The sequence below is a fragment of the Brumimicrobium salinarum genome (assembly GCF_002844555.1).
GTDB lineage: Bacteria > Bacteroidota > Bacteroidia > Flavobacteriales_D > Crocinitomicaceae > Brumimicrobium > Brumimicrobium salinarum.
This window is the reverse complement of the sequence record NZ_PJNI01000007.1, coordinates 115,343-173,013: the sequence shown is the minus strand read 5'-3', so window position 1 is coordinate 173,013 and position 57,671 is coordinate 115,343. Positions and strand designations below refer to the sequence as shown.

At 34.6% G+C, this 57,671-nt stretch carries 50 protein-coding genes and 2 pseudogenes (2 of these 52 running past the window's edge); 16 read left to right on the top strand and 36 right to left on the bottom strand.

From position 1 onward, the window contains the following. The 5 genes from CW751_RS07430 to CW751_RS07410 form a co-directional block, all read right to left on the bottom strand. Positions 1–2,801, bottom strand: partial view of a T9SS type B sorting domain-containing protein gene (locus CW751_RS07430; protein ID WP_165779247.1) — the 5' portion only. 1,771 nt of this gene lie to the left of the window's left edge; 2,801 of the gene's 4,572 nt are visible here — the first part of the coding sequence; it begins with the start codon at positions 2,799–2,801; its stop codon lies beyond the left edge, outside the window. Between the two features lie 177 nt (positions 2,802–2,978). Then, on the bottom strand, positions 2,979–4,259 hold the full coding sequence (locus tag CW751_RS07425) for an O-antigen ligase family protein (RefSeq protein WP_101334372.1): 1,281 nt from the start codon (positions 4,257–4,259) through the stop codon (positions 2,979–2,981). A 14-nt stretch (positions 4,260–4,273) separates the two neighbouring features. Beyond that, positions 4,274–5,068, bottom strand: a complete 795-nt coding sequence (locus tag CW751_RS07420) for a hypothetical protein (RefSeq protein WP_101334371.1) — start codon at positions 5,066–5,068, stop codon at positions 4,274–4,276. A gap of 1 nt (position 5,069) precedes the next feature. Further along, the gene (locus tag CW751_RS07415) at positions 5,070–7,109 is read right to left on the bottom strand and encodes a WG repeat-containing protein (RefSeq protein WP_165779246.1); all 2,040 of its coding nucleotides are present in this window, start codon (positions 7,107–7,109) and stop codon (positions 5,070–5,072) included. Positions 7,110–7,584: 475 nt separating this feature from the next. Next, complete coding sequence (locus tag CW751_RS07410) at positions 7,585–8,172, bottom strand: TetR/AcrR family transcriptional regulator (protein ID WP_101334369.1); 588 nt, start codon at positions 8,170–8,172, stop codon at positions 7,585–7,587. 167 nt (positions 8,173–8,339) lie between these two features. Between CW751_RS07410 and CW751_RS15825 the strand changes: the two genes are divergently transcribed. The 3 genes from CW751_RS15825 to CW751_RS07395 are packed head-to-tail and all read left to right on the top strand — an operon-like array spanning position 8,340 to position 12,259. Continuing rightward, positions 8,340–9,266, top strand: coding sequence for an amidohydrolase family protein (locus CW751_RS15825; RefSeq protein ID WP_101334368.1), 927 nt, complete (start codon positions 8,340–8,342; stop codon positions 9,264–9,266). Beyond that, positions 9,161–9,967, top strand: coding sequence for an amidohydrolase (locus CW751_RS15820; RefSeq protein ID WP_101334367.1), 807 nt, complete (start codon positions 9,161–9,163; stop codon positions 9,965–9,967). The genes CW751_RS15825 and CW751_RS15820 overlap by 106 nt, the downstream gene beginning before the upstream one ends. Positions 9,968–10,024: 57 nt before the next feature. Then, the gene (locus tag CW751_RS07395; protein ID WP_101334366.1) at positions 10,025–12,259 is read left to right on the top strand and encodes a T9SS type A sorting domain-containing protein; all 2,235 of its coding nucleotides are present in this window, start codon (positions 10,025–10,027) and stop codon (positions 12,257–12,259) included. Positions 12,260–12,264: 5 nt separating this feature from the next. Here the strand turns inward: CW751_RS07395 and ispE are convergent, their stop codons facing one another. Further along, positions 12,265–13,074 carry a 4-(cytidine 5'-diphospho)-2-C-methyl-D-erythritol kinase gene (gene ispE, locus CW751_RS07390; protein WP_101334365.1) on the bottom strand — a complete coding sequence of 270 codons (810 nt, stop codon included), beginning with the start codon at positions 13,072–13,074 and terminating at the stop codon, positions 12,265–12,267. Positions 13,075–13,137: 63 nt separating this feature from the next. Here ispE and CW751_RS07385 point away from each other — a divergent pair, with 63 nt between their 5' ends. After that, positions 13,138–14,091, top strand: a complete 954-nt coding sequence (locus tag CW751_RS07385; RefSeq protein WP_101334364.1) for an acetyl-CoA carboxylase carboxyltransferase subunit alpha — start codon at positions 13,138–13,140, stop codon at positions 14,089–14,091. A 942-nt stretch (positions 14,092–15,033) separates the two neighbouring features. On the opposite strand, the gene CW751_RS15380 is transcribed toward CW751_RS07385, so the two are convergent. Further along, the gene (locus tag CW751_RS15380) at positions 15,034–15,207 is read right to left on the bottom strand and encodes a hypothetical protein (protein ID WP_165779245.1); all 174 of its coding nucleotides are present in this window, start codon (positions 15,205–15,207) and stop codon (positions 15,034–15,036) included. A gap of 455 nt (positions 15,208–15,662) precedes the next feature. Here CW751_RS15380 and CW751_RS07380 point away from each other — a divergent pair, with 455 nt between their 5' ends. Continuing rightward, complete coding sequence (locus tag CW751_RS07380; protein ID WP_101334363.1) at positions 15,663–17,573, top strand: ComEC/Rec2 family competence protein; 1,911 nt, start codon at positions 15,663–15,665, stop codon at positions 17,571–17,573. Between the two features lie 4 nt (positions 17,574–17,577). Here CW751_RS07380 and CW751_RS07375 read toward each other — a convergent pair whose 3' ends face one another. The 8 genes from CW751_RS07375 to CW751_RS07340 all read right to left on the bottom strand — a co-directional run bounded on the left by CW751_RS07375 (position 17,578) and on the right by CW751_RS07340 (position 24,750). Beyond that, the gene (locus tag CW751_RS07375) at positions 17,578–18,477 is read right to left on the bottom strand and encodes a hypothetical protein (protein ID WP_133122156.1); all 900 of its coding nucleotides are present in this window, start codon (positions 18,475–18,477) and stop codon (positions 17,578–17,580) included. Positions 18,478–18,724: 247 nt separating this feature from the next. Continuing rightward, positions 18,725–19,849, bottom strand: a complete 1,125-nt coding sequence (gene dnaN / locus CW751_RS07370; RefSeq protein ID WP_101334361.1) for a DNA polymerase III subunit beta — start codon at positions 19,847–19,849, stop codon at positions 18,725–18,727. Between the two features lie 95 nt (positions 19,850–19,944). Next, complete coding sequence (locus CW751_RS07365; protein ID WP_101334360.1) at positions 19,945–20,943, bottom strand: hypothetical protein; 999 nt, start codon at positions 20,941–20,943, stop codon at positions 19,945–19,947. Between the two features lie 9 nt (positions 20,944–20,952). Continuing rightward, entirely contained in the window at positions 20,953–21,903 is a 951-nt protein-coding gene (locus tag CW751_RS16110; RefSeq protein ID WP_449495003.1) for a Gldg family protein, read from the bottom strand. A 35-nt stretch (positions 21,904–21,938) separates the two neighbouring features. Next, on the bottom strand, positions 21,939–22,733 hold the full coding sequence (locus CW751_RS16105; RefSeq protein ID WP_101334358.1) for a DUF7088 domain-containing protein: 795 nt from the start codon (positions 22,731–22,733) through the stop codon (positions 21,939–21,941). A 2-nt stretch (positions 22,734–22,735) separates the two neighbouring features. Continuing rightward, positions 22,736–23,467 carry an ABC transporter permease subunit gene (locus tag CW751_RS07350; RefSeq protein WP_101334357.1) on the bottom strand — a complete coding sequence of 244 codons (732 nt, stop codon included), beginning with the start codon at positions 23,465–23,467 and terminating at the stop codon, positions 22,736–22,738. 110 nt (positions 23,468–23,577) lie between these two features. Further along, on the bottom strand, positions 23,578–23,880 hold the full coding sequence (locus CW751_RS07345) for a putative quinol monooxygenase (protein WP_101334356.1): 303 nt from the start codon (positions 23,878–23,880) through the stop codon (positions 23,578–23,580). Positions 23,881–23,889: 9 nt separating this feature from the next. Then, a complete protein-coding gene (locus CW751_RS07340) occupies positions 23,890–24,750 on the bottom strand; it encodes an SAM hydrolase/SAM-dependent halogenase family protein (protein ID WP_101334355.1) in 861 nt (286 codons plus the stop codon). A gap of 616 nt (positions 24,751–25,366) precedes the next feature. On the opposite strand from CW751_RS07340, the gene CW751_RS07335 reads away from it, so the two are divergent. From CW751_RS07335 to rplT, 6 genes and pseudogenes are all read left to right on the top strand, one after another. Beyond that, the gene (locus tag CW751_RS07335; RefSeq protein WP_101334354.1) at positions 25,367–26,218 is read left to right on the top strand and encodes a hypothetical protein; all 852 of its coding nucleotides are present in this window, start codon (positions 25,367–25,369) and stop codon (positions 26,216–26,218) included. Between the two features lies 1 nt (position 26,219). Then, complete coding sequence (locus CW751_RS07330; protein WP_133122155.1) at positions 26,220–26,702, top strand: hypothetical protein; 483 nt, start codon at positions 26,220–26,222, stop codon at positions 26,700–26,702. 86 nt (positions 26,703–26,788) lie between these two features. Then, positions 26,789–28,749: pseudogene (gene thrS, locus CW751_RS07325) on the top strand (threonine--tRNA ligase). Between the two features lie 9 nt (positions 28,750–28,758). Then, positions 28,759–29,304 (top strand): translation initiation factor IF-3, encoded by a 546-nt coding sequence (gene infC, locus CW751_RS07320; RefSeq protein WP_101334352.1) that lies wholly within the window; start codon positions 28,759–28,761, stop codon positions 29,302–29,304. Positions 29,305–29,342: 38 nt separating this feature from the next. Further along, positions 29,343–29,540, top strand: a complete 198-nt coding sequence (rpmI, locus tag CW751_RS07315) for a 50S ribosomal protein L35 (RefSeq protein ID WP_101334351.1) — start codon at positions 29,343–29,345, stop codon at positions 29,538–29,540. Between the two features lie 101 nt (positions 29,541–29,641). Next, positions 29,642–29,989, top strand: a complete 348-nt coding sequence (gene rplT / locus CW751_RS07310) for a 50S ribosomal protein L20 (protein WP_101334350.1) — start codon at positions 29,642–29,644, stop codon at positions 29,987–29,989. A gap of 109 nt (positions 29,990–30,098) precedes the next feature. Here rplT and aroB read toward each other — a convergent pair whose 3' ends face one another. Further along, the gene (aroB, locus tag CW751_RS07305; protein ID WP_101334349.1) at positions 30,099–31,163 is read right to left on the bottom strand and encodes a 3-dehydroquinate synthase; all 1,065 of its coding nucleotides are present in this window, start codon (positions 31,161–31,163) and stop codon (positions 30,099–30,101) included. A 129-nt stretch (positions 31,164–31,292) separates the two neighbouring features. Here aroB and CW751_RS07300 point away from each other — a divergent pair, with 129 nt between their 5' ends. Beyond that, complete coding sequence (locus CW751_RS07300; RefSeq protein WP_101334348.1) at positions 31,293–32,471, top strand: proline dehydrogenase family protein; 1,179 nt, start codon at positions 31,293–31,295, stop codon at positions 32,469–32,471. Positions 32,472–32,596: 125 nt separating this feature from the next. Here the strand turns inward: CW751_RS07300 and CW751_RS07295 are convergent, their stop codons facing one another. The 20 genes and pseudogenes from CW751_RS07295 to CW751_RS07195 all read right to left on the bottom strand — a co-directional run bounded on the left by CW751_RS07295 (position 32,597) and on the right by CW751_RS07195 (position 54,415). Further along, entirely contained in the window at positions 32,597–33,079 is a 483-nt protein-coding gene (locus CW751_RS07295; RefSeq protein ID WP_101334347.1) for a GtrA family protein, read from the bottom strand. A gap of 129 nt (positions 33,080–33,208) precedes the next feature. Further along, positions 33,209–33,502, bottom strand: a complete 294-nt coding sequence (locus CW751_RS07290; protein WP_101334346.1) for a hypothetical protein — start codon at positions 33,500–33,502, stop codon at positions 33,209–33,211. A 441-nt stretch (positions 33,503–33,943) separates the two neighbouring features. Continuing rightward, positions 33,944–34,348, bottom strand: a complete 405-nt coding sequence (locus CW751_RS07285) for a hypothetical protein (protein WP_133122154.1) — start codon at positions 34,346–34,348, stop codon at positions 33,944–33,946. A gap of 643 nt (positions 34,349–34,991) precedes the next feature. Continuing rightward, positions 34,992–36,248 carry a hypothetical protein gene (locus CW751_RS07275; RefSeq protein WP_133122153.1) on the bottom strand — a complete coding sequence of 419 codons (1,257 nt, stop codon included), beginning with the start codon at positions 36,246–36,248 and terminating at the stop codon, positions 34,992–34,994. A 139-nt stretch (positions 36,249–36,387) separates the two neighbouring features. Beyond that, a complete protein-coding gene (locus CW751_RS07270; protein ID WP_101334342.1) occupies positions 36,388–36,594 on the bottom strand; it encodes a tyrosine-type recombinase/integrase in 207 nt (68 codons plus the stop codon). A gap of 690 nt (positions 36,595–37,284) precedes the next feature. Continuing rightward, positions 37,285–40,461: a type I restriction endonuclease subunit R gene (locus CW751_RS07265; RefSeq protein ID WP_101334341.1), complete on the bottom strand. Its 3,177-nt coding sequence runs from the start codon at positions 40,459–40,461 to the stop codon at positions 37,285–37,287. Further along, complete coding sequence (locus CW751_RS07260) at positions 40,461–41,915, bottom strand: ATP-binding protein (protein WP_101334340.1); 1,455 nt, start codon at positions 41,913–41,915, stop codon at positions 40,461–40,463. Before CW751_RS07260 ends, CW751_RS07265 begins: the two co-directional genes overlap by 1 nt. A gap of 118 nt (positions 41,916–42,033) precedes the next feature. Next, positions 42,034–43,242 carry a restriction endonuclease subunit S gene (locus CW751_RS15375; protein WP_165779243.1) on the bottom strand — a complete coding sequence of 403 codons (1,209 nt, stop codon included), beginning with the start codon at positions 43,240–43,242 and terminating at the stop codon, positions 42,034–42,036. Beyond that, positions 43,239–44,768 (bottom strand): class I SAM-dependent DNA methyltransferase, encoded by a 1,530-nt coding sequence (locus tag CW751_RS07250; protein ID WP_101334339.1) that lies wholly within the window; start codon positions 44,766–44,768, stop codon positions 43,239–43,241. The genes CW751_RS15375 and CW751_RS07250 overlap by 4 nt, the downstream gene beginning before the upstream one ends. After that, the gene (locus CW751_RS07245; RefSeq protein WP_101334338.1) at positions 44,769–44,969 is read right to left on the bottom strand and encodes a helix-turn-helix transcriptional regulator; all 201 of its coding nucleotides are present in this window, start codon (positions 44,967–44,969) and stop codon (positions 44,769–44,771) included. A gap of 347 nt (positions 44,970–45,316) precedes the next feature. After that, positions 45,317–45,706 carry a hypothetical protein gene (locus tag CW751_RS07240; protein ID WP_101334337.1) on the bottom strand — a complete coding sequence of 130 codons (390 nt, stop codon included), beginning with the start codon at positions 45,704–45,706 and terminating at the stop codon, positions 45,317–45,319. 20 nt (positions 45,707–45,726) lie between these two features. Next, positions 45,727–45,954, bottom strand: a complete 228-nt coding sequence (locus CW751_RS07235) for an Imm27 family immunity protein (RefSeq protein ID WP_165779242.1) — start codon at positions 45,952–45,954, stop codon at positions 45,727–45,729. A 625-nt stretch (positions 45,955–46,579) separates the two neighbouring features. After that, positions 46,580–46,918, bottom strand: a complete 339-nt coding sequence (locus tag CW751_RS07230) for a hypothetical protein (RefSeq protein WP_101334335.1) — start codon at positions 46,916–46,918, stop codon at positions 46,580–46,582. Then, the gene (locus CW751_RS07225) at positions 46,919–47,773 is read right to left on the bottom strand and encodes a hypothetical protein (protein WP_101334334.1); all 855 of its coding nucleotides are present in this window, start codon (positions 47,771–47,773) and stop codon (positions 46,919–46,921) included. Between the two features lie 152 nt (positions 47,774–47,925). Then, the gene (locus CW751_RS07220) at positions 47,926–48,957 is read right to left on the bottom strand and encodes an ATP-binding protein (protein ID WP_101334333.1); all 1,032 of its coding nucleotides are present in this window, start codon (positions 48,955–48,957) and stop codon (positions 47,926–47,928) included. Positions 48,958–48,959: 2 nt separating this feature from the next. Continuing rightward, positions 48,960–49,604, bottom strand: a complete 645-nt coding sequence (locus CW751_RS07215; protein ID WP_101334332.1) for a hypothetical protein — start codon at positions 49,602–49,604, stop codon at positions 48,960–48,962. 157 nt (positions 49,605–49,761) lie between these two features. After that, complete coding sequence (locus tag CW751_RS07210; RefSeq protein WP_133122152.1) at positions 49,762–50,841, bottom strand: hypothetical protein; 1,080 nt, start codon at positions 50,839–50,841, stop codon at positions 49,762–49,764. Between the two features lie 140 nt (positions 50,842–50,981). After that, positions 50,982–51,200, bottom strand: a pseudogene (locus tag CW751_RS07205) (tyrosine-type recombinase/integrase); the annotation flags it as partial. Between the two features lie 563 nt (positions 51,201–51,763). Beyond that, positions 51,764–53,875 carry a Tex family protein gene (locus CW751_RS07200; RefSeq protein WP_101334329.1) on the bottom strand — a complete coding sequence of 704 codons (2,112 nt, stop codon included), beginning with the start codon at positions 53,873–53,875 and terminating at the stop codon, positions 51,764–51,766. A 42-nt stretch (positions 53,876–53,917) separates the two neighbouring features. Beyond that, on the bottom strand, positions 53,918–54,415 hold the full coding sequence (locus CW751_RS07195; protein ID WP_101334328.1) for a TrmH family RNA methyltransferase: 498 nt from the start codon (positions 54,413–54,415) through the stop codon (positions 53,918–53,920). Between the two features lie 196 nt (positions 54,416–54,611). Here CW751_RS07195 and CW751_RS07190 point away from each other — a divergent pair, with 196 nt between their 5' ends. The 4 genes from CW751_RS07190 to CW751_RS07180 all read left to right on the top strand — a co-directional run. Next, on the top strand, positions 54,612–55,874 hold the full coding sequence (locus tag CW751_RS07190) for a PQQ-dependent sugar dehydrogenase (protein WP_101334327.1): 1,263 nt from the start codon (positions 54,612–54,614) through the stop codon (positions 55,872–55,874). 79 nt (positions 55,875–55,953) lie between these two features. Continuing rightward, positions 55,954–56,094, top strand: coding sequence for a hypothetical protein (locus CW751_RS15370; RefSeq protein ID WP_165779241.1), 141 nt, complete (start codon positions 55,954–55,956; stop codon positions 56,092–56,094). Between the two features lie 183 nt (positions 56,095–56,277). Beyond that, positions 56,278–56,628, top strand: a complete 351-nt coding sequence (locus tag CW751_RS07185) for a four helix bundle protein (protein ID WP_101334326.1) — start codon at positions 56,278–56,280, stop codon at positions 56,626–56,628. A 518-nt stretch (positions 56,629–57,146) separates the two neighbouring features. Then, positions 57,147–57,671: the 5' end (the start) of a TonB-dependent receptor gene (locus tag CW751_RS07180; RefSeq protein ID WP_101334325.1), read on the top strand. It continues 1,557 nt past the right edge of the window; 525 of the gene's 2,082 nt are visible here — the first part of the coding sequence; its start codon is at positions 57,147–57,149; its stop codon lies beyond the right edge, outside the window.

The following is a 57,671-nucleotide window of genomic DNA, read 5'->3' as shown; positions in this document are numbered from 1 at the left end:
ATTGTAAGGGTATGACTCCCAGGACTCAAGTTTGTAGGATTTAAAACTGTTTCACCTGAAGGTGCCCAAGAATATGAAAGCCCTGTTCCAGCAGCTGTTAATCCAGAAATTGAACCACTTGAACCACATAAAGCATTACTAATCACAATATTTGCATCATCTAAAGTTGGTCCTAAATCTTGATTTACAACATGTGGTCCTGAATTAATAGAACACCCGCCTCCATCAGTTACCGTTAATGTATAACTTCCACTCGAAACTCCACTAATATCAAGTGTTGTTAATCCAGAAGGAGACCATGCATAGGTAAGCGTTCCTGTTCCTCCACTCACTGAAATGCCTGATATAGCCGCATCATTCCCCAAACAACTTTCATTGGTAATACTCATTCCACTGACATCAACAACAATTGCTGAAGCAGAATTAATGGTAAATGGCCCAACAGTAGAGGAACAAGAATTATCATCTGTAACGGTAAGTGTGTAAGTTCCGTTATTTGCTCCAGTTAAATCAACGCTTGGAGTTACATTTCCATTCCATTCAAAAGTGTAAGGAGTTGCTCCACCAGAAACCGTAATCCCAGTAATGCTTCCATCATTTCCAGCACATGTTTCATCTGAAATGCTCATATTTGAAACATCAACTGTAGGACCCGAAGGAATGTTTATTGTGAATGGACCCGCATTAGCAGTACAAGAGTTATCATCTGTAACAGTAAGTGTATAACTACCCGCACTTACACCTGATAAATCAGCAGTAGGTGAAGGACTACCATTCCAAGCGTAAACGAAAGACCCTGCTCCACCAGAAACAGAAATTCCTGAAATTGCACCATCATTTCCCGCACAAGTTTCATCTGTTATTGTGGGAGGTAGACCATTAATGATCATTCCTGGAGTAACTACCACCTCAACTGGCACCCGATAAGGCAACTCACAAGCACCTACATAATAAGTTGTTGAACTTGTCAAAGTTGGCGTTGTAAATGTATTTCCTGTACCTTGCACAGCACCTCCAACAGGATTCTCATACCATTGCAATGTAGGTGTTGGAGCGTAAGTACCCACAAAACTTGCCGACAATGTAGCTGATTCACCAGAACATATAGTATCATTTACTGCAACTATATCTAGCGTAACAGTTGTTTGAGAATCCATACCACTTGCACCTCCAGTTGCTCCATTCATTGGAAAATTATTCATAATGGATGAGTTTGTAACTCCTGCTTCTCCTCCTGAAACATCTTGATTGGGAGTACCTGTTGAGAATGAAATTAATCCTCCAGCACCACCTCCTCCAGTTCCATCAGCCTGGTTATCACTATAAAGACTACCAAATTTCAAAACTTGATTCCCTCCATTTCCTCCTTTTGCTTCTAAAAAAAGAGTTGAAGGAAGTGGGCTAAGGTTTTCAATCACAACAGAACCGCCGCCGCCAGCACCACCAGCTCCATCATCACCCGTTATTCCATTGGGTTGAAAAATTGTTGGTTGAGGACCTTCCGCATCTTCTCCGTCTTCTCCATTTGCTGAAATCAATCCGCTCCCAGTTATGGTACCATAACTTCTAATGAAGACAATACCACCACCATCACCACCGCTTCCTCCGAAACCGTCATTTTCGTGTCCAGCACCGCCACCGCCACCAACAAAAACACGTTCAGCATCATAGGTTAAAGGGTGACCGCCAACACCTCCAGATATTCTACGGTAATCATCTCCCCATTGCGTATCGTGTGGACCATAAACCAAAGGATCTGCTATTATTTCTGTATGTGTATAACCTCCTCTTCCACCTCCAGCTGAAGGAGTTGTTGCCATTCCTGGCGCTTCTAGGTTCCAAGCTGGATCATATTGAAAACTAGCTCCGCGATCGGGTACACCATAACCATAATAAGTTCCTACACCTACATTTGAACCGCCACCACCACCAGCGTTGTGATAACTCCCTCCACCACCACCATTGGCAATAGCTCCAAGACTGTATCTTGAATGGGATCTCATTCTATAAACAGATGTATCTCCGTAAATACTTTCTCCCTTTAAAGCACCTTCAATTGGGACGCTAGACCCTAAGTATCCTCTAGAATTAATATCTGTAGTAGAACCAACAGCTCCATGTCCATTCCCATTGTCCAAAGCTTCTCCTCCTCTAAACCCTTTGCCATTAGCTGTAATTTCTCCACCGCTTGCTATCGTGATGTCCTCTTCTACTTCCAAAGCAACAATTCCACCTATTTCTCCATTCCAGTCCAAAGCGGTTATACTTGTACCCGCAGGAACAGTTAAGTTTTGATAACGGGGAACACGCACCACCAAAGCCCTATGCCAACCTGTTCCGTAATAGTTCTTTTTTATCGGACACGTTAACGTTATAGATTGACTTCCTGAAACGGATTCAACTTCTGCATATTCAAAATAGCCGGTTCTTGAGTAATTCGTCACTGCTCCAAACTCCGTGTGATCGTAAACGCTTCCATTACCAAAAAAAGATTGTTGAACAGTATAGTTCCCTCCCCAACCAGTCGTTGGATGTGTATTTATATCAACATCTCCACCTTGAATTTGATAGATGAGAATTAAATCACCAGCAGATAAATTACCTGAAAAACTTGCTCCTGAAAGGTTATTGTTTTGTACAGTTATGGTAGTTTGTCCCGTACTAATATCGGCAACAAGTGGCGTGTATGTATTCAACACTTCATTTGCAGCGGAAACTGTATAATCGCCGTCTTTACCTCTTTGAGCTAAAACTTGAAGACTGGAAAAAACAAGTATAAGTAGTAAGAAATGCTTATTCATTTTGATTGCTGAAATTTGATACATCTTGTTAACAAGACGTTTACTTTTTTAAAAAGGTTGATTAATTATCAATAAAATTAAAAAAAAATATACTTGAAAAATTATGAAAAGCGGTTACTTCATTAACTGTAACGCTTTTTATATCGACTTCACATCACGAAGATGAGATAAGCATCATTATTCGTCAGTAGCTTCCAGAGGTTTTAACTCCTGTTGTGAGGTTTTATAAATAACAGGCGTAAAAGCTGTTAAAAAAGAGAGTAAGAAAGCATAAGGAATAATGCCCGCTTGAGACTCGATCATTGATTCTGGAATTAAAGCAATAAATAAAATAAACACAATTCCCAGTCTCCATGCTCGATACGGATCCTCTTTTTTCTTTAGAATATTGGTAACAAAAACCATTAATAAAAAGACAACACCGAAAACACCAAGCGCTATATGTACGTTAAAAAATTGATTGTGGCTATTAAAGCGTAATTCAACAAACTTTGAATATCCTTTCTCTTTGTTCCGTTTTACAAATTCATCTTTAACATCACCTGTTCCTACACCAAACCAAAAGTTCTCTTTAATGAGTTCTAGTGAAGATCCCCAGAGTAATAAACGGGCATCTGTTTTTTCTGGTGTTAATTCACTTGCTTGGTTTGATGTTTTTAGGGCCAAAACTGTTTTATCTACACGTTTTGTGATATGAGGCATTGTTTGATAAACGAACAAAAACATACCCGAAATTACGACAATAAAAACGGGAATTAACCATCTTTTTTTAATGGAAATAGAAAAAACAATAAACTGCCAAAAAGAAACAATTAAAAGACCTATTAAACCCAATCGTGATTCTGTAAGTACAATAAAATAACCAAGAATGAGTGCACCAAATACATTTAGTAAAAGACGAGTTTTCGATGTAAATGCGATTATCAACCTCAACATAAAGAAGTAAGCGATTAAAAGATAAACAGCCCAATACCCTCGGTGCATTACGTGCGACAAATACGAACCGGTAAAATGATGGGGATGTCCTGTTTCTATATAAATCAGATAACTTTGAAAAGAATTGTAGGCAATAGCGATAAATGCACCTAAGATAAAGCATTTCACAAAACGGTTCCAAACAACTTTTGGCTTATAAAGCATAAAGAAAATAGGAAAAATTGCGATGGTTGATTTCATTCCTAAATCCATTGTTGCAAATTGCATATTTTCAGTATGAATTAATCCAACAACATGCAGTAAGTAAAATGACAACAACCAAATGCCGGGATTTCTCCATGAAAGCTGTTTGCTCAGATGAGCTTTATCAATTTTAATGGTTCGAATAAGCTGTTCTAAGATAATAACCAAAACAGTAAATCCTAAAAAGTTATCATTCAGAGGAATTAAGCCCGCGAAAAGATAGATTCCGATCGGTCCATTTCTTAAGGTTTTCTTTATGCCGTCAAAAAGTTTTTTCATAAAAAATAGTGTTATTAGCGGTAAACAAATCGGTAGGTAATTACCCCCGACTGACTTTTAGGGGCATTTTCAGAATAGTTAAAACGAGACATCAGTGCGTATTCTTTCGCTTTTTGAAGCATACATGGGGTTGCGTTTTTACTTTCTTCATTGACAACCTTTGCAGCGACAACATCACCTCCTTCATTTACAGTTATTGCTATTTTCACTACACCATTGACATTACCACATGTATAGCCAGGATTTCGAACATACCAATCATTATGATTTAACGGATGACGATCTTTTAAACTATAAGAGACCATCGTTGCGCCTTTAATGGCTTTAGAACTCGCTTTTTCACCTGATTTTTGTTTCTCATTAGGTTTTTCTTTAGGCGAATTATCTAAATCCGCTGTTGATGAAGGTTCATTATTTGATTTTTCCTTTCTACGTTGTCTTATTTCATCTTTTAATTTTTGCTCAAATTCGTTTTCAATCGCCTCTGGATTTCCACTCTCCGAATAAGAAGTATAATTGACATCGCGCTCACTACTCCTTTCTCGTTGATCATTTTCATTTTTAACAAAAGATGAGACCTCCGTTTCGGGATCCAACAAAGCTTTTTCCTGACTCGTCTCAATTTGATCTGGCGTAATTTGTATATCATCTGGCGCTTCGTTATGCATCGTTTGAAAGTCCCATGGTTCAAAAAGCACAACCTCTTTGTAAGTTGCAATTTGAAAATATACAAACAAACCAATATGAACGACCAACGTTATGAGCAGGCCGAACTTATGGCGTTCTATAAATTCAATTATCTTGTCCATGTTATTTATTAGCGATTATCTTTTTATTTTTCAAAGCGTTGTAATAACTAATCTCATTATTCTTAACCAACTTAAACAGTCCATCATCAAGTTCAATAATACGTTGATATGTTGTTTCTACAATTGCTTCTCCCTCTTTTGAATACAATCCAAAACGCCCATCCTTTTTGACCAAAAACAATTGTTTATTCACTCTTTTTATTGACTCGAAAACCATTGGAAATATGATTTCGTTGTTTAAATCGATAACGCCAAAGTAATTATCTTTCTCCACAATTGCTGTTCCGTCAATAAAGGCAAACGCAAAATCATATTGATATTTTATTTTCAATCTCACATTATGATTGGTATATCCCCACAAATCACCTTTAGTGATGGGAATAAGCTCTCCATAATCTCCTATACCTTCAAACAAGGCAGGAAGTACACTCCCTCCCAAACTGTCCATCATTGCATAACGATTTCCTTTTTTAAAAACGACATGCGCATTTTTAAATTGAGCAAACTGAAAGTAATTAGGAAAAGGTATGTACTTCAAAGGGATTGAAACTTCACCATTTCGGTTTATGTATCCATATTTTCCATCTTTCTCAACTATTGCCCTATTTTCAGATAGCACTCCAATTTGGTCATAACATTGATTTTCTAGATAAGAACCATTGGCAAAAATCAAACATGAACTATCTCGCATTTCATGAACAAATAATGAGTCAGAAAAATAACGTATTTTCCCATTGGTCACCTTGCAAACATAATTCCCCTTCCTATCAATATATGCATTTAAAGTGTGGGTTTTCACTTTTGCCATCCCATTATTAAATGAAAAAGCTTCTTGAAAGATGAGATCAAAAGCCAATTCTCCATCTAAATCAAAATACTGAAATCCTTTGGGACTTTGTGCATAGGTTACACCTTCAACATACCCTCCGATATCAATAAATTGTGGTGGCAACACATAATTTCCAGAAACATCAATCACTCCATACATACCGTTAACCTGCACAATTGCACGTCCCTTAGAAAAATCCATCGCTTCTTCGAATTGGATAGGAATCATTATTTGACCATTTTTATTAATGTAGCCAAAGTGATTATTATCTAAAACAACTGCTAATCCATTATTGAAGGGACCTGCATAATCAAATGACGGCGCGATTTTCTCTTGTCCTTCCCCATTCATAAATCCATATTTATTATTCGATACAAACGGAAAAAGTTGTTGCTCTATTAACTTTAAATCCTCTGCAATCAATTCTGGAAATGGAAAGTCAGGATACTGTTTTTCAAATTGCTCTACATTCTTGCGGGTATAATCTGAAATAGATAAACGATATAGTTTTTTCCAAGCGTCAGCAACATGCGGATTGTTGGAATAATTATTAATAAAAGAATAATACGACTGAATAGTATTATCCTTAGATTCAATTTGATATATCTGCAATTGTGCTTCTTTTACCAGCGGATTATTGGGATATTTATCAATAAACTTCACGTATGTCTCTGTTTCCCCTTTCATTACTGTCTCATCATATTGCGCACGGTACAATAAGGATTGCGCTTGAGAAACCCATTTATTATCTGGATACTTTTCTAAAAAAGAAGATAAAGCAAAACTTGTGTTCTCTGTTTTGGCATTAAGAAATGCTAAAGAATCTCTTTTAAGTTCGGCTTGTTCAATTTTACTTGACCAAGGATATTTCACAATGAAAGATTGATAGCCTTTCACACTATTTTCAAGAACAGTAACCTTAAACCCTATATCGCTTATTTTCTCCCGGTGTTGCTTTGCTTTTCTCAAGTTATATGATAAATCTTCTTGCCACTTTTCATGCTTTTTATGTTTAACTTTTGAATAAGATTCAACCGAAAGTAGCGCATAATGATAGGCTGAATCGAGATTGTGGAAAGGATTATCTTTTCTTAGGTAAATAACGCTTAAACCATAAGCAGCTGGTGAGGCTTCTTTATTTAACGACTTTTCAAACAGGTGTTTTGCTTCAAAATAATTGTATTCTTCTAAAGCTTCAAACCCTTTACTCACTTTACATGCGTTTAATTGAATCAGAAAAAGCCCTAGTACGATAAATAATATATATTTTGATTTTATCATTTTACAAAAATTGTATAGCAAAGATAGAAAATGATTGTCCGCTATCACAATAGTACTTCATCTTTGTGAAAAATCATCTTAAGAAATCATAAAACATATAAGATGTACTCAATTTATTTAAACCTTAAATTTCAAATCAATACAGGAAAACATCTAGATACATATCCTAATCTTTATAAAAAAAATTACTGTGCTACCCAGACATGTCGTTAATCACTAGTTTTAAGGTTGTGTTTTTTCAATAATTACAACCGAGAATCGTATCAATTAATTTTATCTAGTGTTAAACTTTATCAAAAAAGAAAAAAGGGATTCAGTCGAAGGCCTGAGAACTCCTCAGTTGATAAAATTTAATATTTTATCAATTATCGGATGACAGCTCATAAGGAGGTCTTTGGGGTTAAATTTAGGATCTAGTTTTTTCTTTGACGCTCAACGAATCCCAAACCGATTCAAAGCTTAAGTTGAGAAATTCTGCATCAGCTGAACAGTTTGGGTTTTTATGGATATATTGCAAAGTGTTAACCATTTGCGCTACAATCAACTCATGTGCAAATTCTAATGGAAGATTTTTCAAGAAACCAGACTGTATTGCCTGTTGACCTTCTAAAAAGTAAATTTCACGATTTTTTAAATTCACACTTTCATTGTCTCTGTAGTACTTTGAGGTTAGGTATTTCAAATAAAATTTGTATTTCTCTGGGTTTCCCAACCACCATGCAATGGTATTAAACCAAACCTTTCGACTTCTTTCTTTAATATCAACATCGGGGGGTCGCTCTTCTAAAAGTACACGATTGCTATTCAGTAATTCCCTTATTATACAATTAAAGCAATGGTCTATAAACTCCCTTTTAGTTGAAAAATATTGGTATAGACCTCCTCTTTTAATATTCGCATCAATTTCAATTTCTCTTTCGTTAATTTCAAATTGATCGTGATCAGCTATGTTTTTTATTCCACTTTTTATTAATTCTCTCTTTCTTAGTTTCATTTCGTGTTTTAGATGCTAAGTTTGGAATAAATATAATCAATTTTTAAAATAATTAAAACCCAATACACCAGATTTAACCTGAATAGCAAATTAATGACAAGAATTTGAATCTAAATTTAGAATCGTTTGATACAAATTATATACATTTACTCACCAATATATAAGCAATGAAGATAATTTACGTATTTACTTTTCTGTTTTTACTCAGTGCATGTTACAAAGGAAAAACAGTAGACCTAATCATTCATAATGCAAACGTCAAAGTTTTAAACGACCAAATGGAAACCTCTGAAGCTATTGCTATTGCAGACGGGAAGATTATTGAAGTTGGTCCAGAGCGACAAATTTTAAATAAATACACGGCTTCAAACATTATTAATGCGCAAAAAAAGGATGTTTTACCTGGCTTTCATGATGCACATGGACACCTCATGAGTTTAGCTCGACAGCGTTTAAATGTAGACTTAAGAGGTACACAATCAGAATACGAAATGATTGCTAGGCTCGAAAAGCATCATCAAAAACACAAACAACAAGTACTTGTAGGAAGAGGTTGGGATCAAAGTCTTTGGGGAGAAGAAAAGATGCCAAATAATGACCTGCTAAATGAAAGATTTAAAGATCTACCAGTTGCCGTAACAAGAATTGATGGACACGCCATGCTCATCAATCAGGCCATGATGAAACACCTTGGTATTACAGACTCTACTGAGGTTAAGGGCGGTAAATTTATAAAGTCCGGTGGTAAGTTTACAGGGATTTTACTTGACCATGCTTTAGATCTTGTTAATAAAAACCTTCCCAAACCGACAAATGCAGCACTTAAGAAGGAATTAATTCAAATACAAGAGGATTTAATTGCAACAGGGATAACGCATGTTCATGAGGCTGGATTAAGCGCCGAAGACAGAGATCTTTTGATAGAAATGGCAGAAAACAATGAATTACTCATTCATGTCTATGGTATGCTTTTTCCGAGCAAAAAAACATGCAGTTTGCAAAAGAAAACGGGCATTTCAAAGTTAAAAACCTATCCATTCGTAGTTTTAAAATTATTGCAGATGGTGCTCTGGGATCACACGGTGCTTGCATGATTCAACCCTATTCAGATGAACCAGAAAATTATGGTATGTTGTTGAAGACTCCATCCGAAATAAAAGCTGTTTTTGAAGAAGCCAAACACTACAATTACCAAGTTAATAGTCATTGCATAGGAGATTCTGCAAATCGCACTGTCTTGCGTTTTATTGACACTTTACTGTCTTCAACACCAGATCACCGTTGGCGCATTGAGCATGCCCAAATTTTACATCCAGAAGATTTTGAACTTTTAAGTCAATCTGGAGCCTTGCCTTCTGTTCAGCCGACCCATGCTGTTTCTGATCAAAGATGGGCCGAAGACCGTATTGGAAAAAAACGTCTAAACAATGGCGCCTATGCTTACAACAGTCTACAGAAATCAAGTGGTATGGTACTCTTCGGAACAGACTTTCCAATTGAAAACTACGATCCTTTTGCAACCATTCATGCGGCAGTAGAAAGAAAAAACATTGAGAATGAACCACTAAAAGGATTTATATCGGATGAAGCAATTTCATTTGAAAAAACCTTAAAAGCGATGACGTTATGGCCAGCTTATGGGTGCTTTGAAGAAGCGAATGTAGGATCGATAGAGAAAGGTAAAACTGCCAATTTGGTAATTTTCGATCAACCCGTAAAAAGTCATTCCAACTTTTTGCCTAATTATTCTTGGATTACAATTATTAATGGAGAAATTACTTTTGATATGCGGTAGTTTTTTGTAATTTATAGTTTACATTTACTAGAGATTCTCCTTTAACGCATAAATAGTATGAGTAAAACAATATTTTTCGTTATTGCAATATGCTGGAACATTTCTTTGATTCAAGCTCAATTTGGTTTCGAATTTTCTGATTCTATCCCAGTAGAAATTGGTAATGATCAACTTAAATTTCCGTGGTCAGGTGGTATAAATCATGCGCAATTTTCTACAATTGATTACGACTTTGATGGGTTAAACGATTTATTTATTTTCGATAGAAGTGGTAACCAGATCATGCTCTTTAAAACGATTGAAGAAAATGGAGATTACACTTATAAATACATTCACAATGCAGCTTCTTTATTCCCTGAAGACCTAAGGTATCGAGTACAATTGATTGATTACAATGGAGATGACAAGGTAGACTTATTTACCTATGGCATAGGCGGTATAAAAGTTTATAAAAATACGGGAAATCTAATTGACGGTTTACAATGGGAGGTCGTTAAAGAAGTACTTAAATCAGAAATGCCAAATGGCAGTTTTTCTAATCTTTTTGTGTCAAGTGTCGACATTCCTGCTTTATATGATGTAGATGGAGATGGCGATTTAGACATTTTAACTTTTAATATAGGTGGACAAAGGATAGAATATCATAAAAACACTTCGGTGGAAAATTACGCTTCAACCGATTCTTTAATTTTTAAACTAGAAAATGAATGTTGGGGCAAATTTATAGAAAGTGATGTAAGTAATAGTATCGATTTGAATTCAAATTTTGGTCCCTGTGCCAATAACGGACTCAATATTCCTGAAGTTACACCACGACACTCAGGCTCTACAGTACTCGCTATTAACCTCAACAATGATAATTATTTAGATCTTATCTTGGGAGATGTATCACACAGAAACATCACCGCATTATTTAATGATACTTTACACGCCAATCCGAATGCAGTAATGGACAGCTTAGATATTAATTTCCCAAGCAACACTACTCCAGTTGACATCCCTATTTTCCCAGCGAATTTTTACTTAGATGTAAATCATGACAGCATCAAAGACCTCATTGTGACTACCAATGCAAGCGGAAGTTCAGAAAACAAAGAAAGTGTATGGTATTATAAAAACAATGGAACGAATGAAGTGCCCAATTTTGTGTTTTCAGAAAAAGGCTTCCTTCAAAACCAAATGATTGAAAATGGGAAGGGCGCATTACCTGTTTTAGTAGACCTTAATAATGACGGCTTAAAAGATCTTTTAATTGGTACTTACTTCCAATATCTAGACCCCGCAGATAAAATCTCAAAAATTCAATGTTACTTAAATACGGGAACATCTTCCGAACCTAAGTTTAAATTCATAACGGATGATTGGCTTTCTCTCTCCAATAGTGGTTACGCACTGCGAATGCACCCAACTTTTGGCGACTTAAACAATAACGCCAAACAAGAGATGATTCTAGGAAGAGCGGATGGACTACTTTCATTATATAAAAAAACAGGTCCTGGCATCCAAGATTATAGTCTGGAAGAAATAACCCTTAAAGATTATATGGGAGAAGTCATTGATGTTGGTCAATATGCATCCCCCCAACTTTTTGACATTACGAATAACGGACGATTAGACTTAGTTATTGGAAAAAAGACCGCTGGATTGGTCTATTATGAAAACATTGGAACTAAAAATCAATATTCATTCAAATGGGTAACAGACGATTTAGGTGCAATTGATATGGGAAACATTTATCAAACAGATAATTATTCTACACCTCATTTTGTAAGGCATGAAGATTCGTTGCACTTGTTTGTAGGTAACCAAATTGGAAATATTCACTATTTTTCTAATCTTGATCAAGATATAATTGATGACAATCCATTTGTGGCGGCATCAAAGAACTTTGCAAATATAAATACAGGTGGATTCTCAAGTCCTTTCGTTAGTCAATTAACTGATGATGGGCGATACCACCTCTTCGTTGGAACGGACTTAGGAGGTTTGTGGGCATTCGTTGCTGATAAAGACAGTGAACCAGCGTTAAAGTTAACAAAACAAGACACCGCTGAAAAACAAATCCTAGTATTTCCAAACCCTAGCAAAAACGGAATTATTAACATCAAAACACCTGCATTAAAAAAGTTGCAACTCAAGGTTTTGAATAGCTTGGGGCAAGTGATCATCACAAAAGAATTAAATCAACCCTTAAATAAAATCGATTTGAGTACCTATAGAAATGGAGTATACACTTTATTATTTATAAGTGATTCGGGTGACTTCACAAGTAAAAAGGTAATTATAAAATAATAATATTACAAAGCCACAACTTGAACAAATCCATTTGGAAAATTGAATAATTGGGAGGATGGCTTTTCAGCAAACAATCCATACATGGTAGAACCAGAGCCCGTCATTGCAGCATAAAAGGCTCCGTTAGCATAGAGCTTATCTTTAATGGTTTGTAAATCTGGATATTTATCTAATGTCGGTACTTCAAAGTCATTATATACATCCGATTTCCACGACTCAAATGGTTCCATAACAAGGTTTTCAATAAAATAATTCGGTGTTTTTGGTTCAACCCGTGCGTAAGCCTCTTTTGTATTGATATGGATTCCATTGTTTACCAACATCAAAAAAGACCCTTTTAAATTGAGGGGATGTTTTTCTAACACTTCTCCCCTACCCTTTGCTAGTTGTGGACAATTTGAAATAAAAAATGGACAATCTGATCCAAGTTTTAATGCTCGATCTTGTAATTGTCTTTCGTTTAAATTTAATTTAAATATCTCATTTAACATTTTCAACGCAAAGGCACCATTTGACGAACCTCCACCCAAACCACCTCCCATCGGGATGTTTTTATATAAATGAATGTGGACAGGCGCTAAATTGAACTCTGGTTTTAATAGTTCGTATGCTTTTATCACCAAATTATCTTCATATTTCCCAGGAATAGGTAGGCCAGAACTAGAAAATGAAAAGTTTTTATGTGGAATTATTTCAAGTACATCGTGAATCGGAACTGGATACATTAGGGTGTTAATCTCATGGTAACCATCCTTTCTCTTTCCGAGAATATTAAGTCCTATATTAATTTTACAATTTGGAAATGATATCATGACGACAAATTTAGAAATAGCAAACAATTTTTTGTAACTTTCGCCCCTCAAATAGAAAATAAAATGTCAACATACTTAGATTTCGAAGAACCGTTAAAAGCTTTAGAGGATCAAATTGCCAAAGCGCAAGAGATCGGTCAGGATGCAGAATTAGATATGACTGATAAAATAAAGGCGCTTGAGGAAAAGTTAGAAAGTAAAACAAAAGAGATATTTTCTAATTTAACTCCTTGGCAGCGTGTACAATTGTCAAGACATCCTGAACGCCCTTACACATTAGCATACATTCAAGGAATTACAAATGGTGATTTTCAGGAATTACATGGCGATAGAAACGTGAGAGACGATAAAGCCATGGTGGGTGGATTAGGTTCCATTGATGGTAAAACTGTTATGTTTATTGGTCAACAAAAAGGAGAAAACACTAAAATGCGTCAATACCGAAATTTCGGTATGGCTAATCCAGAAGGGTATAGAAAAGCTTTAAGGTTAATGAAGTTAGCTGAGAAATTTGATATTCCCATTGTAACATTAATTGATACTCCTGGAGCTTTTCCTGGTTTAGAAGCAGAAGAACGCGGACAAGGTGAAGCTATTGCTCGAAACATTTATGAAATGATGAACATAAAGGTTCCTATTATATGCATCATTATCGGCGAAGGAGCATCTGGAGGAGCATTAGGAATTGGTGTCGGAGATAAAGTAATCATGTTAGAAAACACATGGTATTCTGTAATTTCCCCAGAGTCTTGTTCTTCTATTCTATGGAGATCATGGGAATATAAAGAAAAAGCTGCTGAAGCTCTAAAACTTACTTCAGATGATATGAAAAAGCTAAAGCTTGTGGATGGAATCATCAAAGAACCATTGAATGGTGCCCACAGAAACCCTGAAGAAATGTTCTCAATTGTAAAAAGAGAAGTAAAAAGACAAATCACTTTACTCTCAAAACTTGATGCGGAAGAAAGATGTGAAAAAAGAATGAACAAATTTACGAATATGGGCGTTTTTAAATAAAAGATGTTCAAATAAATATTGTTTCTTTAAACAAGAAAACATTTACAAAAAGCAAGATAACGATTTACTTATCTTGCTTTTTTATTGCCCTGGGAAGGGTAAAACAACTAGGTTTTTTTACATACGATTCATTGGTATATAAAGAATGGTCTGAAAAGTTACCTCAGCAGAATTGGATTTGCGGAACCTTTCTATTCAATTTTTTCTAAACATGACATCTCTTCGGCGGTTTTAATTAGTATTTCCATCTTTAAAATCGTTATCCAGCTGCATAGCGTTAAGCTTTTCTAATTTTAAAAAATCCACAAACTGTAATTTTTCGTTTCAATGTATATGCGCGACTCTTTTAACCCGGATTATTCATGCATTTAATTTTAAATCTATTCTAGGCACAAGACCTAAAGTAATATATGTATATTTCGCGGGGCTTGTAACGACGAATAGATCAAAATTAAATCAAAATCTTACAAATACACAAATACCCAAAAATGGGTTTCTCAAATTTTACAGGAAATACAGTTAAAATACTGACTTACAGATGTTAATATTCTTAAACTTTAAGATTGGTGAATAATTCGGGTTAACATGTTAAATTGCTAGTGATATTATAACCGGGCGTCAGTAAATATTATTTAATGCTTTTCGGGAACTTTACCAGTAGTTTAATAAACTACAATAAAAAGTACACTTTTTAACTGGTTGGAAAGTTAAATTTGCGAAGGATCTTGTCAGTTAACCGTCTATTCACATGATTGACGGCTTAGATATATTTACTGGTAAAGTATTCGATACGCATTTACTATTTAACAATCTCCAACTTTTAAGATTGATTCAATTAAAAAACCTCGTTATGTCTAACGAGGTTTTTCTGTTGTTGTTTGTGTAGGTCTTTTCGACCACAAAATAGGTGACTACTACGCTCATAGAAAGTCACACTAATCTTTAAACTGTTTCTTGTTCTTCGTGAGAAACAGCGTTTATTTCTTTTTGAATTTCTTGTTTTTCTTTATTGTATTTGATGTATCCGTACGCATCGCATGTAGCATGGCCTCCACAGCTTACCAAGATAAATGAGATTCCGATAAAAGCAGTAATTTTTTTAATTGACTTATTCATAGTTTATAGTTTTTTATTTTGTTGTTATTATATAGGGAAATAAGGTTACAAAATTCCACACTTTTTTTTAATTATTTTTTATAAAATTAGTCAACCCCCTATCCCCACTGAGATTCAAGCGCGTTAAAAATCATTAATTTTAAATACTTATCAAGAACTTTACCAGTAGTTTAATAAACTACAACATAGAATACTCTTATTAACATGATCGACGACTTAGATATATTTATTGGTAAAGTATCGGATAGGTATTAAATTTCATTATAAGTTTCTACAATTATTCATTTTTTTGAATCAAAAAAAGATGTTGGATAGATTTAATTATTCTAAAAATTCAAATAATTACTATTTTCTTATAACTTTATATCTATCAAACTATTATTTATTGAGCCGTGCAAAAAAGTGCCATCCTTTTAACACTAATATCGTTTGTCATAGGAATTGTCTTGGCAAATATGTTATCTCTGCATTGGGTTATTATATTTACCTTTTGGATCACTAGTTTAATATGCTTGATTATACTAAATTACTACGGACGTCAAGTTTTGTATTTTAAAAAGTGGTTAACAAGGGCCTGGTTAATTGTGTTTTTATTTAGTGGTGCCTTAGGATATCAATTTCAGCTACCAACATCCTATGCATTCAATTTTTCAAATCATTTCCTAGAAAACGATCAACTTCAAGGTGAAATAATTGAATATCAAAAAGGTAAAGGCAAATACGACAAAGCAATTTTAGAAGTCAACAAAATAATTAGTCCGTATAGGGAAATCAAAGTGCAAGGGAAACTACTTTGTTATATCCGTACTCTTGATACTACTTTTTCTGAGGGCCAAATTATTATGGTTCATCCTCAAATTATAGACATTAAAAACAAACATAATCCAGGAGAGTTTGATGCAGAAAAATATTGGAATACAAAAGGAATTCAAAAAATGGTGTTTTTATCATCAGACAATATTTCAATATTAGGTGTAAAACAAACCTTCTCTAGTTGGTGGACCCGCTCAAGGAATTATTTAAAACAACTGATTAAAGACAACATAAAACCAGAACATCAGGGGTTAGTCATTGCACTAAGTTTAGGAGACAAGTCTGATCTCAGCAACGAGAAACGAGAATTATTTGCTAACGCAGGAGCTATGCATGTACTTGCTGTATCAGGAATGCATGTCGGTATACTATTGTGGTTTATTAAGCTTATTTTCCGCTCATTTAAACCCCTTAGAAATCGAAATACCTACCTCTACTTTGCAATTGGAGCTTTGTGGTGTTTTGCTTTTCTAACAGGAATGTCGGCCTCCGTAACAAGAGCAGTTACAATGTTTTCAATTTTAGGTGTTGGTCAGTTAATCGGTAAACGTTTTTTTAGCTTGCAAGCTATTTTTGCCTCTGCATTTATTCTTATCATCTTTAATCCGTTAATTATTTATGACATAGGGTTTCAGCTTTCCTATTTGGCTGTGCTTGGAATTTCAGCCTTTTATTATCCAATCCTAAACCTTTTTGGTACGAAATACACCCTAATTAATTGGCTATGGGAAGGCTCTGCCATTGGTATTGCCGCACAAATTGGAACCGTTCCCATTAGTTTATATTATTTTAATCAATTCCCCAATTACTTCTTTATAACAAATATTGGCTTATTAGTACTCGCATTTGTCGCATTTATTGGGGTCATTTTATTTTTTGTTTTCCATTTGATCCCATTTGTTGCAGACGGCTTAATTTTAGCCAACAACTTTATTTTTGATACGCTTAGTGGATTTATTGCAGGTATTAATCAATTACCAGGGGAAGTTAGCAAAGGTTTTACTCCTAATCTACTTCATGTATTCGTATTATACCTTCTTATTTTGGCAGCCCTTTACTTTTGGAAAAAGATGAAGTTAAAGCAATTTAATCTCACTACCGTATTTTTATTTGTTGCTGCTTTAATGTTAATCTTTCAACGTGAATATAATAAAAGTAAATCAGAACTAGTTATCCTCAATCACTACAAAAAAGTAATCTTAATTAAAGAAAATAGAAAGTTATTCATTGTCCAGGAAGAGAATAATAAAATAAAAGAAGATGACTTAGCGTATCTCGTTAATGGATATGAACAAAGAAATGGTGTTGTAGGTTCAAGGCTTTCCATACCCATCGACAAAGAATTGTCACTTCGGGATGATATCCGTATTCGAAGAAATTCTTCTGGAATAAAAATTGAGTATCATGACCAAAAATATTTTTTAGCCCAAAATATGAGTAAAATTAAGCAATATTCAGATTATAAAATAATTGCTGGTAATTGGAATCCTTGGATGAATGAAGAACTAGCAGATTTTAGCACAAAAGAAAGGGCGCTCATCATAAAGCCATAAGTGCTTACATTAAACTTGTTTCTAAGTCGATAAGTTCTAAATAGGGAGAAAAAGTAAATTTACTACTTTTTTCTTGTCCCAAATCATTTTCCCATTCTATCGTAAGTTCATAGGCTACAACATTTCCATCATCTTCAACGACGTATAAATCATTTAATTTATGAATGGTCACTGCAGTGTTTATTTTTTTAAATTGATCAATTGCAAGTTGTTGTGTAATTCTAGAGAAGTCAACAGATCCTACTTTTTTAGCTGTTTTCATGAGAGACATAGCATGTTCCATAAATGGTTGCAAGGCTTCATCGCCAATCAAATCTATTTCTCTTTGTTTCAAAAAGTTTATAAAGTTTGATTCTTCTGTGGAAATGTACAGGTCTCTTTCCGTTATAAAATGAAATTCAAATTGATAATCATAATAAATTTCTTCGTAGGAATTGGGTAAATTGTAATTATAAAATGGAGTAATATTTATTAATTTTTCCTCGTAATCGAATAAGAAAAATGCATGATGAATGGTAAAGGAAGATTCGTCTTTCTTAGTTTTAAAAAGGTGTTCTATCTCATATTGAACTTGGTCGATTTCTTCCTGAGCTGCCGCGCGATAACTTGGAATCTGTTCCTCAATACCAGATTTCTGCCAGCCTCGTAAATCGTTATTGTCGAGATATTCTTTTTTAATTGTGTAAATTGAATCCAACTTTTTAAATGCCGTTGGTTTATAAACCGTTAGTTGTCCATAAGCTAATGATTCATAGTTTTGATTAGCGTATTCACTTCGACAGGTGTCCTCAATCTTTTGATTAAACGCTTCTTTTTTATCTTGAACAGTCTCTACAGGTTGATAATTAGCACACCCGATGAAAAGAGTAGATAAGAATAGATAAAAAACAATTCGCGTCATCATTTTTATATAATTTGATTAAAGAACTAAAATAACAATTTAACGCCAAAGAAGATAAAAAAATGTTTACATCCAACAAATACTCGTTCTTCTGACCAAGATTTCACCCATTTAAGGATTGATTACAGCGCTTTACATTACTAAAAACACAAATATAGACGCACATAATTGTCCCATACGACGATTGTTGCACTACCGATTAAAGGTAATTTTCTTCAACTACAGATTAACCCAAAATCAATAAGAGGAATTAATTATTTACCATTACAGGCATAACTAACATTAAAATGTCTTCGTCTTCATTTTCATTCGTAGCGGGTACGATTAATCCAGCACGATTTGGCTGACTCATCATCAATTTTACCTCATCTGTGGTAATATTGTTTAGCATTTCAATGATAAAACGAGAATTAAATCCAATCTCCATATCTTCACCGTCATAGCTACATGTTAATCTTTCTTTGGCTTCATTTGAAAAATCAACGTCTTCAGCAGAAACAGCAAGTTCTGATCCTGTTATTTTTAATTGTACTTGATGGGTTGTTTTATTTGCGAAAATAGAAACCCTTTTAATTGATCGTAAGAAAGACTCTCTATCAACCGTTAATACATTCGGGTTTTCCTGTGGAATTACCGCCTCATAATTTGGATATTTACCATCTATCAGACGACACGTTAATTCAATATCTTTAAATGTGAAGACCGCATTTGAATCATTATACTCTACCTTCACTTCCATATCACTTGAGCTACTCAAGTTATTCTTCAACATGTTTAGAGCTTTCTTCGGAAGGATAAAAGATGAACTACCAGAAGCTTTCGAATCTGTTCTTCGGTATCGAACTAGTTTGTGTGCATCAGTAGCCACAAAAGTCATATCATCGGAGGTAAATTGACAAAAGACACCACTCATAACAGGACGTAAATCATCCGTTCCGGTAGCGAAAATTGTTTTATTAATAGCATCCGCAAGCACATCACCTTTAATTAACGTGTTATCCGTTCCTTCAATTTCTTTAACCTTTGGAAAATCATCTCCATTGTAGCCTACCATTTTCGATTTTCCGTTGGTATAGCTGATCTCTATTCCATAAGTATCGTCATCGATAGTGAAAGTAAGTGGTTGATCTGAAAGGTTCTTCAATACGTCTAGTAACAATTTTGCAGGTATACATATTTTACCTGATGCATTTGAATCTACCTCAAAAGTAGTTTTCATTGTTGTTTCAATGTCAGATGCTGAAACACGTAATGATGTATCGTTAATTTCAAATAAAAAGTTATCTAAAATAGGCAAAGTGTTATTCGTTGTTAAAACACCACTAATGGTTTGCAAATGTTTTAATAAACTTGAACTAGAAACTACAAAATTCATATTAAAGGTCTTATTAATTTTTAAAAGCAAATATAGGTTTTTAGACTTAATTAAAAGTCCTTTACATATATTTTATCTTCATTTTATTGATTAATTTATTCAAAAACAGTCTTCCCTTGAATTAAAGGTCCGATGGTGTAATATTGCATGCGTACAAAGTCCCCGTCTGGCTTTACACCCCAAAGAAAGTTCATATCATAGGCTAAAGTATCTTCAGGATTGTACTCACGATCTAAGCGGCGATACATATCCAACTCATAAGATTTCTCTTTTCCTTTGATGTTTAATTCGTAATCTGGTTGATTCGCACGAATACTGTCCATTTGCTCATTAGACAAGGTATAGTTTGGTTGATTAAAATGAATGTCTTCAAATCCATTCAAATAAAACAACAGATTATCTTTCTTAACATTTGGAATTGGTTTTCCTTGAGAAGTTACCTTATAATTATCTGAATCGAGAATCTCAATTTTGTAACTATCGCTAGGTTGTACGCGATTAACTACCTCTACAGATTGAATTTCTTTCCTTGAAAAAGAAAATAAATCCGAGCAAACAAATTTTCTTTTGTCAACAAAAAATCGAGGTTCTAATATACCATGAAATCCTTTCATCCCAACGATTACAGGATTATCACTTTTGATTTCAGGTGTTTCCAATAACATGTGTGTGCCCATGTGATCTTGTGTCGAATGACCTACAAACCATGTTTTAATCCACTTCCCATTTTGATAAATTTTCACCTCTTTATGCTGAGACATCAATAACTTTTTCATGTTTTTCATCGCCGATTTAGGCACATATCCCTTCAAAGTTACTTTGTGCATTGTTTCTAACATCATTGCCACGATTGATTGCTCAACACACATTCCATTTGGACCTTCCCATCTCCCAGATTCGTTGCGTGTAAGCACCATATCTTGGTCATGAAAAGAATCATAAATCTCAATTTTATCAACAGATGCGGTATCCTCAACTGCAAAAGCAATTAAACTCACATCTGTAGCTTTAGACTTTGTTTGTAGGTTTTTAACCACATAGACCAAGCCTAAAATTAAGGCTACGCCCACTGCAATGACAATTACTTTTTTCATAATAGCTCTTTATTTTTTCACATACTTATATCGACGCACAACAAAAACAATTATGGCCAACAAAAGAATGAATAACACAGGAATAAAAACATTAATAAATTTATAGAATGAACCTTGCTTTTCAACCTTCAACTTATCAGTTGGATGCAAATCTATAGTACGACTTCGAATTGATAATAAAGTTGATTCTCCCAGCATATAATCAACACAATTTTCGAAAAACTCAAAATTCCCCATTGGTCTTGGTCGTTCTCCAAAAAGTTCGTCAATCTCTTTTCCCTGCGGATATCTAGGAATATATCGGTATCGATTTTCTTCTCTTACAAAAATTGAATCATAATATGTGTTCTTAAAAAACGTACCGTTTCCAACTACCATCACCTTTCCGGGTTTAATGGATTCTTCTATAAAAGTTGCATCAGGATTGTCTGCATAAGCCGAAACAATTCGATTTTTAAATGCTGATTCAAACCTCCCTTCTACTATCCCTCCTAACATTATTCTATTCGCTTCATTTTCTGGATTTTCCTGAAAGACAGGGTTCTCACCAAACTGTCTCTCCATTGCAATAGACAATAATGGAGCATTTCCAAATGACCTTGCATTGGTTGAAGAGGTTAGAATAACAGATGGACGTGTTTTGTTTTTCGTTTTGACAAATTGTAAGCTAGACACATAAGGCAACTTCACGGGGTTTAACATACTTGAAATTGGGTGATTTGTTCCGGAAGCAAATACATAAAAATACCAATTAACAAAAAGTTTTGAAGCTCCAGGCATTGAAAAACGATCGTAATTGGCATCAATTACTAAGTCTTCATTCACCTTTATTCCATAGTCATAAACTAAGTCTCCAATTCCTGTTCTTTTACGAATACTATGTGTTTTTCCAGTTCTTCGAATTGTATCATTGTTAATTTTCAATGGTGTATTAAAAACCATTAAATTCCCACCTTTCATTAAATATTGATCGATTGCGAATTTATCCTTATCACTTATTTTTTTGTTGGATCTGCAATTATAATCCCATCATATTTATCTAGCCCGTCTAACGAACCGTCAATTTTCACATCTTCAATGATATAAGCATCCTCAATGTTTCTTCTCGCTCCTTGTGTATAAGGTATTCCTAATTCTCCGTGACCGTGTACAAAGGCTAGTTTTTTCTTATTTTTGCGAGTAGCCTTAAGCAAAACACGCATAAATTTATATTCCAGATTGTTAACCTCTTTTTGAATTGATTGCTCTAATCGGCTGTCTAAAGCATAATTTCCACCCTCAAGAAATCGAATATAGTCAACGGTCTCCCCTCTGTATTCTACAACTGCGCCGGGAAAAACCTGAATGATATTTGCTGTTCCCTGACTCCTATAATTAATATTAATAGGGCGTATTCCTCTTCCTTTATTGAGTAATTGCTCCTTTAATGCTTCTTGATCTTCTAGAGAACCTTCATTTGGATTAATAAACTCATATTCGATTCGGTTTCCTGCGTAATATTTAAATTCATCTAATTTATCTCTTACCGCTTTTTGCAAACGTTTTACTTCGGCAGGAAACTCTCCTTCTAAATATATTTTAAATAGAATTTTATCAACCAATAAAGAATCGCTTTCTAGATAATTGATTGTTGAATTGGTTAAAGAATATCGTTGGTCTTTGGTGAAATCGACACGGAAATCTAAAAATGAAATAATGATATTCACCAATATAATTAATGCAAGAGCAATCAGGGTAACAATTCCATAATATGCTCGATTAGATAATTTATTTAGTTTTTTTTCAGCCATAATTACTTGCGAATTGCGGTTAAAATATTGTGCGATGCAAACAAGAAAAATACAATTACACTAATAAAGTAAACAAGGTCACTTAAAATTAACACTCCTTTTTTTATTGAAGCGTAATGATAATCTATACTTGCGTATCTAATAATGCTGTCGAAACCTGCAAATGTTGCGTACGAACCTAGCATTGATAAACCGCTAAAGAAGAACCAACATAAAAACAAGGCTAGAATAAACGCAACTATTTGGTTACTCGTTATCGCACTTGAAAATATACCGATTGCTACAAAAGATGCTCCCAATAAAAGCAATCCTAAAAATGACGTTATTGCTGCTCCATCATCCATTACACCTACTGGATCACCAAGATAATGCATAGAAACATAAAAGGTTAACGTAGGCAAAAGCGCAATAACCACTAGAGTTACTCCCGCTAGGTATTTTGCCATTAAAATTGAAAAATCAGAGATTGGACGCGTGTAAAGCAATTCTATGGTCCCTGTCTTTCTTTCATCTGCAAAAGAACGCATGGTGATTGCCGGGATTAAAATCAATAATATTAACGGAGCAAGGTTAAAAAAAGGAAGTAAATCTGCTACTCCACCATCTAAAAGATTAAAATTATCGTTGATTACCCATAAAAACAACCAACAGGTAATTACAAATATCAACATAAATATATATCCGATAATCGAACTCAAAAAACTACGAATCTCTTTTAGATAAAGTGCACCCATTCATTTTAATTTTTGTCAAAAATAACCCTTCTTTGATATTCTCTCCGATTTTATAAGAAAGTTTATCAAAACTTAACTGTTAGTCTATCGATAACTGATTTTTAATTCATTTATTTCAAACTAAAGCCATCAAAATACACATCGCTTGAAAATGCCTCTGCGGGTTTTAAAAACCATTGCTTTACCGTTGGCCAAACTTCACCGAACAAGGCTGAATGCCGATAATTTTCCAAATCCTCTTCAGTATCCCATTCACTATAAGTAAAAAACACGTTTGCTGAATCCTTATCAGACAACATTTTCATTCCTCGACATCCTGGAAAAGCATTTATCTTCTCCTTAACTGTGTCAAAATGTGCGATAAAATCTTTTACATTTTCTTCTTTCAAAGTTAACTTAACCCATCTAATCATAAAAATAATTTAAAAAAGTGATGACAATGTTTCTCGCGAACCTCTTGGTGTAAATTCTATTCTGATGATATCACCTACACGCAAACCAAAGAGAGAGTCTGCTCCTCCTCCATTTTCAGGTGTTCCTTTATTTATGGCTATTTCTAAAAATCCAGCATCATTAAATAACGCAACTTTTTCTCCTGGAGGAACCTCATTATACCCTAATGAAATCTTGTCAATGTAATACTCTTTTTGTCTAAAATAAATCACAAATGGTATTTGCTTACCAACCCTTTCAAAATCAGTTTTAGTTATATTAGTAATTAAATTCCCATAATGATCAATATAACTTACTGAACCTTTCAAGGTATTACCATCAATTACAGGCGAAAGCGGAATAGCTTTTCTAAAGTTTTCCACCGCACTACAAAATTGATCTACAGCTACACCTTGAAGCAATTTACAGGCAGCAGGAACCAATATATTTTTCGTGGGAAAGTTCATCAACTCAGGTCGAGAAAGAACATCATCTAACCTCCATATCCCCTCAAATTTATCATTACCTATAAGTAGACTAAAAAAACCATTATCAGCACCAACAAAGTACTGCCCTTTGTATTTTACAATTGTTGGGTAAACACTTTCTTCGGGCTGACTAAAATTAATTAATGGCTCTGCATCCACACCAATAATATGAATGGTACCTTCAGGAAAATCCAACATACAATTTTTTAAAAGATAGGCTGCTTCAGTAACCTTAAAAGGTCTTACAACATGAGATATATCCACGATTTGAGCAGAAGGAACAACACTTAACACACTCCCTTTCAATGAAGCGACATAGTAATCACTTAATCCCATATCTGTTGTAAGCGTAACGATTCCCATTTTGCAAAATTTGCTCTTAGTATATTAAATTCAAAATTAGTTTTTATTTTTAGATAGAAGAAAAAAGCAGCTTAGAAAAACAACCACAAATGTATATTGATAAATAACCCAATCTTTTAGGCACGAGATTTAGTCCGAATTACTTCACACATTTCTTGTCTTTAAAATCATGGAAAAAAGTCCCGCAACAACGGAAGGCGTTTGTCAAATTAACAAGCGTAATCTATCAATCTAAAGATAAAGTTCCCAAGTTAAATTTAAAAGTGATGAGATATTCTCAGTATAAGTCGATTAACTTTAAGCTTTTAATGCCTATCCGTTATTTTACCAGTAAATATATCTAAGCCGCAAATCATGTGGATAAAAGGATAATTTACAAGATCCTTCGCAAATTAAAAGGGGCACTCTATTTTCTAGCTTATTAAACAACTGATAAGGTTCCCGATTAACTTTAAACTCTAAATAGGCACATTAATCCCCGTCTTTAATACTTTGTTTGAAATGAACAACAAGGGAAAACCCTGAAAAGAGCTTAAGTCAAACTAAATCAGTAAAAAAGATATCGCTTGATTTATTTTAAATGATAACTTTGTATTCAAAATATTAAAATACACTTATGATGAACATAAAAAACATGATTTTGATCGGATCAGGATGTCTTTTCCTTTATTCGTGCAACAGCAATGAAGAAACCGCTGCTACAGATGAATTAAAAACACCGAAAATTGAAGTAGAAACAGATGATGTTTATAATTCAGAAGAGTACGAATTTATTCTTCCTCGACCATATACTTTGGTAACCTCTTTTGACAAAGTAGGCATGAATTTCGAAGCATCTAGAATGAATGATCCTGCCAACGTTGACCAATATTCGACAGACGGGATGCAACTTATGAATATGGGAGTTTTCGGTTCAGATTTAGTTTACGCTATTACAAACAATCAACCACAACACTCCATAATGTACTTTAACGCCATAAAGAAATTAGGTGATAAAATTGGAATGGGTAGAATCTTCAATGAAGAGGAACTTGCAACGCGCATAGAGAAAAACATTGCAGATGAAGAAAAAATGAAAGATTTACTCATCGATCTGGATGAAAAATCTCAGGAATACCTTGAAAACAACCAAATGAGAATGTTAGCTGCAATACAATTTTCAGGTGCATGGATAGAGGGCATGTATTTAGCCACTTTTGATATTGAAGAAAAAGACCAATCAAAATTAAGTCATCACTTAGTTGACCATATGAGTCTTTTAAAAAACGCAATCACAGGGATTGAGGCGTATGAACAAAGAAGTGATCAGTTGAGTGACATCCTAGCTGACTTGGAAGCATTACAAACTCAATTTAACAATTTTGAATCCTTAAAAAATACCGAAGGTTTTCCTGAGCTTACAAGAGAAGAAATCGAAACATTAGCTACAGATATTCATAAAGTTAGAAACAAAATAACTTCAAAATAACATGAAATATTTACTATTTGCACTCTTAGTGATCATCTCATTTTCAGTGGTTGGACAAGATCAATTTATTGAAGGAGTAAAAGTTTCACGTTCAGAGTTAAAAAAGAAAATTACAACAAACGACCTATCCTATGAAGGCTGTAAGACAACATATTTCCAATACAGGGACCAAGTTCAAATAAGAGGCGTTGAAGTTGCTACGTTTCTGCGAGAGAATTATATTCTTTATTTCGATGGTACTTATGCTGATCATAAAGTAAGCATTGCGTTTTACGATAAACCAGAAGATGATCCTCAACGAATTATGCTTTATGAAATCCAAAATATTTCGGGAAAAATAAAAAAGGTTTCAATGCATGAAATAACGGAATTTTATGAAGCTTATGGAGGAAACCCAGAAATGTTAAGATCAATCTATATTGACTATATAATCAAAAAAGGAAAGCCAAATCGAGGAGCAGTAAGCTTGGCGCTAGGTTATTAATGGATAAGACATACATTTTAGATTAATGAACAGACAAATTCAAATGATTCTCGTATTTTTGCATAAAAATAAGGCACAGACACGAAATGAGTATTAAAGTTACACTCCCAGATGGTTCTATAAAAGAAGTTGAGCAAGGAACTACTTCTTTAGATATTGCAAAAAGCATTAGCGAAGGTTTAGCGAGAAATGTTCTTGCTGCAGAAGTTAATAATGAAGTTGTTGATGCAATGCGTCCCCTTCAAACAGACAGTAGCTTAAAGTTATTAACCTGGAAGGATACAGGCGGAAAATCGACAATGTGGCATTCTTCAGCACATTTAATGGCAGAAGCATTAGAGGCTCTTTATCCTGGCATCAAGCTAGCAATTGGCCCACCAATTAAAAGTGGATTTTATTACGATGTTGATTTTATGGACTACACTTTTGCAGAAAAAGACTTGGAAAAAGTTGAGCAAAAGATGAAAGAATTAGCAAAGAAAAAAAGTGAATTCATCCGTAAAGAAATGCCAAAAGCTGAAGCTATTTCTTATTTCAAAGAAAAAGAAGACCCTTACAAACTCGAATTACTCGAAGGGCTTGAAGACGGAGATATTACTTTTTACACACAAGGAGAATTCACGGATTTATGCCGGGGACCACATATACCGCATACAGGATATATAAAAGCAATCAAATTAACTTCTATCGCAGGAGCTTATTGGCGTGGTGATGAAAACAACAAACAATTAACACGTATATACGGTATCACTTTCCCTAAGAAAGGAGAGCTGAAAGAATATCTGGAAAAGCTTGAACTTGCCAGACAACGTGACCACAGAAAATTAGGAAGAGAATTAGAGTTATTTACTTTTTCTCAAAATGTGGGACAAGGCTTGCCATTGTGGTTACCCAAAGGTGCTGAGCTAAGACTTCGTTTGGAAAACTTTCTAAAAAGGTGCAAGAGCACCGAGGATATGAACAAGTGATTACGCCACATATTGGAAGTAAAAAATTATATGAAACATCTGGACATTACGCAAAATATGGAGCGGATTCATTTCAACCGATTCATACACCTGATGAGAATGAAGAGTTTTTGTTGAAACCAATGAACTGTCCGCATCATTGTGAAATTTTCAAGGCGAAACCACACTCCTACCGGGAACTTCCAATACGTTATGCAGAATTTGGAACTGTTTACCGCTACGAACAAAGTGGTGAATTACATGGTTTGACAAGAGTTAGAGGGTTTACCCAAGATGATGCACACATATTTTGTACACCCGAACAAGTAAAAGAGGAGTTTCAAAATGTAATCGATATTGTTTTATACATTTTTAAAACTTTAGATTTTAAAAAGTTTACAGCACAAATTTCACTACGAGATCAAGAAGACCATTCGAAGTACATTGGGAACGAAGAAAATTGGGAGAAAGCTGAAAACGCAATCCTTGAGGCCGTAAAAGAAAAAGACCTTAACACAGTTATAGAATATGGTGAAGCAGCCTTTTATGGTCCGAAACTAGACTTTATGGTTGAGGATGCATTAGGAAGAGAATGGCAATTGGGAACAATTCAGGTTGATTACAATTTACCTGAAAGGTTTGAGTTGGAATACGTTGGTGCCGACAACCAAAAACACAGACCAGTAATGATTCATCGCGCACCATTTGGTTCAATGGAAAGATTTGTTGCTGTTTTATTGGAGCATTGCGCTGGTAATTTCCCGTTATGGCTTACATCTGAACAATTTGCAATCTTACCAATTAGTGAAAATTTCAATGAATACGCCGAAAAAGTTTCTAAAGTTTTAAAAAATTCCGATATTCGCGGATTCATTGACGATAGAAATGAAAAGGTAGGTAAGAAAATTCGAGAAGCAGAAATAGGGAAAACACCATTTATGCTTATTGTAGGAGAGAACGAAATGAAATCAAATACGGTCTCCGTTCGTCAAAAAGGTAAAGGAGATTTAGGAGCAATGCCTATTGAAGAATTTGTAAAAATTATTAATAAACTAGTTGAAGAAGAGTTAAGTTATACAAACGATTTACTTGACTCATAAATAAAATAAATGAGAAAACCGAGAAGAAAATTTAAACCAAGACAAAAGGAAGATCCAAACAGAATTAATGATCGAATTCGCGTACCACAAATACGCTTAGTAGGTGATGGAATGGAGCCTCAAATCATGGATACAAAAGACGCTTTAAAACTAGCGGATGAACAAGATTTAGATTTAGTAGAGATTTCTCCAAAAGCTAAGCCTCCCGTGTGTAAAATCATGGATTACAAAAAGTTTTTATACAACCAGAAAAAGAAAGAAAAAGAACTTAAGGCTAAGCAATCAAAGGTTACTATCAAAGAGATTCGTTTTGGACCCAATACTGAAGAACACGATTTTAACTTTAAGTTAGACCATGCAAAGAAGTTTCTTAAAGATGGTGCCAAGGTAAAAGCTTTTGTTTTCTTTAGAGGAAGAACAATTGTGTTTAAAGATAGAGGAGAAATTCTTTTGTTGCGTTTTGCTCAAGAACTTTCAGACTATGGAACACTAGAAGTGATGCCGAAACTAGAAGGAAAAAGAATGACCATTATTATTAATCCAAAGAAGGATTAAAACAAGATATTAGTGAGTAAATAAAAAAGAGTGATAAAATGCCAAAAATGAAAACAAAATCCAGTGCTAAGAAGAGATTTCAAGTAACTGGAAGTGGGAAGATTAAGAGAAAGCACGCTTTCAAAAGTCACATCCTTACAAAGAAAACAAAAAAACAAAAGAGAAACTTAACGAAAACGGCTTATGTAACAAAAGCAGACCAGCCAAACATTAAGGTTCAACTTTGTATGAAGTAAATCCAATTCTGTCATGGTGACAGAGGTTAGTATTAAACCCGATGGTGAGTACCAAAGACTTTTGAAACATAAAAGCACTTTTCATCAAAAAACATTAAATTATGCCAAGATCAGTTAATCATGTAGCATCCAGAGCAAGAAGAAAAGAAGTAATGAAACTTGCTAAAGGTTACTACGGAAGAAGAAAAAACGTTTGGACAGTAGCGAAAAATGCTGTCGAAAAAGGATTAGTTTACGCGTATAGAGATCGTAAACAAAACAAAAGAAAGTTCCGTTCATTATGGATTATGCGTATCAACGCGGCAGCCAGACAAAATGGAATGAGCTACTCTAAATTTATGGGATTATACAACAAAAGTGGTATGGAACTAAATAGAAAAGTTCTTGCCGATCTAGCAATGAATCATCCAGATGCATTCAAAGCTGTTGTAGACACCGTAAAAAAATAAAATATTTATCACTCACTAATTAAAAAAGGAGATTTCGAAAGAGATCTCCTTTTTTTAATTTATTTATCGATAGCATTTGTTCTCGAATGGATTTACAAGCTAGGTTTGACTAAGCCTCAAAAACTTTTGTTAAGACTTCCATAATCTTATCTTCATCTACATTATAATCAATAGTAGACGAACCTATAGCATTTAACAAAGTGAAATTGATGTGTTTTCCTTTATTCTTTTTATCATGACGCATCAACTTAATAAGTGTATCAAAATCTGATTTTTGAATGGGTAATTCAGGATAAATTTTTCTTATTAAAGTTTCAATTTTATCCAATTCTTTTTCTGATAATCCAGCAATTTCATTGGATAAATAAGATTCAACTAACATTCCCCAGGCAACACACTCACCATGCGTAACCGCAACTTCTTGCGTCATAAGAAACCCCTCAATGCCATGACCTATCGTATGACCAAAGTTTAGTGTTTTCCGTTCTCCTTTTTCTTGAAAATCACGGTCTACGATTGCTGCTTTAATCTGAACTGCTTCAGCAATTAAATCTAAATGTGGAATATCAGTTTCAGCTGTCTCCAAAGAGGCTACGTAAGATTTAGATGTAATCAACCCGTGCTTAATCATTTCAGCTTTCCCTGCCAAAATTTCCTTGTTTTCTAATGTTTTTAAAAAAGTAGGATCACAAACGGTAAGTTCTGGCAATGAAAACACCCCCAATTGATTCTTGAAACTTCCAAGATTTACGCCGGTCTTCCCTCCTACTGACGCATCAACCATCGCTAATAACGTCGTAGGGATATTAATAAAATCCAAACCGCGCTTAAATACAGAGGCTATGAAACCGCCCATATCTGTAACAACTCCACCTCCAAGATTAATAATTAAATCTGATCGTTGAATTTGGTAATTTGAAAGGGCCTCCCAAACCTGAAAGCAAACTTCAAGCACTTTATTCTCCTCTCCTGAAGGTAAAACAATTACTTCTGCTTCTTTTAATGACTCAAAAGTGGTGAGTAAATAAGGCCAACATTTTTCTTGGGTATTTTCATCAACAATAACAATCTTCTTACTATTTTTATATCGGGTATCCAAAAGAGTGTTAAAACTGCTTTTTTCCAACATTCCTAGCTCTACTTTGTTATTTTTAGAAACGATTTGCTTTATCATAATTTTTAATTTACTCTATTTGACAAAGCAACAACATCTTTTCAAGAAACAAAAGAACATTCTTGAAAAAAATGACGAACATCATTCAAAAAAGTTTGTCAGTAATTGATTTGAAATTAAATTTGCGAAATGATATCATTTGACAACACAGAAATTGCTTTTAAATATAAGTCCAACAAAGACTTAAAACGTGCTTACACCATGTTTAAATTAGTAGGTAAATCCTGGCTTGTTCAGATTGGAAAAGCAATGGTTCCAATCGCTTTTAAACTGAGACTTCCCATAAAAGGAATAATCAGAGCGACAATTTTTAAACAATTTTGTGGAGGCGAAACAATTGATGACTGTGATAAAACCATTCAAATTTTATATGACAATAATGTAGGAACAATATTAGATTATTCTGTGGAAGGAAAAACAGAAGAAAAGGATTTTGATGCTACCCGGGATGAAATTTTAGCTACCATTGACAAAGCGAAGGGAAATAAAGCGATCCCTTTTGCGGTATTTAAGCCTACTGGACTCTCAAGACATGCGTTATTAGAAAAGTTAAACGATGAAAGTGCTGAACCTACGCCTGAAGAAAAAGAGGAGTTTACGCGCGTTTTTAATCGCATTAACGACATTTGTAAACATGCCTACAACTCTGATGTTCCAATTTTCATTGATGCAGAAGAATCATGGTATCAAGATACTTTAGACAGAATTGTTGAGTCAATGATGGCCAATTACAACAAGGATAAAAGTATCATTTACAACACTTTTCAAATGTATCGACATGATCGTTTAGAATACTTGAAAAAAGGAATTGACAAAGCCCGAAGAGAAGGATATAATTTCTGTGGAAAACTGGTTCGTGGCGCCTATATGGAGAAGGAACGTGAACGAGCTTCAGAAATGGGATATCCATCTCCCATCCAACCCGATAAGGAAGCTTGTGACAGAGATTTTAATGAAGGTATCGAGCTAATGGTCAAAAACATTGATGTTTGTGGATTATGTTGTGGAACGCATAACGAAGATAGCTCCCACTTGTTGGCTAAATTAATGGAAGAAAATAATATCAAAAAAGATGACAAAAGAATCTACTTTGCGCAACTTTTGGGGATGTCAGATCATATTTCATTTAATCTAGCCTATCATGATTATCAAGTTGCAAAATATGTTCCTTATGGTCCAGTAAAAGATGTTATGCCTTATCTATTACGTAGAGCAGATGAAAATACTTCCGTTGCAGGTCAAACAGGTAGAGAATTAGATTTGATTTCTAGGGAATGGAAAAGAAGAAAGGGAAAGTTAGCTATATAGTTAATTATCAATTATGAATTAGGAAATCCCAAATGACATTAGTCCTTAACGCAATTGGGTGAACATGCTCAACCGGAGTTAATTAGACAATTACGAATTTATTTGTCTTCGGGGAGTAGGGTCAATTAACTTTCTTTCTTCGTTTTAAATGTAAAATGCTTTTGTGATAGATAGCTGAAAGTTACGACAATAATTATCGTCAGCGCTTTAGAAATTGTTGGATAAAAATGAAAGATTTCAACGAAGGTTTTCAGTAAGGCATAGTTCAAAATCAGGTTGACCAATACCAGAAGAAAGTAGCGAAACAATTGCACCCGTCCTTTAATATTTGATTCTGTCCAAACTATATATTTTGAAAGTAAGAATCCTGTAGGAAAAGTAATAGCAAAGGCTAAAAGAAATGCAGCTATATAGGGCTCAAAAGCAAGGTCTGTTGTAATCTGAACGATTTCTTTGTCGAAGATAAATTGGTAAGCAATGAAATACAAAACCAAATCTAAAAGCATATTAGCACCACCGCAGGCTGCATAATAATAGGTTTTCCTATTCAAAAAGGGTTTGAAAACAGGATAGAAAAAATCAAGAAAACGAAGAATCAAATTTCTCATGAACATTTTGTCTGTTCCACAAAAATAAAAGGATTGTCTAAATAACCTTGATTTGTAGATTAAACAATCTGTTTTGAAGTTGTTTTCTAACAGAGAAAAGCAATAAGGGAGGTTTTTAATAAGGTTAGATTAATTTATTTTACTCACCTTAATCCACCCTTCATTTTTATGATACAATGCACAAACAGTTGCATCTTTTGCTGAACCATTGCACTCTTCAATTTTTTTGAAAGTTGCAGTTACTACATCTCCGTTAGCAAAAGACGATACTTTTTCGGGGTTACAAACATGATAGTCTTTTTCATTAAATTCCAAATATGTTCCAGAACAATCCCGAACCACTGTTACAGTTTTATTTCGCTCTTTCGCACAAGCAAACAGAAAAAAGAAAATCATTGAAACAAGGAAAATACTTTTTTTCATTTTAGTTTAGTTTTAATTTTGGCTAGCTTTAGTCTTGTTAACCCGGATTATTCATCGCATCACTTGTTTTAAACAGTTAATGGATTGTTTAACAGGTGTTTACTGTGTTTTTAAAGAATAAAAATGTACCCCAAATTTGGGTATCAATTATTTAATGCTTGGATTCTTTTGATTTTATATTTCAATTGTAATTTACTGATATAGAATACTATTATCATCAAATCACGAATCTCATCTAAAATCAAAAATAATCTCATGAACCGAGCTTGCGAGCTCAACGAAGTTAATAATACGGGTTAAAACGCTAGTCCTCTATAGTTTTATATAGACGACTAAAAAATACAAAGAATTTTTGAGAAAGAGTAACGTTTTTCAAATAGAAGACGCGGGCTACCCGGTTGTGGTTGTTCAGCCCGTGGCTTTTATTTGATGTTATACGCTTTACTTTATTATTTCAAGTTCCAAAGTAAACTCTTCAGTATCAAGTGCAACTAATGTCAAGGGGAAATCCTCCTTTTTCAATTCCCAAGTATTTATTGGATGTACTATTGCACGTTTTGCCTTTTTAAATCTTTTTAATTGGCCATAGTTTGAGAAATGATAAATATATACCCCAAAATCCATAAATCCCCATTGGCAAAGCGGTGCACATTTAAAACTGACTTCAAAATCTTTGTATTTATATGTCATCACAGTTGAACTGTCACACAACAAATCCTTTGTTTTAATATACCCTAGATCATTATCAATTACCAGGCTATCATTATCTAGATAAGTAATAGGAGTTGGTGAGAACTCAATGTTTTCTCCGGTATTAGTTTTAACAATAACAGTATATCCATTCATAATCATGGGACCAACTTTATCATCCTTTATGAAGGCAAAAGTGTATGTACTATCGCAATTTCCCCCTTGACCCAACAAATTGCACGATAAGCAAATAAGTAGAAATGTGTGTAGAGTTTTTTTCATTGCTTATAACGGGAGTCTGCGCACAAACCCCATTTTTTTACTCAAATATAACTCATATCAAACAAATAAACTTCATTTGAGGAAGTCTTATTTTTATGTTTTAACAAAAATGAAAATGGTTGACTTTTATAAAAACTTCTTAAAATCGACTTAAATGGCTTTAAAAAGTCCAAAAAAGTAAAAACAAGTGTTTTTAGCTTGTTTTTTAGGTCTTTTACGCAAAAAATAGACATAAGTCTCCTGAGATTGTAGCAAATCATCATTAATCAACAATACGCGCCCAAGAATCGGGAGAAACCATTGAGTTGAAGTCCATCATCTGGAGCTGATATCGATCGAAACCTTTAATAAAATCCATATCTAAAGATACGAAAAAATGAGCAGATTTTTAAGTGAATTTGGGAGGGATTTTGGGTTTTTGTGCAGTCTGACGGACGTTCTAAAATAAGCAAAGTAGCGCAAACCTTGAGCCCTATCGGCGCTGTTTTGTTTATTTGTTGTTGGCAAACGTTCTTGTTTAAATTTTTGTTACTCTAGTAAATTTTCCGTTCTCTATTTTGAATGTCTGACCTCTTATTGTTATCGTCTCTCCTTCGTTAATTTTCATTAGGTCGATCAAGTCGTTCTCCATTATGTGAACTGAACCTCCTGTCGCACGAGCAAGATCAAGGTACTGAGCATTTATTCCGTAATCAGAACCACACAAAATGATTTTAATCGGCTTATTAATATTTGAGAGTAAGGAAATGTCCTTGATAGGCGCCCAATTATCAGCAATGAGAATAATGTTTTCACAATCAGGACAAAGTTCAATTGCTTTTGTCAATGCTTCAATATCATTTTCTGGAGCATCTCCTCCGCAACCGTTTCTCATTGTCTTATAGGCGAGCTCCTCAATGTCTCCAAATTTTGAAGATCGAGTTTGATAGATGCCTCCAGTTTTGCCAATGACCTTTTTATGATCTGGAGTCTTATCTCCGTCATTGAAGAATACAAACTGTTTCACTTTTTCATCAATCGTATTTAGTCGAAGCCACACAAAAAGTTGTGCCGTGTATGGAGACATGCTACCCGTCAAGTCAGAAATAATGAGCATATTAGTCCAGTCTTGTCTTTTAAGAACGGTAGTAACAGTCGAGTCAGTAAAACCTGGGTAAGTCCCTGGAGCGATTCTCAGAGGGGAACTCAATTTAGTACCAACAGAATCAGGTTTAATCGTTTCAGATAAGTACTCTTCCTCTTCATCAATTATCTTTTCAATTGCAACTGCTTCGCTAGTACCCTTTGAAAGTTCAGATAATATGTCCTTAAGATATTCTATTTCCTTTTTTATATCTTCTTTTGATTGGGCTGGTCGATACGTAATGACGATTCCATGGAATAATTTTTTAGCGGATTGTTGATCAGAACAATTTGTTTGTCTGACAAGCCTCCATTTGATATCTTTTTTGCTGAAAAGAGTAGGGTAAAGCTTTTTTAAATTTTCAATTCTCTTTCTCGTCAGTTTAGGGTAGCTGTCTCCTTTTGGGTGATCAGAAAACACGATGTCAACACTTGCAAATTTAGCACCATATAGTTTTTTGATGTCATTTTGGTTAGAAATGAATGAGCTCCCATAGGCCATTTTCAAGTAAAGTTGCTCTCCACTTTTGATTTCTGGTTCATAGATCAATTCCTTGTTTACGTTGGTTGAAAGTATATCATCAACCGTATTCTGTCCATAAGTTGGAAGTGTCAATACTGATATAAGTAATATGCTGATTAAGTTTCTCATCGTGTTCAATAAATGTTTGCCAACTCGTTTATACATACATATAAATTGTACAATATATGCTAAAAATGGAAATATTGTACAGTTTTATCCTACTTCGATTATTCAAATTTAACGATTTTTTTGAATTAACCTATGTTTTTTATAAATCATCATAAGGACTTCTGATGTTTTGTATACTTTTATTACTAACGTGGGGATAGATCTCTGTTGTTTTAGAGCTCTTATGTCCAAGCAGTTCTTGAATAAAACGAATATCAGTTCCTCTTTCGTGTAAATGGGTAGCATAGCTATGACGCAACCAATGAAGCGTAACGGGAGTCTGCGCACAAACCCCATTTTTACTCAAATATAACTCATATCAAACAAATAAACTTCATTTGAGGAAGTCTTATTTTTATGTTTTAACAAAAATGAAAATGGTTGACTTTTATAAAAACTTCTTAAAATCGACTTAAATGGCTTTAAAAAGTAAAAACAAGTGCATTTAGCTTGTTTTTTAGGTCTTTTACGCAAAAAATAGACATAAGTCTCCTGAGATTGTAGCAAATCATCATTAATCAACAATACGTGCCCAAGAATCGGGAGAAACTATTGAGTTGAAGTCCATCATCTGGAGCTGATATCGATCGAAACCTTTGACCCACTTTATTCACCAATCTTGATTCTTAAAAACACAATTTATTAATAATCAGATATTTAAAAGTGCTCTATACGATTTCAAAGAAACCCAAATTTGGGTATCGATAATTTGGAAGATTTTGATTTAATTTTGATCTATTCTTCGTTACAAGCCCCGCGAAATATGCCTATATTCCTTTAGGCCTTGTGCCTAAAATAGATTCAAAATTAAATTAGCTGCGCTGAGACTTCGTGTTCATGGATAAAGCGGGTTATTTTTCTTCGACCGTGCGATGCGTAAAAGCGCTGTCGCAACCGCAGGAATGCGAAACCTTTAGGTTCACGAACACCCTTAAAAATAAACCATTCGTGAGAAATTGTAGTGTGCTTGAACTTGCGTTGGCTTAATTCAGTCAGGTTAATTCTCCGAAGAGAACATTTCCGCTAGTGCTTCTCCTTGTGCTAATACTTTATCTGCTTCCATTTTAGCTACATCTGGTGGATAGCCGTAACGCATTAGAATTTTCTTTACGGTTAATCTTAATTTTGCTCTTACATCATCTCGTTTACTCCAATCGACTGTGGCATTTTTTCTAATGACGTCCACAATGGTATGGATCAACTCTTTCATTTTATCATCTTCTAAAAAATTAGTTGATTCGTTTTGCTTTAAAACACTGTAAAAAGCATACTCCTCTGGTGTTAAGCCTAAATCTTCTGATTTAGCATCTTCCAATCGCATTTCTTTTGCGATTTCTGATAGTTCCGTTAGCACTTGTGCTGAATCAATTTGATTGTTGTGATAACGTTTTACAACCGATTCTAACATTTCGGAAAATTTCTTTCCTTGTGCTAAATTCTTGGTTTTTCTGATTCTTACTTCATCACTCAATAGCTTTTTCAAAAGTTCAAAGGCAACATTCTTTTGTTGCATATTTTTTACTTCCAACAAAAAATCATCTGATAAGATTCCTACTGAAGGTGCTTTTACACCTGCTGCTTCAAATACATCTATAACACCATCACTAGACAATGCATCATCAACTATTTGTTTAATTGCGGTTTCTACTTCGTAATCTGATTTGATTCCGCTTCCTGTAAACTTGTTCAATCTGGCTTTTACTGCTTGAAAAAATGCAACATCATCTTTTAGTTTTTCAGCATCTGGACTTGGAATTGACATCGCGAATAACTTTGATAACAACGTCACTTCTTTTAAAAAGCGGTCTTTTAATTTTTGGTCTGCTAAAATGAAGTTTTGCGCACCTAATAAAACTTGTAGTTTTTGTGCGGTATCAACTTTGAAATATTGTTTAAAATCAAAACCATTAAACATTTGCTCCACGATTTCAAACTTCTCTTTCATACCTGCAATCGCTTCTTTTATATCTACAACGGGCGAACCTTCGCCACCGCTTTGTAAATAGGTTGCCATTGCTTTGCGCAAATCTTGACCAATGCCAATATAATCGACCACTAAACCACCTGGTTTGTCTTTATACACGCGATTAACTCTTGCAATAGCTTGCATTAAATTTGCGCCTTGCATTTTTTTGTCTACATACAGCGTGTGCAAATTTGGTGCATCAAAACCAGTTAACCACATATCACGAACAATGACCAACTTTAGTTCATCATTAGTGTCTTTCATACGGATTGCTAAATCTTTTCGTTGATTTTTAGTCGTATGATGTGGTTGAAAATGTTCTGGGTCGTCTGTAGAACTCGTCATTATGACTTTAATCGTTCCTTTGTCTAAATCGTCATTGTGCCATTCTGGTTTTAAGGCAACAATTTCATTGTAAAGACGCACACAAATATTACGTGTCATCCCAACAATCATAGCTTTACCTTCAAATACATTTTGACGTGCTTCAAAATGGGTGACAATATCTTTAGCCACATCTTTCAATCGGTCTGGATGCCCTACCACTGCATCAATGGTAGCAGTTTTCTTTTTAGCTTTTTCTATTTGTGCTTCGGTTGCACCTTCAATATCGTTTATTTCATCATCTAATTGTTTAGATGTTTGCTCATCGAGTTTAATTTTTATCAAACGCGATTCATAACTTATAGGAACCGTTGCTCCATCGTCAACGGCTTGTTTTATATCATAAACATCTATATAATCACCAAACACCGCAGGTGTAGATTTATCTTCTTTCTCAATAGGTGTTCCCGTAAAACCAATGTAAGACGCATTAGGCAAGGCGTCACGTAAGTATTTGGCATTTCCGTATCTAATTTCTGAACCTTCTTCGGTTTCAACTACACGGCCTGAAAAACCATATTGACTGCGGTGTGCTTCATCTGCCACTACCACGATATTTGTTCGGTCTGATAAAGTCTCGTATACATTGCCTTCTGCTGGTGCAAATTTTTGAATGGTGGTAAATATCACACCACCACCCGAAACTTTTAATAGTTCTTTGATGTGTTCTCTACTATCCGCTTGTACTGGTGTTTGCCTTAACAAACCAACGCAATTACCAAATGTACCAAACAGTTGGTCGTCTAAATCGTTACGGTCTGTTAGTATCACAATGGTTGGGTTTTCCATTTGCGGATGCGTAATAATTTGTCCGCTGTAAAACACCATAGACAAGGATTTACCAGAACCCTGTGTATGCCAAACAACACCTACTTTTCTATCGCCAATTTCTTCATTTGTCGCTCGTAAAGTTTGCGCAACTGCTTTTTGAACAGCGTAATATTGATGATAAGCTGCTACTTTTTTAACCTTTATTTGCGATACAATACCTGTGTCCTCATCTTTCTTTTCTTCTTTTTCAAACACTGTACAGTAGCGTATTAACTCTACTAGCGTTTTTTTGTTGAGCATATAGCTTAGCATATTTTGCAAAGGTGTAGCATCATAGGCAGATGTTGGCTCAGCAGCTAAACTAACCGAATTGTCTTGTAGCAAGCTTTTTATTTCTTTACTTTTTGGTGCTTTCCAAGCAAGAAAACGTGAAAATGGTGCAGATACACTAGAGGTTGCCGCATCTATACCATCGCTAATCACACATATTGCATTGTAATAAAATATGCTGGGTACCGCTTTCTTGTAATTTTGTATTTGATCGTAGGCTCTACGTAACGTTGCTTTTTCGCTTGTAGCACTTTTTAGTTCTATAAATACTAGAGGCAAACCGTTTACGTAGATAACAACATCAAAGCGTTTTTCGTTGTTGTTTTCTTTAACTACCAATTGATTGACTACCCAAAAGTTGTTATTCTCTGGATTTTGTACATCTAGTAATTTTACATTAATCCCTTTGGTTCTGCCATCTTTGGTATATTCTACAGTAACACCATTGGTTAACAGTGTATGGAAACGCTCGTTGTTTTCCATTATATCTTCTGTACCCAGATTAATTACCTTTTGGTAGGCCTCTAAACGCGCAGATTCTGGAAGTGTAGGATTTAGTGTTGCAAGAGACTCTTTAAACTGATTTTCTAATAACACCGAACTGAAATTTTCACGCTGTGGATTCTCTCCAATAGGTGAAATATCTGTACCGTTATGATACGTATAACCTTGACCAATTAATTGGTCAATTAAAGATTGTTCTATGGAGTTTTCGTTAAGCATTAGTTCCAGTTATTAGATTTTAGTTCTATGGTATTTACACCTATATTATAGGCATAGACTGCTGCAGGGACAAAAGTGATGTGTACATTGTCTACTGTTTTATTATCCATCATATCTATTGTGGTTACAAGGGTTGCTTTAAAATTATTTTCTTTACAGAAATGACGTAAGCTCTTTAATTCTTGCGGTTTATCTACAAAACGGTTACTCCATTTTATTTCTACACACCATTGTGGTTTAAACAGATTATTATCTAGTAATACGATGTCAACTTCGCCCTCTTTGCGTCCCATTTTCCAGCGTGCATATTTTAAATCTAGATGCTCTCTATGCATCCATTGCGAGAAGAAAGCCGTTTCTATCATATTACCTGTTTCCTTATCAGTCTCAATAATTGGTGAGAACAAGGCGGTACGTAAAGATGAATTGGTTAAATAGACTTTAAAACTCGTAATGCGTTTTAGTTTTTTTGCGGTTTCATTTACTTTATGAATGACTTTTATAAGAAAAGCCGCTTCTAGATATTCTAGATATTTTTTCAATAAATCTTTTGTAATCCCACTATCTTTTGCAAGACGCTCGTACGAAAATTCGTTACCCGAATTATAAGCAATGTAGGTAAAGAAACTGTTGAGTTCTTGCACATCTTTAATACCGTATAAACTCGGTAAATCTCGCAGTAAGACTTTGTCTACAATATCACTTTTTACATAGCGTCCCATATCACTTTGTATATGTTCTGATAGTACAACCTCTGGATAACCGCCATAATTTAAATAATGAAAAAACACCTTGTTAAGCTCTTTTATATTATGTGTGGTATAAAACGGAATGTCTTGCTGGTTATACCGTATGGTTTTTTGCTGTACTAGGTCTTGTAAGCCTTTAAGGTGTATATACTCGTGAAAGGTAAGCGGTGGCAACATAAAATCTGTAAACCTACCAGCACCACTTTCGGTGCTTTGTAAACGCAAAGCAGCAGCAGCAGAACCCGAAACTACAAACTTGGTTTTTGGGTAGCTATCTACCAGTACTTTAAGGTGGCGCTCCCAATCTTTTAAATATTGTATTTCATCAAAAAACACAAAACAACCCTCTAAATGGTCTAGTTGTACGGCTTCTTGTGCTAGTAATAATACGTCTTCTAACCCAAGGTGCATATAAATAGGATTATCTATACCTATAAAAAATACATTTTTACGAGGTACACCTTCTTCTAGTAAGGCGTGTATGCTATGATACATCATTACGGTTTTACCCACACGACGCGGACCCATAAGTACAACCGCCCGTTTTATGTTAGTTTCTTTTACAAAGGGGTAGAACAAATCAAAATACAAGCGGCGCGACATTTTTTGATAGACCTCTTGCACAGCACCAGTAACCCACCAAGGGTTTTCGTAACGTAAACGCTCTATACGTTTTGATGTAGGAATAACAGTATCAAAAGCCATAATATTTCTTATTTATAACACAAATGTAATAATAAGCATTTTGAAAAAAGTTTATTTTTACATTTTTTATCTGTTTAAGTGTTTTGATAAGTTTCAAAACATTTATTTATACCATCAATTACTCTTTAAACTCATTTATCCGCAACTGCCCGCTCATTAATTTAGGCAATAAGGTATCTCTGGTTTTTTTGAGGGTTTGGATTTGATTATGATTATTATATATCTTCAAATCTATCTTACTTGATATTGTATCAAATTCTTCAATCTTTTTTATCTCTGGAATAATAGTCTCAATATTTTCTAAAGAAGTTTTATTTATAGAACCAAATACAGTTCCCTCAGATTCGAAAAGGTCAAAAATCGGTTTTAAACTTTTCAGTTTATAAAGCACATAAGATTTATATTCACTTGAAACTGCCGCCAAGCCCCTACCTATACAACAATTAGTGTGAGCAACGTTTATATCACCAACTGGTGCTCTAACACTTACCAAAATATCGAATTTATTAGCCATTCTTTTTGGTTCAGTAGTGTATAGCCGTATATCTGGAAATCTCGATGTAAATTCTGCTCTGCCTTGAAAAAAGACAATTCCAATTTCTTCTTCGTTATAACTACTCCCAGAAGGTGATTGTCCCATTGTTATTTTGAACTCTTCCCCCAATTTCCCAACTCTCCACCCATCAGGCAATTCATCGCCTACTTGGTATTTACCAAACCATGCTGCAAAAATAGTTTGTGCAGTTTGCTCTAGGGTAAGGTTTTGGGCTTGTAGGTTTTCAATTTTATCATCAAAAGCGGTGAGGATGTTGGCTATGGCTTTTTGTTCAGGAATTGGTGGGAGGTTAAATTCATATTCCTGAATCCTACTAGGTGAAGTATGGCTAACTGTGCTACCTGTAGAACTATTAACCATACTTTTTTGATAATGTCTAGTCCTTAATAACCAATAAGCAAATTTTTTATCAAAATCTTCGTTCTTAAAAATGACTAATCCAATACGTTGATTATGTAGATATATTTTGTTTCCATTAGGAACTAAGGCTGAATAACCTAAAGTGTCTCCTTCTTTACTTAAATCAGTCATAGTGACTATGATATCATCAGCATTAAGAATATAATCTTCTGGTATATCACCATAATAATACTTAAACTTTTCGCTTTTAAAACCACCTCCTAAGCTGAAATTCCCAGGTGTTACCAAGATATTATTATTCGGAACTTCCGAAATATATTTTCCTTTGAAAGCAAAACCGTGCTTGATATCAATTACCTCTCCCAAAGTAGTTTCCATCCAACCATTAGGTATTTCATTTACACTACTCATAAACTCATACCAATTTTAGCCAGTTGCGTAGCAATTTCTTCGTTCAACTCCTGCTCTTTGTCCATTTGTTCTTTTAATGTAGCCGTCAATGTCTGCATTTTTTCTTCAAAAGGAATACCGTCATCTTCTTCATCGGGTATGCCTACATAACGTCCTGGGGTAAGTACGTAACTGTGTTTTTGTATGGCTTCTAGGGTTGCAGATTTGCAGAAGCCTTTTTCGTCTTGGTACTTCTCGACTCCGCTCGAAGTGACAGTACGCTTTCTCCAGTTTAAATAAGTATCTCGTATTTTGGCAATGTCTTCTTCGGTAAAATCTCTATGTACGCGAGATTTCATATAGCCCATTTCGGAAGCATCTATAAATAGTACTTCTTTGCTTGTATTACTTTTTTCTCTGCGTAAAAACCAAATACAAGCAGGAATACCTGTATTGTAAAACAATTGTTTAGGCAAGGCTACAATACACTCTACCAAATCGTTATCAACCAAATTTTTACGTATATCACCTTCGCCAGAGGTATTGGAACTCAATGAACCATTAGATAAAACGGTTGCCATAACACCTCTTGGTGATAAGTGGTACAGCATATGTTGCATCCACCCGAAATTGGCATTCCCTTTAGGTGGTGTTCCATACTTCCAGCGGGCATCATCTGCCAAAATATCTACGCCCCAATCTTTTTGGTTAAATGGTGGATTGGCAAGGATAAAGTCGGCTTTTAAATCGGGGTGTGCATCTTTTAAAAAGGTTCCTTCGTTGTTCCAAACCACAAACTTGCTGTTAATGTTACGTATGGCAAGGTTCATTTTTGAAAGTTTCCAAGTAGTATGGTTACTTTCTTGTCCATACACGGTAATATCTTTAATGTTTCCGCTGTGTTCGGTTACAAACTTTTCAGACATTACAAACATACCACCCGAACCACTAGCAGGGTCGTACACACGCCCTTTGTAAGGTTCTATCATTTCTACCATTAGTTTTACTATGGCTTTTGGGGTATAGAATTGTCCGCCTTTTTTACCTTCTGCATTGGCAAATTCGCCCAAGAAATATTCATAAACTCTACCAAAAAGGTCTTTTGAATTTTCGTTTTCGGCTTGTAGTTGGGTATTAGAGATAAGATCTATTAATTGCCCTAAAGCTGCTTTATCTAAATTGGCTTTACCATATACTTGTGGCAATACGTTTTTAAGCCCTTTGTTTTCCTTCTCAATCGCTTCCATCGCTTCGTCTATGGTTTGCCCAATAGAAGGCAATTTAGCTTGTGCGTGAATGTGGCTCCAACGTGCTAACTTTGGCACAAAGAAGGTGTTTTCGGCAATGTACTCGTCTCTATCTTCTGGGTCGCTCCACTCGTCCTCCTCAAGTTTGTGATAGAGTTCGGTAAAAGATTCCGAAATATATTTTAGGAATATTAAGCCGAGTACTACGTGCTTGTATTCGGCAGCATCAATGTTTTTACGAAGTTTATCGGCTGCTTTAAATAGTTTCTTTTCGAAACTGGTATTGTCTTTTTTTGCCATTTAGTTAATTTCTTTGTTAGAGATTATTAAGTCTTTTATATCAACATCTAAAATGTTCGCAATCTCCATTAACGTTTCCAGTCTCGGTTGTTGTCGGTTTTGAGCATAAGCGTTGACCATATTGTAACTCTTTCCGAGTTTTTCAGCCAACCAAGTCTGCTTAATTCCTTTCTGTTCCAGCACTTCCTTAATTCGGTTCATTTGATTCGCTTTAGTTATTTTCAATGGTCTCTTTGAATCGCTTTGCTTATTTCAGATGTCATTTTTCCGTCCACTAATATAGCTTTATATCTCAAAAAACTGTGTATAAAGTCAAAATATTTTCGGTTGGTGGTGGGGAAATTTTAGCTCTTTTGGTTTTCAGTGTTGGCTTTTAGTGTTTGCAAAAACCAAAAGTGCTTGAGCGTGCGGTGGCTTTTTCAGCATGTTGCACAACGGTCCACAGCTAAAAAATCGCTGCTATCCTTAAAATTAAGCAATAATTTGAAAGGGGAATGATTGAGCTGAGGATGATTTATCATTCGAAGCGCAAACGTTGCAGTGTTTTTTTAGGTGTTGTTGTGCAACGTCTTCGCTATTTCGGGGGCGTCTGTGCTTAAAATTGATATACAATCATTTTCGCTCATAATTAAAAACTCTCGAATTTCACTGTCTTGTTTAGAGACGATACAATTGCCATTTACATATTCGGAATCTTGCCATCCTCCTTCTGTGATTTCGACTAACCATTTTCCTGTCAAATCTTTATTACCCCAGTAACTAGTCAAGTCACCCTCATCTAAACATCTAAATCCTGCGATATTCTTGAAGCGAATTTCAAATATCTGATTAGGTTTTGCGACATAATTAATAAATACTTCACTTAAATTATAATACATCCCGATGATCTGAGGATGATTATATTCTTTAATTATTGTTTTTAATTCTTTAACTTTCATAATCGAATAAACAGTATTTTCTATTCATTAATTAAAGTCAGTTTCGGGGGACCTCCACCTTGTAAATGACTCTGGGGATATGTTAATTCCCATATCTCGTTATTTTTTCCTTCTAACTTTTGCGTCCAGCCATCTTCACTAGATTCTATGACTTTTAGATCATTCTGAAGCATTTCTGTAATTAATTTACAGTTAGAGTCTGCCTTAAGAGCCCCATTAATTTCAATCCATTTCCCAACAATTTCCATTATCATTTAACTTATAAACTGAAAAGCAACTGTTCTATCTTACTTGCAGCCTTCCGATGTTGCACAACGGGAGTCTGCGCACAAACCCCATTTTTTACTCAAATATAACTCATATCAAACAAATAAACTTCATTTGAGGAAATCTTATTTTTATGTTTTAACAAAAATGAAAATGGTTGACTTTTATAAAAACTTCTTAAAATCGACTTAAATGGCTTTAAAAAGTCCAAAAAAGTAAAAACAAGTGCTTTTAGCTTGTTTTTTTAGGTCTTTTACGCAAAAAATAGACATAAGTCTCCTGAGATTGTAGCAAATCATCATTAATCAACAATACGTGCTCAAGAATCGGGAGCAACCATTGAGTTGAAGTCCATCATCTGGAGCTGATATCGATCGAAACCTTTAATAAAATCCATACCTAAAGATACGAAAAAATGAGCAGGTTTTTAAGTGAATTTGGGAGGGATTTTGGGTTTTTGTGCAGTCTGACGGTCATGGCTATGGCAAGTGCGGGATTTCAAGGCACTTACTTGTCCGATTAGCAGTTAGTTTGTTATGTGTAATTACTTTCATTTTAGCACTTTAGCCCGCATTTGCTATAGCCGATGTTAGGCACTGGCTTTTTTTAATTTTGGTGAAACGGATTTTCGTCAAAGAATTCGGAAATTTTATCTTCTCCGTCAACATTATACAGGTCGGTAGTATTAATACGAAGCATCAACATGTTGAATAACATTGTAATTGTCTGGTTTAAATATCTCTCCCAACTTATTGGATTAACACTAAATTGTGAGTCTGCAAATCCTTGTCCAATCTCAACCGTATTTATTTTAGTCTCTATTCCTGTTATTTCTTGATTATCCGCCTTTGATTTGACTATTAGTCGACACTTGAATTCAGTTTCTGAGATTGGTTGATAAACTCTCTCAATGAAGTAATCCTGTTTAAATTGTTTTGTATCCATTTATTTGTTTTTTGATAGTTGAAATACTCCTGCCTTCAATACTTGAAAGCAAATTTTTGCTGTATGGTGATCAGGATTAAATCCCGAACTTACTTGCTGATATGGGTGAATGTAGTTTCTGAAATCTCGAAGTGCATGACTGAATTTTTTCACATCATCCTTAATGAGACCAATTTCAAACGAAACGTCAATTAGTTGGCTCAAAGTCCAATCAGGAAATTGGTTGACTTTACCTTCCTTGTCTTTAGGTGCAGATTTAGCTTGGTTAAATTCCTTTGGTGACTTCAAAGCAATTCCAAGAAGTATTCCTTCAAGACTACTGCCTGAAAGAAAGATGACCGACAAATGTGCTTTTGCCGCAAAACAGTTCTTTATCTCTCCGAATCGAATTTTGAGAACTTCTGAAACTATAGAATCTAGACCTAGAGCATCAATTGAAATATCATCAAACTCTTTATCTAAAAAATCATCTGCTTTCAGTTCTACATTGTCATCATGAAGTTCAACCTTATCTGTCTTTTTGAAGGTTATTTCCGTGCCATTTCGGACTACTTGCCATTTATCAAAAGCTAAATATTGATTCAGATTTTTGATGTGGTTATCAAGTTCAGAAGTTTTGCCAATAAAATTAACTGGGTTGAATAACTTTTTAATACACTTATCTAATTCTGGCTTTCCGTTAATCTTGTGAAGGCGATCATCTGTATATTTCCATCGAGAAGGAAATCCCTGACCATAAGTATCATTGAATCCCAAGTCTTTGAAAAACTCGATAAGTTTTGGGCCTGACCGATATTCCGTTTCTTCGTTTATCAGGTCTCTGAGTTTCTCTATTGACTTGTCATTTATTATCATTAACGGTTCTCTTTTTTAGCTTGTGCCTAACGTGTCGCAGCTAAGAGACGTGGGGCTTTTCGGAGCACTTCCCTGTCCGCCTGTGACAAAGATAGCCACGAAGTACGAACCTTGCGGAAACCACTTTCCGCCCCATGTTTTCTTAGGTGCTGTTATGCGCTTTTTTTTAAATTTAATACAAATCTATTTCTTTCATATGGAATACCCATTTGTTGAATATTCTCACTTTCATTAATATTTGGTTCAATCAAAAGCTCCCCTTTATTATACTTTACTAGCTTATTAGCTATGCTTAATCCTAAACCATCTCCTGAAAGTCCTAATTTTTCAGCATATTCGCCTGAAACTCCATCATTAATAATTTTATCAACATTATAAGGTTTAATTTTAAGGCTTGTCATCTCTATTTTTATTGTCAAATAGTCTGGGGTTTTCTCGAACTTTACACATAACTCTGAGTTGTTTGCGATATATTTAGTCGCATTTTCAAATAATAAACTTAGAACAACTGAAATAGACTTAGGGTCTATATTCACTTTTTCATAACAATCATTAACGTTTATAATAGTTTTTTTCTGTATTAAATCAAACCAATAGGGGCTTAGATTAAAAAGAATTATTTTATGTATTTCGTGATTGTCGAATTCCAAATAGGGAGTTGGTGAACTAAGTAGATCATAAATATCAAATTCGAATCTTAATAAATTTGAGGACTTGATAAGTTTTAGTATGGATTTAGCTGACTGGTCTAAGTCATTCTTTAATGTCTCTTTAATTTCTGATATCTGGTTCCTTGCTCCTTTAGAATTGTTAGAGAGTGGAAAAGATTTTTCAAGTTCCTGATGAATATTTGTACTATGTGTTACAATGTTATGTTTTAATCTCCTAAAATTCTTATTTAACTTTTCCTCCATGTTTTGTCTAGAACTTGTCAAAAGAGGGATAAGATGAACTATGGAGTTTAAATAATGATTTAGAATTTTATTTGTAACATTTTCCTGATAAGAAATTATATAAATCTGATATCCATCTATAACAAAATAACCATGTCTCATTTTGCATTTAGCAATTGGACAAAGAACCTGAGAAAATCTATTTGCAGGTTGCTTTGGGAGGCTGTATTCGATTGGTAAACTAGAGTAAAAGGACTGCCCGTCTTTTTCTATGTGTAAGTAATCTATCATATTTATCCTTTCAAGAACAGTTGAACTATACTAGCAAGGCTAGATGCATTTTGTAAATTAAAGTGTTTCGATATTATAGAAGGAGAGAAGTCATTTTTTGCATTTATTTTATTGAGTTTAGTAATAATTTCATTCGTTTCAGGTGAATTACCTAATTCTTTTGTGAGATGACCTTTAATCCTTTCTATACATTCGCTCATTGAAAAAGCTTCTTTAGCATACTTTTCAACTAAGAATTCAAATTGATAAGTTGCCGCATTTTTACTCAATCTGCTATCTGCAACATTTATTCCTTCATGAAAAGCCTGTACTTGTCCTTCATCTTCAGAACTGTAAGCAATTACTCTTTTATGTGGGTACTTTTTCTTTAATGCGACTATTAAACCTAATCCTTCATCTTCTAATTTAAGTTTTTTGCCAACGCCTTGAATATCTACAAACAATATATGCCCCTCAACTATTTCTGTTTGACTTAATGAAGCTACATCCCGTAGTCTTGTCACATTTTTCCAGTTAGAATTTTTAAGGATATCAATTATAGGAAAGGCTCTGTCGTCTATAAATACAATTTTACAGATATTCTTGATTTCATCGAGTGTTCTTTCAGGTATAGGTTCCGATTTTGAACCAAATATTTTTTTTAGCATGTTGTTCTATTTATGTTGCGCATAACGGTTTGCGCATATGGTTTGTGGCGGGCAAATTAGAGCAAATGTTTCGGTTAAGGTTTTACGTTTCTAAAAATACAAAAACTTTGGATTTGTCAATAATTCCGCCATAAACTATATGCGCTGTTGTGGGCAGTTATTTTTTTTCAATTTTATCTTCGAGCAGTTTCATTTTACTTTCTAACTGTCTGATTTCTTGCATATTACTTTTCAGTTTTTTAATTTCTTCTCTGACTGAAGAATTTGATTCTTCTTGTGATTCATTATCATCCGATTCGTCTATCTCTTCTTCTTCAGGTTCAATGAAATCTACCGCTCCACCTTTTTGAGTGAAATCAATTAATTTGGTAATTGACTTTTCCAATGCATTCACTTTGTCACCTTCTGATTCTTTGTCAATACCAAGTTCTTCTAAAGCTGCGTCAAGTATTAATTGTATTCCATTTTCTTTCTCTGTCTTGGCTTCTTTTTTAATGTCTTGTTCAATTTTTTTATTTGACAGTTTCATTGCTTTCAGTTCTTCAGCTTTTTTTAGAATATCAATAACTCGTTCAGCAACTTTTAGCCCTTTAAGAAGTATTGTACTTACTGAAGTAGCAATTCCTGCTAAAATCGCCATTTCAATTATTAAAGAGCCTTTCTGAGCTCCGACTATTTTAAAGTCTTCTGGAGTCTGGCCTTGTGCCATTGCAATTCCACGACCTATTTCATGCCAAACAGAACCAAGTTTCTTAAAATCAGTAATATCATTTATCGCAACTCCATCTTGGAAATACACGCGCATCATAATTGTATCTTCAGGCAATTCATCATCTTCAATTGAGAATGACTTACCTAAAGTTGAGTCTAACTCATTAATTGTGTTCACGCAATTTTGAACTATAGTATTGTATTCTCCTACTTTTTTTGCCGCAGTCGCAATGTCTAAGCTGTTTTCATAAAGTATCGATTCTATATTGTTTATTCCTTCATCTCCCAAGAGCTCTAAAACTTCCAATTGTTCAAGAAATTTAATTTGCTCTAACGTCAATGAATTTAGATTTACGGTTTTCAGAGCTTTAAACAAGCTATTCTTTTCGTCTTCAAATGGCTGTTTATTATTTGAAGCGTTTTGATTCATTTTATTAAAAAGGTTCTTGTATAAATTAGGGATTTTCTCCCCGACAATGTTTGTCTTGAACCATTCTGTCAATCTTAGAAGTTCTGTTATCTGCATAGGTTTGTTTTAATTGCCCCCAACTCGTTTATACATACATATAAATTGCACAATATATGCTAAAAACAGAAATATTGTACAGTTTTATCCTACTTCGATTATCTCAAATTTAACGATTTTTTTGAATTAACCTATATTTTTTATAAATCATCATAAGGACTTCTGATGTTTTGTATACTTTTATTACTAACGTGGGTATAGAGCTCTGTTGTTTTAGAGCTCTTATGTCCAAGCAGTTCTTGAATAAAACGAATATCAGTTCCACTTTCGTGTAAATGGGTAGCATAGCTATGGCGCAACCAATGAAGCGTAACGGGTTTCTTTATTCCTGCCTTTTTTATTGCTTTCTTAATGATTTTTAACACTCTTTAACCCGAATTATTCACCAATCTTAAAGTTTAAGGATATTAACGTCTGAAAGTCAGTGTTTTAACTGAATCTCCTGTAAAATTTGAGAAACCCATTTTTGGGTATTTGTGTATTTGTAAGATTTTGATTTAATTTTGATCTATTCGTCGTTACAAGCCCCGCGAAATATACATATATTACTTTAGGTCTTGTGCCTAGAATAGATTTAAAATTAAATGCATGAATAATCCGGGTTAATTCTCCTATAAGAAAAGTGTGTTTCAATGGTAATCACTCCCGGCCCTGACGGATACGGAAATCCTGATGAACTGTTGTGCCCAGCTGTAGGCTCAAAAAGAGCGACCTTGGAAGCTCCTTTTTGCGCCTAAATTCGTAATTAACGAATTCGTAATTGATTAATTCGTAATTCGTAATTGAATCATTCGTAATTGAATCATTCATAATTGAATAAACAGCGTAGCACAACAGGAAGCAGATTGGAGGAGTAGGCAGATATAGGCCGCCATATCAATCTATTAAACATAAAACAACAGCATCGGTGTGGGTTCAGCTTCTACTCTACTCTCTTTAATCCTATTCTTTTTCTTGCAACATCCAATTGAATTACTTCTACGGTAACATGTTCATGCAACTTGATGTAATCTGCTGGGTTTTCAACGTAGGTATTTGCTAAATTGGATTTGTGAATCAAACCATTTTCTTTGATACCAATGTTGACAAATGCTCCAAAATTGGTGACGTTGGTGACAATTCCATTGAGTTTTTTGCCTACCGATAAGTCATCAATTGTGTTTACTGTGCTGTCAAATTCTAAGACCTTTACTTTCTTTCTTGGATCGCGTCCTGGTTTTTTCAATTCTTTTATGATGTCCTCGAATGTAAATGCGTCTATGTAGGAGAAATCGGATTGTTTCAAACTATCTAAGACTTCCGCATTACCAATTAAATCCTCAACCGTCATATTTAATTGTTTGGCCATTTTTTCGATTGCTGCATAAGATTCAGGATGTACAGCAGAATTATCCAAAGGAATTTTTCCGTCCGTAATTCTTAAAAAACCTGCACATTGTTCAAATGCTTTTTCTCCAAGTCGTTTGACTTTTTTCAGTTGTTTTCGCGATGAAAATCCGTTATTCTCTCTTCGGAATTCTACTATATTTTCTGCCAATTGAGGTCCTAATCCAGAAACATAGCTCAATAAATATGGAGATGCTGTATTTAGATTCACCCCCACTTCGTTTACCGCAGAAATCACTACATCGTCCAAACTTTCTTTCAGTAGTTTTTGGTCAACTTCGTGCTGGTATTGCCCAACTCCAATTGATTTTGGATCAATTTTCACCAATTCTGCCAAAGGATCCATTAATCTTCGTCCGATGGAAACTGCACCACGGACTGTAACATCATAATCTGGAAATTCTTGTCGGGCGATGGAACTCGCACTGTACACCGAAGCGCCGTCTTCAGAAACGACAAAAATATCTATATCCGTTTTGAATTTTATGCGTTTCACCATAAATTCTGTTTCTCGACTTGCAGTTCCATTTCCAATCGCAATGGCATCAATTTTATGTGCTTCCACCAATTGCCAAATCTTACTTTTTGCTTTATCTGTTTCTCGCTGTGGAGCGTGTGGAAAAATAGTTGCGTTGGTCAGTAACTCACCTGCTTCATCGATACAAACAACTTTACAGCCTGTTCTAAATCCTGGATCGATGGCTAAAATGCGTCTTTTCCCTAAAGGTGGAGCGAGTAGCAATTGTCTCAAATTATCTGAAAACACCTTTATGGCACTTATATCTGCTTCCGTTTTCTTCTCCGATAAAGCTTCATTCTCCAAGGCTGGATGTAACAATCTTTTATAAGCATCTTCATACGCCAATTCAATTTGTTCGTTCATTGGAGAATTTCCTTTCACATAATAACGGTGTAGAAAATCAAAAATATGATCTTCGTCTACCACAACTTTCATGCGTAACAATCCTTCTTTATTGGCACGATAAATCGCCAAGAATCGATACGAAGGACATTTCTTAAGGGAAGACGAATAATCAAAATAATCTCGGTATTTCTCAGCTTCTTCTTTTTTCGTTTTCACGACTTTTGAAGTCAGCTGACTATAATTGGAATACGATTTCCGCAAGCGACTTCTCACTGCACTATTTTCGTTGATCCATTCTGCAATAATATCTCGCGCTCCAGCCAAAGCCGCTTCTGCGTCGTTTACTTTATCTTTCACAAATCGTTTTGCTGCATCTTCTGGAGTTTGACCACCTTGCGACATAATGAGTTTTGCCAGACCTTCCAATCCTAATTGTCGGGCGGCTTCTGCTCTTGTTTTTCGTTTCTTTTTATACGGTAAATAAAGATCTTCTAATTCATTGAGATCAAAACACGCATTGATTTTATTTCTTAATTCATCCGTTAAAGCTTCTTGTTCTTCAATGGCTTTTTTGATGGTTGTTTGTCGGTCGGTTATTTTATTGTACTGCAAACTTGCATCACGAATGTTGGCAATTTCAACCTCATCGAGTCCGCCTGTTGCTTCTTTTCTGTAACGAGAAATAAAAGGAATAGTCGCTCCTTCGGAAAGCAATTTTAGAGTTGCTTCAATGTTTTTGGATTGAAGTTGGGTATGATTGAGAATATATTTTACTTCGTTCATTGATCATTGTTTTTAACGCGATAAAAATAAGAATAATGCAGGTTAAAGCAATTGTCTGGTCAATTCATACAAAGCGATATTAGCAGCTTGTGCCACATTTATACTGCTATTTTCTCCAAACATCTCAATATGAAGAGTTTCATCCATCAATTCCAATACATCTTCTGAAACGCCAAAATTCTCATCACCTACAATTAAAGCTATGGGACGAGATAAGGGAAATTGATAAGTTTGAATCGCCTGACTTGTTTTTGTAATTTCTATGGCCATCATTTGAATACCTTTATTTTTTAGATCTTTGACAACTTCCAAAGTAGAATCATGCAATTCGTAAGGCACATATTTCTCCGTAGAACGAGAAGTTTTCGTCACTTTTCTTCCTAGGTTGACTTCGCCACATAAAATCAGTTTTTCAACGCCAAAAGCATCAGCAATGCGAAACAAACTTCCGATATTCGGTGCATTTGTTACGTTATCGCAGATAAGAAAAATGGGAAACTTCCGCTTTTTGAATCGGTTATTGTAATGTGTGAGTTGCATTATCTCGACTTTATTTATTCTAGATCCTAAAAATAATAAAATGATAATTAGATAAAGCTATAACTTACTTAGCAAGTAGATTTAACTTTTTCTGTTTTTTAATTTATCAAAAATTAATACGTTTATATCAATCAATCGCTCAAAAAATCTATATTTATAGGTACAATATTTATTTTTTGTATTTAAAACGAAATTCATGAAACAAGTTTTTACATCTATATTTTTCGCTTCGATATTCGCAGCATGCACATCGGCAAACTCGACATCTGATGCGAATTCAACAAATTCAACTGACACGGCAAAGCAGGATAAAACCGTTGAAGATTCTCTACCACCTGTGGAAACGAGAAAAGCAAATGCTGATTTTGAACCTGCCTTTGAAGGTCAAACCAGAATTGCAGGTGTGAAGACAGAAACACCTTATAAAACGAAAATCATCACCAAAGAGTTAAAGAAACCATGGGGAATTGTAGAACTTCCAGATGGACGTTTACTCATCAACGAAAACGAAGGAGTAATGCGCATTGTCGATGTTTCAACTGGAAAAGTAAGTGAAAAAATCACAGGAATTCCAGAAGTTGATGATCGTGGTCAAGGAGGATTATTAGGCTTGACTTTATCGCCAGACTTTTCAAATAGTCGAATGATTTATTGGACTTTTACCGAAAGAGTTGACGATGGAAATCATACGGCAGTGGCCAAAGGAAAATTAGCAGATGATGAAAAATCGATTAAAAATGTAGAAGTAATTTACCGTGCTACTCCCACTTATGACGGAAAACTACATTATGGCGGCCGAGTGATTTTTGATGAAAACGGCGATTTATTTGTAAGCATTGGAGAGCGTTCCGACAAAGAAACCCGCGTAAAAGCACAAGATTTGAACACCTCATTTGGAAAAATAATTCACATCACCACCGATGGAAAACCAGTTGCTGGAAATCCATTTGAAAGCCAAGAAGGAGCATTACCAGAAATCTATACTTATGGTCACCGCAATCCACAGGGCTTGGCTTTTCACCCCGTAACAGGTGACTTATGGAGCAACGAATTTGGTCCGCGCGGTGGAGACGAATTGAATTTAATTAAACCCGGAAACAACTATGGTTGGCCAATAATCACCTACGGAATTGAATATGCAGGCGGGAAAATTGGCGATCCCGTAATTCAGCAAAAAGAAGGCATGGAACAACCTGTTTATTACTGGGACCCTGTGCTTTCTCCAAGCGGAATGACATTTTATAAAGGAAACAACATTCCTGAATGGGAAAATAATCTTTTCCTCTGCGGATTAAACAGTAATCACATTGCAAGGCTGGTCATCGAAAACAATAAAGTCGTTGGTGAAGAAAGAATTCTAGCTGACGAAGGAGAACGATTTAGAGCGATAACGCAAGGAGAGAATGGGGAACTTTTTGTGGTAACGGATGGGGGGAAGCTATATTCAATTACGAATTAGTCAATTACGAATTAGACAATTACGAATTATGGAATTACGAATGGTTTAATTACGAATTAGGGGGAATTACGAATTACGAATGGGAGAATTACGAATTACGAATGGGAGAATTACGAATTACGAATGGGAGAATTACGAATTAGGAAATTACGAAGGATTTAATTACGGATTGGGTGATGATTTGGGAGCCTTTTTCCATCTCCGTTGGGGCTTGTTTTAATTACGAATGGTTTAATTACGAATTACGAATGGGAGAATTACGAATTACGAATTAGTCAATTACGAATTACGAATGAGAGAATTACGAATTATACGGAAAGTATTTTAGATTGTTTGGTGGATATTGTTTTTATTATTTGTAACTTTATTAAGCAGTTTTAATACTTTTAAAAACCTAAATCACATGAAAGATAATATCATTCAAACCAAAAGTTATGCTTTTTCCTTAAAAATCATCAGTCTTTACAAACATTTACAAAGCGACAAAAAAGAGTATGTTTTAAGTAAACAAATCTTACGTTCGGGAACATCAATTGGAGCAAATATTGAAGAAGCAATTGGAGGTCAATCTAAGAAAGACTTTTTCGCTAAACTCACCATTTCATATAAAGAAGCCCGAGAAACTAAATACTGGATTAGACTTTTACGAGATTCACAATATTTAGAACCAACACATAGTCAGAACTTGATTAATGATATTGAAGAGATTTTAAGAATTATCGGTAGTATTCAGAAATCAATTAGAAAAGGTTAGTCAATTACGAGTTAGTCAATTACGAATTAATCAATTACGAATTACGAATTACGAATTACGAATTGTTCAATTACGAATTACGAATTGTTCAATTACGAATTACGAATTGGGGTTTAAAAAGGATTTTGGATTGAATTAATATTAATGTTTATCGGGAACTTTGCCAGTAATTTAATAAACTATAATAAAAATTACTCTCTTTTACTTGACAAGGTTCTTCCATATTTGAAAATCTTAATTTTCAAATATGATCAGGATGACGGTTTTGGGAGTTGGGAAGCAATCGAGTGAGAGAAAAGAGAAATTTGCGAAGGATCTTGTAAATTAACATTTTACCACATGATCAGCGGCTTAGATATATTCACTAGTAAAGTATCAGATAGGCATTTTAATACTTAAATTAGATTAATCCCAAAGAAAAGATATGAGTTAATGGTATTCTTTCACTTTTGCGATGAATTCGTAATTCTTAAATTCGTAACTTTTAAAGTTAGCTGGATACAAAAAAGTCTTTTCAAATGTATAAAATATTATTATATAGTTTATTCCTATTCTCTTTCTCCATTCTTTTCGGACAAGATCCAGACTCCCTACAAAAGTCTCAAGCGACTGAGTTCGAAGCCATAGAAATACGTGCTTATTTCAACAAGCAACCACTTTTAGGTCTCACTTCTTCCGCTCAAAACATTTCTTCTGAGCAAATTGAATTACAACAAACCACCACTTTATTGCCTGCTGTAAACACAGTTCCAGGAATCCGAATGGAAGAACGTTCGCCTGGAAGTTACCGTTTGGCTATGCGCGGCAGCTTGATCCGTTCGCCTTTTGGGATTCGCAACACCAAGATTTATATGGACGAATTTGTGTTGACTGACGCTGGTGGAAATACTTATTTAAATCTTATAGACCCAGCTTCTATTACTTCTATTCATGTGCTGAAAGGTCCAGACGGTTCACTTTATGGTGCCAATTCTGGCGGAGTTATTCGTATGCAGCCTAAAGGGTTTAATGTGCGTAAAAACAAAGGTTCACTTTTGTTAAAT

Coding starts and splice junctions, on each gene's coding strand:
- CW751_RS07425 (WP_101334372.1), bottom strand. CDS start 4,259: ATGAAAAAACTTTTTGACGGCATAAAGAAAACCTTAAGAAATGGACCG.
- CW751_RS07420 (WP_101334371.1), bottom strand. CDS start 5,068: ATGGACAAGATAATTGAATTTATAGAACGCCATAAGTTCGGCCTGCTC.
- CW751_RS07410 (WP_101334369.1), bottom strand. CDS start 8,172: ATGAAACTAAGAAAGAGAGAATTAATAAAAAGTGGAATAAAAAACATA.
- CW751_RS15825 (WP_101334368.1), top strand. CDS start 8,340: ATGAAGATAATTTACGTATTTACTTTTCTGTTTTTACTCAGTGCATGT.
- CW751_RS15820 (WP_101334367.1), top strand. CDS start 9,161: ATGCAGTTTGCAAAAGAAAACGGGCATTTCAAAGTTAAAAACCTATCC.
- CW751_RS07395 (WP_101334366.1), top strand. CDS start 10,025: ATGAGTAAAACAATATTTTTCGTTATTGCAATATGCTGGAACATTTCT.
- ispE (WP_101334365.1), bottom strand. CDS start 13,074: ATGATATCATTTCCAAATTGTAAAATTAATATAGGACTTAATATTCTC.
- CW751_RS07385 (WP_101334364.1), top strand. CDS start 13,138: ATGTCAACATACTTAGATTTCGAAGAACCGTTAAAAGCTTTAGAGGAT.
- CW751_RS15380 (WP_165779245.1), bottom strand. CDS start 15,207: ATGAATAAGTCAATTAAAAAAATTACTGCTTTTATCGGAATCTCATTT.
- CW751_RS07380 (WP_101334363.1), top strand. CDS start 15,663: ATGTTATCTCTGCATTGGGTTATTATATTTACCTTTTGGATCACTAGT.
- CW751_RS07375 (WP_133122156.1), bottom strand. CDS start 18,477: ATGATGACGCGAATTGTTTTTTATCTATTCTTATCTACTCTTTTCATC.
- dnaN (WP_101334361.1), bottom strand. CDS start 19,849: ATGAATTTTGTAGTTTCTAGTTCAAGTTTATTAAAACATTTGCAAACC.
- CW751_RS07365 (WP_101334360.1), bottom strand. CDS start 20,943: ATGAAAAAAGTAATTGTCATTGCAGTGGGCGTAGCCTTAATTTTAGGC.
- CW751_RS16110 (WP_449495003.1), bottom strand. CDS start 21,903: ATGAAAGGTGGGAATTTAATGGTTTTTAATACACCATTGAAAATTAAC.
- CW751_RS16105 (WP_101334358.1), bottom strand. CDS start 22,733: ATGGCTGAAAAAAAACTAAATAAATTATCTAATCGAGCATATTATGGA.
- CW751_RS07350 (WP_101334357.1), bottom strand. CDS start 23,467: ATGGGTGCACTTTATCTAAAAGAGATTCGTAGTTTTTTGAGTTCGATT.
- CW751_RS07345 (WP_101334356.1), bottom strand. CDS start 23,880: ATGATTAGATGGGTTAAGTTAACTTTGAAAGAAGAAAATGTAAAAGAT.
- CW751_RS07340 (WP_101334355.1), bottom strand. CDS start 24,750: ATGGGAATCGTTACGCTTACAACAGATATGGGATTAAGTGATTACTAT.
- CW751_RS07335 (WP_101334354.1), top strand. CDS start 25,367: ATGATGAACATAAAAAACATGATTTTGATCGGATCAGGATGTCTTTTC.
- CW751_RS07330 (WP_133122155.1), top strand. CDS start 26,220: ATGAAATATTTACTATTTGCACTCTTAGTGATCATCTCATTTTCAGTG.
- infC (WP_101334352.1), top strand. CDS start 28,759: ATGAGAAAACCGAGAAGAAAATTTAAACCAAGACAAAAGGAAGATCCA.
- rpmI (WP_101334351.1), top strand. CDS start 29,343: ATGCCAAAAATGAAAACAAAATCCAGTGCTAAGAAGAGATTTCAAGTA.
- rplT (WP_101334350.1), top strand. CDS start 29,642: ATGCCAAGATCAGTTAATCATGTAGCATCCAGAGCAAGAAGAAAAGAA.
- aroB (WP_101334349.1), bottom strand. CDS start 31,163: ATGATAAAGCAAATCGTTTCTAAAAATAACAAAGTAGAGCTAGGAATG.
- CW751_RS07300 (WP_101334348.1), top strand. CDS start 31,293: ATGATATCATTTGACAACACAGAAATTGCTTTTAAATATAAGTCCAAC.
- CW751_RS07295 (WP_101334347.1), bottom strand. CDS start 33,079: ATGAGAAATTTGATTCTTCGTTTTCTTGATTTTTTCTATCCTGTTTTC.
- CW751_RS07290 (WP_101334346.1), bottom strand. CDS start 33,502: ATGAAAAAAAGTATTTTCCTTGTTTCAATGATTTTCTTTTTTCTGTTT.
- CW751_RS07285 (WP_133122154.1), bottom strand. CDS start 34,348: ATGAATGGATATACTGTTATTGTTAAAACTAATACCGGAGAAAACATT.
- CW751_RS07275 (WP_133122153.1), bottom strand. CDS start 36,248: ATGAGAAACTTAATCAGCATATTACTTATATCAGTATTGACACTTCCA.
- CW751_RS07265 (WP_101334341.1), bottom strand. CDS start 40,461: ATGCTTAACGAAAACTCCATAGAACAATCTTTAATTGACCAATTAATT.
- CW751_RS07260 (WP_101334340.1), bottom strand. CDS start 41,915: ATGGCTTTTGATACTGTTATTCCTACATCAAAACGTATAGAGCGTTTA.
- CW751_RS15375 (WP_165779243.1), bottom strand. CDS start 43,242: ATGAGTAGTGTAAATGAAATACCTAATGGTTGGATGGAAACTACTTTG.
- CW751_RS07250 (WP_101334339.1), bottom strand. CDS start 44,768: ATGGCAAAAAAAGACAATACCAGTTTCGAAAAGAAACTATTTAAAGCA.
- CW751_RS07245 (WP_101334338.1), bottom strand. CDS start 44,969: ATGAACCGAATTAAGGAAGTGCTGGAACAGAAAGGAATTAAGCAGACT.
- CW751_RS07240 (WP_101334337.1), bottom strand. CDS start 45,706: ATGAAAGTTAAAGAATTAAAAACAATAATTAAAGAATATAATCATCCT.
- CW751_RS07235 (WP_165779242.1), bottom strand. CDS start 45,954: ATGGAAATTGTTGGGAAATGGATTGAAATTAATGGGGCTCTTAAGGCA.
- CW751_RS07230 (WP_101334335.1), bottom strand. CDS start 46,918: ATGGATACAAAACAATTTAAACAGGATTACTTCATTGAGAGAGTTTAT.
- CW751_RS07225 (WP_101334334.1), bottom strand. CDS start 47,773: ATGATAATAAATGACAAGTCAATAGAGAAACTCAGAGACCTGATAAAC.
- CW751_RS07220 (WP_101334333.1), bottom strand. CDS start 48,957: ATGATAGATTACTTACACATAGAAAAAGACGGGCAGTCCTTTTACTCT.
- CW751_RS07215 (WP_101334332.1), bottom strand. CDS start 49,604: ATGCTAAAAAAAATATTTGGTTCAAAATCGGAACCTATACCTGAAAGA.
- CW751_RS07210 (WP_133122152.1), bottom strand. CDS start 50,841: ATGCAGATAACAGAACTTCTAAGATTGACAGAATGGTTCAAGACAAAC.
- CW751_RS07200 (WP_101334329.1), bottom strand. CDS start 53,875: ATGAACGAAGTAAAATATATTCTCAATCATACCCAACTTCAATCCAAA.
- CW751_RS07195 (WP_101334328.1), bottom strand. CDS start 54,415: ATGCAACTCACACATTACAATAACCGATTCAAAAAGCGGAAGTTTCCC.
- CW751_RS07190 (WP_101334327.1), top strand. CDS start 54,612: ATGAAACAAGTTTTTACATCTATATTTTTCGCTTCGATATTCGCAGCA.
- CW751_RS15370 (WP_165779241.1), top strand. CDS start 55,954: ATGGGAGAATTACGAATTACGAATGGGAGAATTACGAATTACGAATGG.
- CW751_RS07185 (WP_101334326.1), top strand. CDS start 56,278: ATGAAAGATAATATCATTCAAACCAAAAGTTATGCTTTTTCCTTAAAA.